Here is a 42,790-nt window from a genome sequence, read left to right as displayed (position 1 = left end):
ACGGCTCATCGTCATACCTCCTGCTCAGGAACCTACATAACCCCTGAGCCACAAAGTCTGACGCGCGCCCCAACGACCACCCCCGACCACCCACCACCACCGCCCTCGCCAGCCCCACCCCCAGCACCCCCCAACCCCCGAACCACTCACCCCTCCCCAGACAACAACCGCCCAAGTGCCCCAGCCGCATCGAACAACGCCCGGGCCCGCCGCTCGATCACCGCGCTCCTGACGACCAACGCCGCCCCCACCTCCTCCCCGCGCCCGAGCCGTGGCACCAGCGCCCGGAGCGCCGTGATGCCGTAACCGGCGAGCCGGAGCTGGTGGACGATCCGCGCCGTACGGACCTCCGCGGGCGAGTACCGCCGAGGCTCCCGAGCGGACGCCCGCGAAGGGACCACCAGCCCCTCCGCGTCCCAGTGCCGCAAGGTCGACGGGCGGACTCCGATCGCCTCGGCGAGTTCCGAGATGCTCAGCGAATCCGACGGGCGCACGTCGGCGATGGGCTCCGCCGCGATCGCCTCCGCGGCCTGCTTCGCGAGGGCCAGCTCCCGGCGTTCCGCGTCGAGCCGGGCGTGGGCCGCGTCCAGCAGCGCGAACAGGTCCGAACCCGGATACGCCTGCGCCGCCCGCATGATCGTCTTCGCCTCGACCGGGCCCGTGGCGGTCGCGAGCGCCCGGTAGGCCAGCGCCGACCACACGTGCCGCTCGTCGTAGCTGCGGTAGCCGCTGCCGGTGCGCGCGGCGGGAGGCAGCACGCCGTCGCGTTCGAGGTTGCGCACCTGCTGCACCGAGTACCCCGCCCGCCGGGCGACCTCGATCGTCCGCAGACCGCCCGATTTGCGGGTTGTCACCGGATCACCAGGGCAGACCAGAGCCGGAGCCTCCACAAGCACATGAATGAGAGGCTAGAACCCATGGGCATCACCGAGATCATCGAGTTCGTCGGGGGACTGGACGGCGTGCTGACCCTCCAGCCGGGTCCGGGCGACGGCTCACCCGAAATCAGCTGGGGCGACGCGTTCTTCTACTACGCACCCGACGGCGTGGTCCCGAAAACGCAGCCCTTCGCGACGATCGTGACGAAGGACTACCCGGGCGACGAGACCTCCCGCCTGAACCGCCCAGGTGCCTTCCGCGTGAACCTCTTCGCGGGCAAGGAAATCTTCAAGCAATGGACCGGTCATACGCCCCCCGAAGACGCCGAGGATGTCGTCATCGCGCACCCCGTCTACGGCAGGCAGGGCTGGCTCGCCGTCGTGAACCCGGGCCCCCGCACCGAAAACACGGTCCGGGACCTGCTCCGCGCCGCACATGATCTCGCCCGTTCCCGCTGGCGACGAAACGACCGGCGAGGGAGTGGTAGCGGTGAGTAGACCTACTCAAATCCGCTCGAACCGGTTGAGCCCGCGCCCTTCGATCCCGTAGCGTCACGAGCTGAGCACAATGCGCAGCTGGCTACCGTCTGAGGGGGCGGGTATGACCGGATACCAAATCGTCATCGACGACATCGCGGCAGCGGGTCGTGCTGCACAGCGAGTGGCGAGCGTGCTCGGTTCCCTGGGCTTCGCCGGCGCTGTCCCGGCTGGAGAAGCTGGAATGCCCGGCGCACGCGCCGTCGCGAAGCTGGCTGCGGTGAAGGACGGTTGGGCGCGGCAGGAGAACTCGCTCGCCAGGGGGTTCACCGACTACGCGAACGACCTGGCCCGTGCTGCCGAGTTCTACCGGGCACACGAGGACGCCGCTCAGCGCGAGCTGCGCCAGTTCGAGATGCCGAGCGGGATGAACTGATCGTGGTCGGCTGGGGTGAGGTGATCCGGTGGAGCCCGGAACCGCTCGCGGAGCTGGTGACGGTGCTCAACAACCGCTACAACCAGCTCGTCGGCTGTGCCGATGAGCTGCGCGCGGCCGGGATACCGGAGGGCTGGGCGGGACCGGCCGCGAACGCCGCCGCGGCGGAAGCCGGCCGGCTCGCGGCCGTGGCGGAAGAACTGGCCGCCGAAGGGGCCATGGTGCGCCGCGCCGCGGGGGACGTGTCCGATGCGATCACCGGCATACTGCACGGCGTCGCTGAGGCGCGAACTCTGGCTGCCGCGCACGAATTCCAGATTGGTGACGACGGCAGCGTGACCGACCACGGACCGCCGCCCGTGTGCACCGAGCAAGACCCCGACGGCTCACAGGACACCGCCGACCGGCAGCGGATCGCCGTCGAGCTGCGGGACCGGGTACGAGAGGTGCTGCGTTCCGCCGAGGACGTCGACAACGACTTCTGCGCGGTGCTGGACCGCGTTCTCGCCGGCCACGTCATCGCCCCGGGCAGTGAGGACACCGACCTGGCAGCCGCCGGGAATTCCGGCTGGGTACTCGGGTCGTTGAGCATCCCGGCGCCACCGCCCGGGGCGACACCGGCGGACAACGCCGCGTGGTGGGCCACGCTGTCGCCCAACCAGCAGGCCGTGCTACTGCGCGACCATCCCGAGCTGCTCGGCAACCGGGACGGGCTGCCCGGGGAGATCCGTTCGAAGGCGAACCTCGCCCGCATCCCCGCGGAAAGAGCGGAGATCCGGCAGCGGATCGACGCCGTCACGCAGGAGCTCGCCGATCTCTCCAGCCAATCGGAGGTCTCGCCGGGAGCGATCCAGCGGGTTCAGGACGAGATCGACCAACTCGAAGCGAAGCTCGGGTCCCTGGACGCTGTCGAGGCCGCCATGCGCCGCCCCGGTGAGAGGCAGCTGCTCACCCTCGACGTGTCCGGCGACCGCGTGAAGGCAGCTCTCGCCGTGGGGAACGTGGACACAGCCGAACACGTCGCCGTGTTCACCCCCGGATTCACCTCTACGGTGGACCGGAGTCTCAGCGGCTACGACAACGACATGCAGAACCTGCAACAGCATTCTCAATCACTGGCCGACCGCTACGGCGACGGCGGGCAGGTGGCCACCGTGACCTGGATGGGCTATGAGGCCCCGCAATGGAGTGACGTGCTCGGCGGGAACCAGTCGGTCGTTTCGGATCACCTGGCCAAGGTGGGCGCGGAGAAGCTCGACGGGTTCCTGGACGGGCTCGGCGCCTCCCACGACAGCACGGGGAACCCGTTGCACCTCACCGCCCTGGGCCATTCGTACGGCAGCCTCACGACCGGAATCGCCTTGCAGCGGGACACCCCGGTCGACGACGCCGTGGTGTTCGGCTCACCCGGCCTGGACGCCGACGAGCGGAGCGATCTCAAAGTCCCGGACGGACACCTGTTCGCTGCCATGTCGGACCGGGATTCGATCCCCAAGCTGGACATGCTTGATCATTTCGGCGTGTCGCCCTACGACATGCCCGGCGTCGATCGCGTGGACACGGGGAACGCGGTCTCGGTGGACGGTGCACCTCTCGACGCGACCCACACGCACAGCGAGTACCTGCAGGAAGGCTCGACCAGCCAGTACAACATGGCCGCGATCGTCGCCGGCCGACCCGAGCTCAGAGTGCCGTACGCGCCGGCGCCCCCGGCACCCGTGCCCCAGCCCCCAGTACGTCGCTAGCGTGACCCCTGCCCGCCACCGAACCCTGGAAACGACCATGAACCGCCTCATCCGCGCAACCCTGGCCGGTCTGATCGCCGCCGCACTGGTGCTCGAACTGGCCGGGTGCGGAGGCGACGACCGCACGGGGAGCCCCATGTCGGCAACACCGGATCCGAGCCGTCTGGCCAAGCAGTTCGCCGACCTGGTGCAGCGCCCGGACATCGACCAGGCCACCGCGCGTTATGAGGCGATGTCGGGCCAGATCCGCGACGCGTTGTCGCGGGTGTACCCCGACCTGCGGTGGCGGCAGACGAGCCAGCTGACCGGCGCGGCTTGCGGGTTCGGCTACCCAGGCCTCGAGACCGACGGCGAACAGCGCGGACTGGCCAACTGGATGGCGCCGGGGAGCATTCCCGACGGGCGCTGGGACGAGGCCGTGCAGGTCGTGCGAACCGTGGCCCTCAAGTACGGCTTCGACAAGGTCGTGACCACGGTCAGCCGGCCGGAGGACCACGAAGTCGTCTTCTCCGACCTGTATGACGCCGAGTTGAACTTCGGTTCGGCTGTCAACACCACCCTGTTGGTGCGAACGGGGTGCCACCTGACCGCGGAGGCGAAGAAACGGGGACACCCGGCCTTTTCGCCGTCGGGCAGCTGAGGTTCGTCCGAGGCGGACGGGCTGGTTCGCGTTCGTGCTCTCCTCCGGCTGAAGCCTCACTACTCACCGCTACAAGCCGGTGAAGCCGCGCTCACCATCGCGATGCTCTGTTCCGCGGGTTTCACAGCCGTCGCGCTGCTGCTCGGCATCGGCGAGCTGCGGGCCCGCCGAGCACGGCGCTCTGCCGAGCAACTACGGCACGTGACAATGGCTGCTCCATCTGAGTGATGGTTTCCTCGATGAGGTAGCGCTACTCAGAGCAACCAGGTAAACCTGGTCAGGCCTTCACTTCGAGAAATTCGCTACGGAAAGTGGCGGCCTGGCCCGTGGTCCGGGGATGGGACCACGAGCCCGGCGAGCCGGGGTCGTCCGGCTGGGACATCCGCTCGTTTCTCACGCTGCTGTCGGCGTCCGCGGGGGACCGTTCGGCAGCCGCGCGAAGGCACCTGCTCGGGTGGGCCCGCACGGAGGGGGAGCCGGGCTCACCCGAGCCCTCGTGGTGGGATGGCGGGGTCCAACCCGTCCGGCCCGAGGGGAGAGCCGTGGAACGCACCCGAGTCTGGTACCGCCCGATGCTCGCTCGCGGACGCGCGGAGGAGCACCGCGCCTCGACGCCGCTGGAGCTGCTGTTCGACCTGTGTTTCGTCGTCGCGGTGAGCCAGGCCGGCGTCCAGCTGCACCACTCGCTCGGCGAGCACGAGATCGCCCACGGCGTGGGCACCTACTTCGCGGTGTTCTTCGCGATCTGGTGGGGCTGGGTCAACTTCAGCTGGTTCGCCTCCGCCTTCGACACCGACGACGTGCCCTACCGCGTGGCGACGTTCGTGCAGATCGCCGGGGCGCTGGTGGTCGCGGCCGGCGTGCCCGCGGCCTGGCACGAGGACTTCTCCATCGTCGTCGCCGGTTACGTGCTCATGCGGCTCGCCCTCGTCGCGCAGTGGCTGCGTGCCGCGCGGCAGGACGAGACGTACCGGCCGACGGCGCTGCGGTACGCGCTGGGCATCACCGTCGTGCAGATCGGCTGGCTGCTCCGGCTGGCGGTGCCGGCTTCGTGGTTCGCGGTGAGCTTCCTCGTGCTCGTCGTGGCGGAGCTGCTGGTGCCGGTGTGGGCCGAGCGGGCGCGCGCGACGAGCTGGCACCCGCGGCACATCGCCGAACGGTACGGGCTGTTCACGCTGATCGTGCTCGGTGAGTCGGTGCTCGCGGCCACGACGGCGATGGAGGACGCGCTGAGCAGCGGCCACGAGGTCGGGGAGCTGATCGCGGTGGCGGTCGCGGGGCTGGCGATCGTGTGCTCGATGTGGTGGGTGTACTTCGACCGGCCCGGGCACCGCCGCCTCCTGCAGTTCCGGCGCGGGTACGTCTGGGGCTTCGGCCACTACCTGATCTTCGGCTCGGCCGCAGCCGTCGGCGTGGGGCTGGAACTGACGATCGACCACGTCACGCACACCGGCCACCTCGGCACGACGGGAACCGCGCTCGCGCTCACCGTGCCGGTCGCGCTGTACGTGCTCAGCGTGTGGCTGCTGCACGTCGGCCCGCGCAACGAGTGCCGCCCCATCGCGCTCGGCTTCCCGCTGGCCGCGGTGCTCGTGCTGGCGGCGTCGGCCACCCCGGTCGCGGTGTACCTGGTGGCGGTCGTGCTGGTCGCGCTGGTGGTCACGATCCTCGTCGCGACACACGGCCACCCCGTCGAGGACTAGACGAGAACGGCCCGCGCCCCCGATGGGAGCGCGGGCCGCGTCGACGTTCCTCAGCTCAGCGCGCTGCCCTTCTGCCACGCGTCCCAGGACAGGGCCCAGTCGCCGTAGAGGTCCCACACCGGCAGCTGCTTGCCGCCGGAGTTGCTCACCTCCACGACGTCACCGAGGCCGAAGTTGTTGAAGAACCACTGCGCGTTGTCGGCGTTGAGGTTGATGCAGCCGTGCGACACGTTGGATCTCCCTTGTGAGCCAACGCTGTTCGGGTTCTCGTGCACGAACTCGCCGTCGTTGGACATGCGCAGCGCCCAGTGCTCCTCGGACCGGTACCAGTTGGGGTCGCCCTGGCAGACCCCGTAGGTGCACGAGTCCATCGTGTAGTCCTTCTGCTTGTCCGAGATCACGTGCGCGCCGAGGTGCGTGGGGGTCGAGTCCTTGCCCATCGAGATCGGCATGGACTTGACCATCTGCCCGTTGTGGAAGATCTGCATCTGCTCGGTGTTGCCGTCCGCCTTCGCGATCCACGAGTCGTGCACGTGGTAGGTCTCCGTGCGGTCCGTCGCGCCGTACACGCCGTTGCCGAAGTCGACGCCGTAGATCTTCGCGCTGACGGTGATCGTCGTGCCCGGCTGCCAGTACGTCTTGGGCCGGTAGTGCACGTTCTTGTCGTCGACCCAGTACCAGCTGCCCTGCTGCGGCGGGTTCGACGTCACCGACAGCTGCTTTTCCACGTCCGCCTTGTTCTTCACCGCGTACGTGAACTGGAAGACGATCGGCTGCCCCACGCCGACGCCCGTCTGCGCCACCGCGGAGGGCGCCGGGATCATGTTGGGGTTGGCCTGCTTCGCGGGTGACAGCGTGCTGACCGTGCTCTGCTCCTCGACGGTCTTGCCCTTCGCGTCCGCCGCGTGCGCGTCGATCGAGTACTTCGCGCCGTAGCCGAGCACGTCGCTGGACGTCCACGTCGTCTTGTCGGGCGACAGCGTCCCGTTGACCTTCGTGCCCTTCGTGGTGTTGGTCACGGTCACGTCGGTGATCGTGCCGTTCGCGGCCTTCACGACGATCGGCGTCTTCGGGTTGACGTTCGTCGTCTGGGCGGGCTCGATCGAGACCTTCACGGCCGCGCCGGCCTCGGACGAAACCGGGGCACCGCCGCCGGTCGTCGAATTGTTGTCCGAATTGTCTGAACTGCACGCCGAAAGGGCGAGCACGGTCACCAGTACCCCGGTGAGCAGGCCGGATCGCGCTCTACCGGAGAAGCGTGAAGAGTTGTTCAAGAACATCTGGTCTCTTTTGTCGTGGAGGTCGGGAGGAGCGTGCCTGGTGCTTCAAACTACCGCGCTCCTACAGACGCCCGACCACGTGGTTTGTTGCCGGGGAGTGGCGTGCGTCACCACTGTTCTTCGACGCCTGACACGACTTTCACACCCGGCCCGCCGTAAAGGCCAGGACCGTCGACATCAAGGCTCTCGAGGTGTACCCGCGCGGCTTCATACGCACGCTCCGTCAGTTCTCCGGTGTGACGGAAATCCAAGGGGCTCAACCGCATCGGCACCGGTCCCGGCAGGTACACGACGGGTACTTCGGCCGCCGCGAGCGGCGCTTCCAGCACCGCCTGGTTCCGCATGCTGATCATCGCCGTGTACATCAGCACTTCCGCGATCGTGCGCGGCGGTGACGGGATCTGGCCGGGGAACGCGCAGTCGAGCACCACCAGTGACTTCGCGCCCATCGCGAGCGCCTGCCGCATCGGCACGTTCGCCACGAGCCCGCCGTCGTAGAGCAGGCGGCCGTCGTGCTCGACGGGTGGGTAGATGCCGGGGATCGCGGCGCTCGCGAGCAGTGGCGCCAGCAGTTCGCCGGAGCGGAACAGGTGCGGCTCCGCGGTGTCGACGTCGGTGGTCACGACCCCGAGCGGCAGCTTCAGGTCCTCGAAAGTCGTGTGCTCGCCGAGGTGTTCGCGCACGATCGCGGCGAGGCCGGTGTTGGGGAACAGGTGCGTCTTCGCGTGCCGCAGCGTCCGCACCTGGCTGAACACCCCGCCGGGAAACGCTTCCTGACGCGTCATGTGCACCCAGATCTCCGGCAGCCGCCGCGTCGCGTCGGCCGGTTCCAGCGCGAGGAACGCGCCGTTGAGCGAGCCCACGGACGTACCGGTCACCAGGTCCGGGTGCACGCCGTGTTCGTCGAGCGCGCGCAGCATCCCGACCTGCATCGCGCCGAGGCTGCCGCCTCCGCCGAGCACGAACCCGATGGGGCGGGGGAGGTTCAGCTCGGTCATGCCCTCGATCGTCTCTCGCACGGCGGGCGGCGGCCATTCTTGGTGACGAATTCGATCGCTCCGCGTGGATCCGGGCTCTACGCTCCTCGTCCGTGATCCCCGTGGCCCACCTGCCCGCGTTCGAGAGTGACAGCACCGCGCTGCACCTCGCGCACCTGCGCGAACGCGGCCGCGTGCCGTGGGGGTGGCTGGCGTGGATCGGGCTGCTCGTCGTGCTGCACGCGGCGTCCGGGTTCGAGGCCACCGACTTCATCGGCCTGCCGGTCGGGCTCGCCGCCTGGCTCGGCTGGACCGTCTGGCGCCGCCTGCGGTTCGTGCGCTGGACCCGCCCGGCCGAAGCCCTGCTGCGGGAACAGCCCTGGTTGCCGGTCGACGTGAGCCTGCGTGGCAGGCGGATCGTGGCCGGCGGGACGGTGTTCGCGCTGCCCGGGATGCCTCGTGAGGTGCGCAACGTCATCGCGCGCACCGGGAGGGTGTGGTTCGTCGGCCCGGACGGCGGGCTGGCGGTGATCCGCGTCGAGGGTTCCGGACGGCCGTGGCGCGCGCGGGTCCGGCGGAGGGCGGGACGGGTGACCGCGCCGAGGGCGGTGGACCACTGGTGGCGGAAGCGGCGGCGGTTCCGGCTGGCGGCGGGCTTCGCGGGGTTGTTCGCCGCCGCCCTCGTCGCGCTGCTCGTCGCCACGGTCATCGAACCACCGGCTCCCGACGAGATCGCCTACGTGCTCGTCGCCTACGGGATGGTCGTCGTTCCCTTGGCGGCGCTGGTCTTCGTCGCGCGACGGTCGCGGCCGCCGGCACCGGGGACCTGGACCCGGATCGCGGGCGCGGTCGACGACGCCGACTACATCGAGGACGACGAGCCGTTGGTCCACGGCTGGGCCGTGCTGCCGGAAATCGGTCCCGTCGAGGTCGAGATCGGCGGCTGCCCGCTCGACCTGTACACCGACATCTGGTTCCACCGGCGGATGTACGTGCTCGGGCGGCCGCGACCGGGCGAGGTCGTGCTCGGGCTGCCCGGCTTCCCGGTCACGGCGACGGCTTTTCTCGGCGGAGAGCCTTCCCTGATCGCTACCAGTGAGTAACACTCGTCACAAAGGCTTGACGCCGATGTTGAGGAGGTGCCCGGTGGCGAAACCGGTGAAGGTGACGGAACAGGAAGCCAGGGCACTCGCCGAGGAGTCGCGGGAAGCGGGCTGGGACAAGCCGTCGTTCGCCAAGGAGCTGTACCTCGGCCGCTTCCGCCTCGACCTCGTCCACCCGCACCCGCGGAGCACGCCCGAGGCCGAGGCGAAGGCGGAGCGGTTCCTCGGCCAGCTGCGGGAGTACTGCGCGACGATCGACGGCAGCGTCATCGAACGCGAGTCGCGCATCCCGGACGAGTACGTCAAGGGGCTGGCGGCGCTGGGCTGCTTCGGGATCAAGATCCCCGAGGAGTACGGCGGCCTCGGCCTGACGCAGGTCGCCTACAACCGCGCGCTGATGCTCGTCGGCTCGGTGAACCCGACGCTGGGTGTGCTGCTGTCGGCGCACCAGTCGATCGGCGTGCCGGAGCCGCTCAAGCTCGCCGGGACGCCCGAGCAGAAGGCGCGGTTCCTGCCGCGCTGCGCGAAGGGTGCGATCACGGCGTTCCTGCTCACCGAACCGGACGTGGGCTCGGACCCGGCGCGGCTCGCGACGACCGCGGTGCCCACCGACGACGGCGAGGCGTACGAGCTGGACGGCGTGAAGTTGTGGACCACCAACGGTGTCGTGGCGGAGCTGGTCGTCGTGATGGCGCGGGTGCCGAAGTCCGAGGGCCACCGCGGCGGGGTGACGGCGTTCATCGTGGAGATGGACACGCCGGGCATCACGGTGGAGCGGCGCAACGCCTTCATGGGCCTGCGGGGCATCGAAAACGGGGTGACGCGCTTCCACCGGGTGCGCGTGCCGAAGGAGAACGTGGTCGGCGGCGAGGGCAAGGGGCTGAAGATCGCGCTGGCGACGCTCAACACCGGCCGCCTGTCGATCCCGTCGATGTGCGCCGGTGCGGGCAAGTGGTGCCTGAAGATCGCGCGCGAGTGGGCGGGCGAGCGCGTGCAGTGGGGCAAGCCGATCGGCGAGCACGCCGCGGTCGCGAACAAGATCGCGTTCATCGCCGCGACGACCTACGCGATGGACAGCGTGCAGGAGCTGTCCGGGCACCTCAGCGACGAGGGCCGCAACGACATTCGCATCGAGGCGGCGCTGGCGAAGCTGTGGGCGAGCGAGATGTCGTGCCGCGTGGCGGACGAGCTGATGCAGATCCGCGGCGGGCGCGGGTACGAGACGGCGGAGTCGCTGGCCGCGCGCGGCGAACGCGCGGTGGGTGTCGAGCAGCTGGTGCGGGACCTGCGGATCAACCGGATCTTCGAGGGTTCGACGGAGATCATGCACCTGCTCATCGCGCGCGAGGCCGTGGACGCGCACCTGTCCGCCGCGGGCGCGCTCGCGGAAGCCGACGCGGACCTGTCCGCCAAGGCGAAGGCGGCCGCGAAGGCGAGCGGGTTCTACGCGAAGTGGCTGCCGCAGCTGGTCACCGGGCGCGGCCAGGTGCCGACGTCGTTCGCGGAGTTCGGCAGGCTGGCGCCGCACCTGCGCTACGTCGAGCGCACGTCGCGGAAGCTGGCGCGCTCGACGTTCTACGGCATGGCGCGCTGGCAGGCGGCGCTGGAGAAGCGGCAGGGCTTCCTCGGGCGGATCGTCGACATCGGCGCGGAGTTGTTCGCGATGGCGGCGAGCTGCGTGCGGGCGGAAATGCAGGACACGGCGGAGGCGCGGGAGCTGGCGGAGGCGTTCTGCCACCAGTCGCGCCTGCGGGTCGAGCGGCTGTTCGACGCCCTGTGGACGAACACCGACGACGGGGACTACGCGCTGACCGCGGGCGTGCTGCGGGGCCGGTACACGTCGCTGGAGGAGGGGGTCCTCGACCCGAGCGAGGGCACCGGCCCCTGGATCTCCGGGTGGACCGCCGGGAAGTCCACTGTGGAATCGGTGGCGCGGCGGACCAGCTCAGGGCAGGGGTGAGGCGCTCACTCCCGGACCAGGCGCACCGCCCCCAGCGCCACCGCGCGCGAGCCCAGCCGCGACAACCGGATCCGCACCGGAGTACCGGACAGGAGCGGCTGGGCTTCGAGCGCGCGCAGCACCGCCTTCTCCAGCAACGGCCACGACGCCACCACGCTGCCGCCGAGGATGGCCAGGTCCAGGCCCAGCAACCCGCCCGCCTGCGCGACCGCCGAGCCCAGGTGCCGCCCGGCTTCCTCGTAGACCGCCGCCGCCACGGCGTCCCCGGCCTCGGCGGCCGCCGCGATCTCCTGCGCTGTCAACGAGGCCCCCGTCCGCGCGGCGTAACGCCGGGACAGCGAGCGCCCTGACGCGTACGCCTCCAGGTGCCCCCGCTGCCCACACGAACACGGCTCGTCCCCGAACGCGCCCACGTGACCGATCTCCCCAGCGCCCCGGCCCCGCAGCAGCCTGCCGTCCACGAGCAGCGCCCCGCCGACCCCGGTGCCGAGCGTGACACCCAGCGCGTTCCGCAACCCCGCCGCCTCGCCGAGCAGAAACGCCCTGACGTCGTTCTCCGCACGCGCGGGCACGCCCAGCCGGGCCGAGAGCCCGGCGTTGATCGCGGTGCCCGCCCAGCCGGTGAACGAATCGCCCGTCGCGAGCACGGTGCCGGTGTTCGGGTCGACCACCCCCGCGGCACCGACACCGATCCCCGCCGGGGTGACACCGAAGGAGCGCACCAGCCCGGCGGCGATGTCCAAAATGGACTCGCCACCCTCGGTGGCCGGCGTCGGCCGCACCGCCTCCGCCACCACCTCGCCCCGCTCGTCGCACAACACGGCGAGCGTCTTCGAACCCCCGATGTCGAGCCCTGCCCAGAACCGTGCCGTCATACCGCGCGCGCCAACCGCCGCTCACGCTGCCGCGCCGGATCCGGCACGGGCGAGGCCAGCAGCAACGCCCGCGTGTACTCGTGTTCCGGCGTGCGCAGCACCTGCTCGCACGGGCCCTGCTCGACGACGCGCCCGCCGCTGAGCACGGCGACGCGGTCGCACACGCGGTCCACGACGGCGAGGTCGTGGCTGATGAACAGGCAGCCGAACCCGAACTCCTCGTGCAGCCGCGCCAGCACATCCAGCACCGTGGCCTGCACGGACACGTCCAGCGCGCTCGTCGGCTCGTCCGCGACCAGCAGTTTCGGGCCCAGCACGACCGCCCGCGCCAGGCTCACCCGCTGCCGCTGACCACCGGACAGCTCGTGGCCGTACCGGTGCAGCAGCGACTCGGGCAGCTCGACGGCGTCGAGCAGTTCCCGCACCCGCCGCAGCCGCTCACGCCTGCCCTGCCGGGTGTGCACGACCAGCGGTTCGGCGATCGTCTGCGCCACCGTCATCCGCGGGTCCAGGGACGACGCCGGGTCCTGGAAGACGGCGCCGATGTGCCGTCGTGCCTTGCCGTTCAGCGGTTCCCCGAACACGCGCACCCCGCCGGACTTCGGCTTCACGAGCCCCAGCGCGCAGTTGCCGAGCGTCGTCTTGCCCGAACCGGACTCGCCGACCAGCCCGACGATCTCCCCGGCGCCGACGTGCAGCGACACGGAGTCGACCACCCGCCGCCCGCCGTAGGTGACCACCACGTCCGTCAGCGACAGGACCGCGTCGGCCGGTTCGGGTTCGGAGTGGGAAGCCGTGCCCAGCAACGGAACCGCCGCCAGGAGCTGCTTGGTGTAGTCGGCTTCCGGGTGTTCGAACAGCTTCGTGGTGGCCGCCTCTTCGACGACGCGGCCCTGGCGCAGGACCAGCACCCGGTCGGCGAGGTCGGCGACGACGCCCATGTTGTGCGTGATCAGGAGCGTGCCCGTGCCCTCGTGCTCGCGGATGTCCCGCAGCAGGTCGAGGATCTGCTGCTGCACGGTGACGTCGAGCGCGGTCGTCGGCTCGTCCGCGATGATCAGCTCCGGCCCCGCCGCCAGCGCGATGGCGATCATCACGCGCTGCCGGAGCCCGCCGGAGAGCTGGTGCGGGTACTGGTCCAGGCGCCGCCGCGGCTCCGGCACGCCGACGCGGTCCAGCAGCTCGGCGCACCGGTCGCGGTAGTGCTTCAGCCGTTTCGGCTGCTCGTCGTGGTTGCGGATCGCCTCGGCCAGCTGGAACCCGATGGTGCGCAACGGGTTCAGCGCGGTCATCGGCTCCTGGAAGACCATGCCGGCGCCCTTGCCGCGGACGCGCCGCAGCGCCTCGCCCCGCAGGCCGAGCACGTCCTGCCCGGCCAGCTCGATCGAGCCGGTCACCTTCGCGTTCCCCGGCAGCAGCCCCAGCACCGCGAGCGCGGCCGTGCTCTTGCCGGACCCGGATTCCCCGACCAGCGCGACGATCTCGCCCTTGCCGACGGTCAGCGACAGGTTGTCGACGGCCGGACTGTCGCCGTAGGTCACCCGCAGGTTTTCGATGCTCAGCACACTCATCGCCGCCCCCTCACCGCGAACGCGTCACGCAGTCCGTCGCCCAGGAAGTTGATCGCACACACCACGAGCACGATCGCGATACCCGGCGGCAGGATGAGCCACCAGGCGCCGTCGTAGGTGTAGGTGATGCCCTTGCTCAGCATCGCGCCCCAGTCCGTCGTCGGCGGTGGCACGCCGAGTCCGAGGAAGCTGACGTAGGCCACGAGCAGGATCGCGTCGGCGATCTGGAAGGTCAGGTTGACCATCAGCGTGCCGATCGCGTTGGGGATGAGGTGCCGGAACACGATCCGCAGCCGTCCGGCGCCGAGCACCGAGATGGCCTTCACGTAGTCGCGTTCCTTGAGCGTCACCGTTTCCGCGCGCATCAGCCGCGCCGGGACGAGCCACGAGACGCAGCCGATGATCACCGCGAGCACCCACACGCTCGGGGTCACCAGCGTCGCGGCCACGAGCAGCAGGAACAACGCGGGGATGGCGACCCCGGTGTCGACGATTCGCATCAGCACGGCGTCGGCCCAGCCGCCCGCGTACCCCGCGAGCGCGCCCCAGATCGCGCCGATCGCGGTCGCGATGAGCCCCGCGACCACCCCGACGATCAACGACGTGCGCCCGGCGACCATGAGCCGCCCGAGCACGTCGTAGCCGAGGTCGTCGGTGCCCAGCGGGTGTCCGGCACCCGGCGCGAGCCGCGCGGCCTGCAGGTTCGTGTGCACCTGGTCGCTGCCGTAGAGCAGCGGGCCGAGGAAGCAGAACGCCAGCACCAGCAGGAGCAGGATGCCGCCGGCGACTGCCGTGCGGTGCCCGAGGAACGCCGAGAGGGTGCCGCGGTGGCGCCGCTCGGGTGCGGGCGCCAGCGAGATGGTCGGGTCAAGCGTGGTCATGTGCTCCCGCCCTCCGGATCCGGGGATCGATCAGCAGCTGCACGAGGTCGGCGAGCAGGGCACCGGCGACCGTCGCGATGGCGATGACGAGCACGACGCCCAGCAGCACGGGGTAGTCGGCGTTGCGGGCGGCGTTCCAGAACAGCAGTCCGACGCCGGGGTAGTTGAACATCGACTCGACGACGAGCGACCCGCCGAAGATCACCGGCACGTAGTAGCCGAGCATCGCGACGACCGAGGTCAGCGAGTTCGGCCAGACGTGCCGCCACAGGATCACCCGCTCCGGCGTGCCCTTCGCGCGGGCCGTGCGCACGTAGTCCTCGGTCAGGTTGTCCAAAGTGGAGGCACGCATGTACCGGCTGAACGCCGCCACCGTCGCGCCCGCGCCCGCGAGCACCGGCAGCACGAGCGAGCCGGGCTGCGACAGCAGTTCGCCGAGCGTGTCGCCCTGCGCGGCCTGCGCCGGGAACCACGGCAGGGCCTGCGAGAACAGGATGATCAGCAGCAGCGACAGGAAGAACACCGGCGTCGCGTAGAGCACGAACGCGATCCCGGTGCCGAGGTGGTCGAGCACGCCACCGCGCCGGACCGCCTGCCACACGCCCAGCGGCAGCGCGACGACGATCGCCAGCAGCGTCGAGGTCGCGGTGAGCACGAGCGTCTTCGGCAGCCGCTCGCCCAGCAGCGTCGTGACGTCGGTGTTCATCGAGTACGACTCGCCGAGGTCGCCGTGCAGCAGGCGGAGCAGGTAGTCCCAGTACTGCACCGGCAACGGCTGGTCGAACCCGGCGGAGTGGTTGAACGCGTCGATCTGCTCCTGCGTGGCCTTGACGCCGAGGATGCCGCGCGCGGGGCCGCCCGGCAGCAGGTGCAGCAGCACGAACGTGGCCACGGTGACCAGCAGCACGACCACGACGGCCAGCAGCAAGCGTTTTCCGACGTAGCGGATCATCGCGCCACCTCCTTCGTCCAGAACCAGCGCTGCGGCTGCAGGCCCGCGAGCGGGTCCTGGCTGACGCCGTGCAGCGCGGAGTCGATCGCCGAGACCTGGTACGGCGGGTTCGGCATCCAGATGACGGGCAGCTGCTCGGCGAGCCGGGCGCTGTAGTCGAGCATCGTCTGCGCCGCGTTCGCCTGTGTGGACGCGGAAACCAGCTGGTCGGTGACCGCGTCCGTGTACCCGCCGAAGTTCACGCTGGCGTCCGTCGTGAACAGCTGCTCGCCGCTGGGGTAAGCCGGGAAGTACCAGCTGCCCTGCGTGCCGAAGTACGACAGCTGCCACGAGCAGGAGGGCTCCTCGGGTTTGCACGTCGTGCCCGTCGCGAGGACGGTGTTGAGCGGCTGCGAGTTGATGTTCAGCTCGATGCCGATCCGCGCCAGCTCGGACTTGAGCTCCTGCATGGTGCCGTCGGTCTCGTCGGAGCCGGATTCCGTCAGCAGGGTCATTTCCAGTCGCGTGCCCCGCGCGACGCCCTCACCGCAGTCGCCCTCGCACGTGAGGACCCCGTCGCTCCCCGGCCGCCAGCCGTGTGAGGCCAGCAGGTTCCGCGCCGCGTCGAGGTCGAACGGGTACGGGTTGGTCTTCTGCCGGTCGGACAGGTACTGCGGGTCGTTGTCCTGCGGCACCGGGCCGTAGCCGGGGCTCGCGGTGCCACGCCAGATGACCGACGAGATGGCCTGCTGGTCGACCGCGTGCTGGATCGCCTGCCGCACGTACAGCTGGGAGAACGCCTTGCCCAGCGCGGGGTTGTTGAAGTTGTAGGGGATGTAGGTGATGGACCAGCCGTTCCACGGCTCGATGGTGTAGCCCTGCGCTTCGAGTTCGGGTTGCTGCCCCAGGTTCGACGTCGGCAGGTAGCCGTAGTCCACGCCGCCGGCCCGCAGCACGTTGTACTCCGCGGCGGAACTGGTGAAGGTGAGGAAGTCGACGCCGTCCAGGCGCGCGGGGTCTTCCCCGGTGTAGCGCGGGTTCTTCACCAGGCTGACCGCGCCGTTCGCGGTGAAGTTCCGCAACGCGAACGGGCCGTCCACGACCTTCCACAGTGGATTCGACGCGTAGGTGCCGAGGTTCTTCGCTTCGGCGACCAGGTGGTCGAAGATCCGCTTGGCGCCTTCAGGCGTGCGGTCGGCGTCGCCGTCACCCCATTCCTGGTGCGGCAGCGGAATTACGTAGGTCAGCTGGTTGGCCGTGAACCAGTCGTTGTTGTAGGTCTTGTCGAGCGTGAGCGTGAAGGTGTGCTCGTCGACGGCGTGGAAGGCGGTGACGTTGTCCGGGATCAGCCCGCTCGTGTAGGCACCCCAGTCGTCCTTGCCCGCGCGCACGAGGTTGAACCAGAACTCGACGTCCCGCGTGGTCACCGGGGTTCCCGTGGACCACGTGAGCGGCTTGAGCCGGATCGTGACCGTGCGGCCGTCCGCCGAATACACCGGCGGCTCGGCCGCGCTCGCCTGCTCGTCCATCGCGACCGCGCCCGAAGTGCCGTCGTAGGCGTAGAGCGGGACGTACATCGTGGACTGGATCGCCGAGTTGTAGCTGGCCGTGTAGCCCGGGTAGGAGATCGGCAGGATCCAGTTCGGTGTCGCCGACGGGGGCAGCGCGAACCGGACCGTCCCGCCTGGCACTTCGTTCTGCCCGCCGCCGCCGTGCTGCTCCCGCGCTCCGGCACAGGCCGTCAGCGCGAGACAGCAGACGGCCAGCAGGGCCAGTCTGCGCACCATTTTTCGCCTCACTTCCAACAAGATTGATGCAAGAGATTTCTTGCTGGGGCTTCCCGGGGCTGCCTATGCTGGCGGAGTCAACCACCTCCCATGGAAATCGCCAAGGGGGCCAGGTGACAATAAGGTTTCTGCATACTTACGACAGATTTGGTGCAAGTAGTGCTCGGTACTCCGGCCCCCGCCGCCACGGACCTGTTGTGGCTGATCACCAGTGGCCGCGCCACCTCCCGGATGGAGCTGGCGCGGGTGCTCGGGCTGCCGCAGTCGACGGTCTCGCTGCGGGTGCAGGCGCTGTTGTCCGCCGGGGTGCTGACGGAGTCCGGTGAGGGCCGGTCGCAGGGCGGCCGCCGCCCGCGGCTGCTCGCCGTCCGCCCGGAGTTCGGCCACGTCTGGACCGCCGAGTTCGGCTCCAGCCACGTGCGCGTCGGCGCGCTCGACCTCGGCGGGAACCTGTTGTGCACCACCGAAGCGCCCATCACGATCGACGCGCACCCCGACACCGTGCTCGCCGAGTTCGCCGCGACGGTGCACGACCTCGCGCGCCGGAGCGACGTGCCGGGCCGGTGGCTGGGCGTCGGTGTCGGGCTGCCCGGTCCCGTCGACTACGCGGCGGGCACCGTCACACTGCCCGCGCGGATGCCGGGCTGGCGCGGCTATCCCGTGCGTGCCGCGCTGCAACGGCACTTCACGCAGCCGGTGGTGGTGGACAACGACGCGAACCTGATGGCGCTGGGGGCGGCACGGCTGGGCCCGCCGGGCGAAACGCTGGTGGTCGTCAAGGCGGGCACGGGCATCGGCTCGGGCCTGATTGTCGAAGGGCGGCTGCACCGGGGTCGCGGTGGCGTGGCAGGCGACATCAGCCACGTGCGGGTCGCCGCCGGGGAGGAAAACCCTTGCAGCTGCGGCAATCGCGGTTGCCTGGAGACCGTGGCCAGCGGTGCGGCGCTCATCCGCCAGCTGCGGGAGGCGGGCGTCGAGCTGGCCAGTGCTGCCGAGGTGATGGCGGCGGCGGAGAACGCGCACCCGGAGGTCACGCCTGCCGTGCGCCGGGCCGGGCTGCTGCTGGGCGAGGTGCTGGCCACGGTGGTCAACTTCGCGAACCCGGACGCGGTGCTGCTGGGCGGCGCGTTGTCGGGGGCCGAGGCGTTCGTCGCCGCGGTGCGGGGCGCGTTGTACGAGCGGTGCCTGCCGCTCGCGACGCGGGAACTCAGGATCGACCGGGTCCGCACCGGCGCGGACACGGCTCTCGTGGGCGCGGGTGCGCTCACGCTGGAGGAAGTCTTCGACGAAGCCGTGCGAGCGGCGGGAAAGGTGGCCGGGTGAAGCCGTTGCGGATCGGGATCGCCGGAATCGCGATCGAGTCGAGCACGTTCTCGCCCCATCGCTCTACAGTGGACGATTTCGTGGTGACCCGCGACCGGGAACTGCTGGCGCGCTACGACTTCCTGCCCGCCGACGTCGAGTGGGTCCCGCTGCTGCACGCCAAGGCGCTGCCGGGCGGCGCGGTCACCGAGGAGTCGTACACCGAGCTGTCGGAGGAGATCTTCACGCGGCTGCGCGACGCCGGGCCGCTGGACGGGTTGTTCTTCGACATCCACGGCGCGATGAGCGTGGAGGGCCGGCTCGACGTCGAGGCGGATCTCGCCGAGCGGATCCGGGAGATCATCGGGCCGGACGTGCTGGTTTCGGCGTCGATGGACCTGCACGGCAACGTGTCGCGGCGGCTCGCGCGGGCGGTCGACCTGATCACCTGCTACCGGATGGCGCCACACGAAGACGCGTGGGACACGCGGGAACGCGCGGTGCGCAACCTGGTGGCGCGTCTGCGCGACGGTGGGAAACCCGCCAAGGCGTGGGTGCAGGTGCCGGTGCTGCTGCCGGGCGAGAAGACGAGCACGCGCATCGAGCCCGCGAAGAGCATCTACGCCCGCGTCCCGCAGGTGGAGGCGCTCGACGGGGTGCTGGACGCCGCGATCTGGGTCGGCTACGCGTGGGCGGACGAACCGCGCTGCCAGGCGGCGGTCGTCGTCACGGGCGACGACCGGGAACTGATCGCGGCGAAGGCGGCCGAGCTGGCGCGGGCGTACTGGGACGCGCGGCACGACTTCGCTTTCGTGGCCCCGACCGGAACGCTGGCCGAGTGTGTGAGCATCGCGAAGGCGAGCGAGGCGCGGCCGTTCTTCATCAGCGACTCCGGGGACAACCCGACGGCGGGCGGCGCCGGGGACACCTCCTGGAGCCTCGGCGAGCTGCTGCGCCTGGACGTGAACGGGATCTACGCGGCGATCGTCGATCCCGAGACCGTGGCCACCGCCGTGCGCGCCGGGATCGGCGCCACCGTGACCGTCGAGGTCGGCGGGAAGATCGACTCGGGCCCGTGTGGTCCGGTGCCGTTGACGGCGCGTGTCGAGGCCATCGACGCCGAAGATCCCGTGGCCGGGACGGCGGTGGTGCTGGCGGTGGGCGAGCTTCGGGTGATCGTGACGGCGCGCCGCAAGCCGTACCACCACGAGGCCGATTTCACCGCGCTGGGCCTGAAACCGCGTGAGGCGGAGGTGGTGATCGTGAAGATCGGGTACCTGGAGCCGGAGCTGTACGAGATGGCCGCGGACTGGCGGCTGGCGCTCACGCCGGGCGGGGTGGACCAGGACCTGCTGCGGTTGGGGCATCGGCGGATCGAGCGGCCGATGTTCCCGTTCGACCCCGGCATGCCCGCCCCCGACCTGACGCCCGAGCTGCTGTGAACCTGCGGATAGAGCTGAGCACGGACACCGTCGACGGCGCGGTGGCCGCCGACGCGCTGGGCGCGGACCGGATCGAGTTGTGCTCGGCGGGCGAGCTGGGCGGGCTGACGCCGGGGCCGGGGCTGCTCGCGGCGGTGCTGGCCCGGTGTCACCGCGCGGAGGTGCACGTGCTGATCCGCCCGCGGGAGGGCGGTTTCCGGTACACACCGTCCGAAGTGGACGCAATGCTGACGGACGTCCGCCACGCGGCGATCTCCGGTGCCGCCGGGGTGGTCGTCGGAGCGCTGACGGCGCGGAACGAGCTGGACCGGGCGGTGCTGGCGGACCTGATCGCGGCGGCGGACGGCCTGCCGGTCACGGTGCACCGGGCGATCGACGTGTCCGCCGATCCCGTGGCGGCGGTGGAAGCGTTGGTACCGCTGGGAGTGCGGCGCGTGCTGTCGTCAGGAGGCGCCGCGCGGGCTGAGGACGGGGTCCCGGTACTGCGGCGAATGGTAGCCGCCGCGGGCGACGCGCTGACGGTGATGGCCTGCGGCGGCATCCGCCCGCACAACGCGCTGGCCATCGCCCGGGCCACCGGAGTCCGGGACCTGCATGCGGCCCCGCGGCGAGTGCCGGTCCCGGCGTCACCGCCGTCGGCGGTGGACTACGGCACGCACGCGGTGCTCGATGAGGAGGTGGCGGGGGAGCTGATCGCGCTGGCGCGTTCAGTGGAGTGAGTAGTCCCGCGAACCCTCAGACCGCGTCCTTCTGCTTCGTCTCCTGGGTGGAGCGCTTCTTCCGCCACCGGTGCAGGAAGAACAGCCCCACGAGCACCAGCACCCCCAGCACGATCAGCCCGCCGGTGTTCATCACGCTCTCGATCTGCTTCGCAGCTTCACCGAGTGCCACGCCGATGCTGATGTGCAGCGCGGACCAGCACATCGCGCCCGCGAAGGCCGCGGGGAGGAACTTCCGGAACGGCAGCCCCGACGTACCCGCCGCCGCCGGGGTCAGCGTCCTGATCACCGGCAGGAACCGCGCGAAGAACACCGCCCACGCGCCCCGCCGCTGCAGGATGCCCGTCGCCCTGTCCCAGGCGTCCAGGCCGTGCTTCTGGATCAGCTTCGTCTCCCGCAGCCGCGGCCCCCAGCGGTGCCCGATCGTGTAACCGATCGAGTCACCCACCGTGGCGCACACCGTGACCACGGCCCACAGGACCAGGAACCGGGGCACGGTGTGCGCGGTCGTCGCGGCGATCAGCAGGCCCGACTCACCGGGCGCGAGGAAGCCGAGGCCGATCGTGCACTCGAGGAACACGAGCAGCCCCGTCGCGCCGACGAGCGCCGGCTGCGGCAGGTCCTGCAGCCAGTTCAGGATGTCGGTGATCACGCTGTAGCTCCCCCTGTCCGATTTGTCGGTGTCGCACGGTCCAACCTAGCGAACCCGGACGGGGAGGGCTTCGGGGACGAACCCTGAGATCAGCGGGTCAGCAGGCTGCTGGCTTCCTGCGCAGCGGGCCCGGCCTCGGCCAGGTGCGCCAGGTTCTCCGGCAGCGGCTCACCGCGGTGCCGCTTCGTCTGCGCGTACAACCGCCCCGCGCGGTACGACGAGCGCACCAGCGGGCCGGCCATGACCCCGGCGAAGCCCAGCGACTCCGCGACCCGCGAGTGCTCGACGAACTCCTCCGGCTTGACCCACCGGTCGACCGGGTGGTGCCGCACCGACGGGCGCAGGTACTGGGTGATCGTCAGGATCTCGCAGCCCGCGTTCACGAGGTCACGCATCGCGGGCTCGACCTCCTCAGGGGTTTCCCCCATGCCGAGGATCAGGTTCGACTTGGTGACCAGCCCCGCCTCGCGGGCCTTCGTGATCACCTCGAGCGACCGCGCGTACCGGAACCCGGGGCGGATGCGCTTGAAGATCCGCGGCACGGTCTCGACGTTGTGCGCCAGCACCTCCGGCCGCGAGGAGAACACCTCGGCCAGCTGCGCGGGGTCGGCGTTGAAGTCGGGGATCAGCAGCTCGACGCCGGTGCCGGGGTTCAGCGCGTGGATCTGGCGGACCGTCTCGGCGTACAGCCACGCGCCGCCGTCCTCCAGGTCGTCACGCGCGACACCCGTGACCGTCGAGTAACGCAGGCCCATCGCCTGCACGCTCTCGGCGACGCGGCGCGGCTCCTCGCGGTCCAGCTCGGCGGGCTTGCCGGTGTCGATCTGGCAGAAGTCGCAGCGCCGGGTGCACTGGTCGCCACCGATCAGGAACGTCGCTTCGCGGTCTTCCCAGCACTCGTAGATGTTGGGACAGCCCGCTTCCTCGCACACGGTGTGCAGGCCCTCGCGGCGCACCAGGCCCTTGAGCTCGGTGAACTCGGGGCCCATCTTCGCCCGGGTCTTGATCCAGGACGGCTTCTTCTCGATCGGGGTCTCGGCGTTGCGGACCTCGAGCCGCAGCAGCTTCCGACCTTCAGGCGCAACAGTCACGTGCCCAGCGTACGCGCCGGACCCTTCAGGCAGGGTCCGGCGTGATCCCGGTCAACTCGGCCGTCCGCGCCCACAGCGCGGCCCCGGTCGCCCGGTCCAGCGCGGTGCGCACGGGCTGGATGATCACGGGTTCCCCGCGCATCTGGAACGTCTTGGGCGCGACGTAGTCCCCGCCGTTGACCTCGGGTGCCGTCGCCGCGTACAGCTGCGGGAGCGCACCCCGTCGCACGTTCTGCGCGAGCACGACGTCCCCGATCTTGAACGCGGTGTCGAGCGCCTTGCGCACCAGGAAACTGGAGTACGAGGCGGCCATCGCGGAACCCAGTCCGGTGGCCGTGTAGCCGGGAGCGGCCGCGACGCTGCGGATGTCCTCGTCCGCGGCCCGCAGCCGCCGGTCCAGCTCCAGCGCGAACACCTGGTTGGCGAGTTTCGACTGCCCGTACGCCGCGGCGGCGTTGTACCGCCGGTGCTCGAAGTTCGGGTCGTCCAGGTGCAGCCGCGCCCCGAACGCGCCGATGCTGGTGAGCGTCACGACGCGCGCGTCGGTGCCTTCGCGCAACGCGGGCATCAAGAGCCAGGTCAGCGCGGCGTGGCCGAGGTAGTTGGTGCCGAACTGCAGCTCGAAGCCGTCGGCGGTGGTGCCGTGCGGGGTGGCCATCAGGCCGGCGTTGTTGATCAGGAGGTGCAGCGCGCCGTCCTCACGGGCTTCCGCGGCGGCCTTGCGGACCGACGACAGGTCCGCCAGGTCGAGCGTGATCAGCCGTGGTTCCGTGTGCGCCACCTCCTGGACGGCGCGCAGCGCCTGGGCCCCGCGTTCCGCGGACCGGCACGCGAGCAGCACGCGGGCCCCCTTCGCGGCGAGGGCCTTCGCGCTCTGCAACCCGAGCCCGGAGTTCGCGCCGGTGATCAACGCGGTGCGGCCGGACTGGTCCGGTATGTCAGCTTCGGTCCACGGCATACCGGGTAGTAGACACCACGTCACGCGGTGGGCGCGAGCATGCGCAGCAGCTGGCCCAGCGGGTTGCGGCGCGGCGCCGGGAGTTCCGGCCCGTGCCGCAGCAGCGCGGTGAACGCCGCGCCCACCTTCGTCAACTCCTCGACGGGTTCGCCGGGCTCGGCCAGCCCCGCGGCGACGGCGAGCATCCGCTGCTCGGCCTCCTGCACGCGGCGCAGCGCGGGGTGCCGCTCGGTGGCGACGTCGAGCACTGCGCGCAGCGTGCGGTTCCGGCGGGTGGCCTCGTGCCAAGCGCGGGTGACCGCGTCAACGTGGTCCTCGGGCTCGCTTTCGAACTCCGTGCGCAGGTGCCCGCCGAGCACCTGGCTCCAGCGGTACTGCAGCGAGAGCACGAGCTGTTCCTCGGTGCCGAACAGCTCGCGTGCGCCGGGTACCTGGGCGAAGGGCAGTGGCCCGCGGGGATCGCGCGCGGCCCGCCGCAACACCGCGTCGGCGACCTCGCGCCGCCGGTGGAAGTCGGTCCAGCTCATGAGTTCAGCCCCCATACTCCGAGTCTGCTCCATACTGTCGGTATGTCTAACATACCACGGGTATGTCAAAGGGAGGGCTGGCGTAAGCTGTGGTGGTGGTGACAATGCGGTCCAGGCGACTCGACTATTCGGAGTCCACTCGATCGGCACTGGTGGACAGCGCGGTCGAACTGTTCACCAAGCGGGGGTACGCGGGCACGTCGCTGGACGAGGTCGCGAAGCGGGCCAGGGTGACCAAAGGCGCGCTGTACCACCATTTCAGCGGAAAGCAGGCGCTTTTCGAAGCGGCGTTCGCACAGGTGGAAAGCGCGGTTTTCGGCAGGCTGGAAGAAATCATGCGCGGCCCGGAGCCGCCGTGGGAGCGCGCGCTCGCCGGGCTGCGTGAGTTCATCTCCAGCTGCCTCGACCCGTCGTACCAGCGCATCGCCATCCACGAGGGTCCGGTGGTCATGGGCTGGGAGCGCTGGCGCGAGGCCGAGGACAGGGCGAGCTTCGGGCTGATCCGGTCGAGCCTGGAGGACCTCATCGAGGCGGGCGAGGTGGACAGCGTCCCGGTCGAGATCACCGCGCGCCTGCTGTTCGGCGCCCTTTCCTCGGCCGCGACGGAAATCGCGAGCTCCCCGGACCCGAAGAAGGTCGGCGCCCAGGTCGAGACCGTGATCGTCCAGCTCCTCACGCGGGTCCGCCGCACCGATTAGGGTGTGTTCCGTGGACGTACGGATCTTCACGGAGCCCCAGCAGGGGGCCAGTTACGACGACCTGCTTCGCGTCGCCAAAGCGACCGAGGACGCCGGGTTCGACGCATTTTTCCGCTCTGACCATTTCCTGAAAATGGGCGGCGTTTCGGGTCTGCCCGGCCCGACGGACGCGTGGCTCACGCTCGCCGGCCTCGCTCGCGAGACGCGGCGCATCCGGCTCGGCACGCTGGTCACCTCGGCCACCTTCCGGCACCCCTCGGTGCTCGCGATCTCCGTCGCGCAGGTGGACCAGATGTCCGGCGGCCGCGTCGAGTTCGGGTTCGGCGCGGGCTGGTTCGAGGCCGAGCACACCGCCTACGGCATCGACCTGCCCCCGGCCAAGGAGCGCTTCGACCGCTACGGCGAGCAGCTGGAGATCATCACCGGCCTGTGGGAGACGCCCGAGGGCGAGACGTTCAGCTTCTCCGGCGAGCACTTCCGCCTGGAGAACGCGCCCGCGCTGCCGAAGCCCGCGCAGACCCCGCGCCCGCCGGTGATCATCGGCGGCACCGGCAAGAAGCGCACGCCCGCGCTGGCCGCCCGGTTCGCCGACGAGTTCAACCTGCCCTTCGCCGACGCCGCCACCGCCGCCGCGCAGTTCGAGCGCGTGGACGCCGCCGCGCGCGAGATCGGCCGCGACCCCAAGGAGATCACGCGCTCGCTCGCGCTGGTCGCCTGCGTCGGCGCCGACGACGCCGAGGTGTCCCGCCGCGCCGCGGCCATCGGCCGGGAGGTGCCGGAGCTGAAGGAGAACGGGCTGGCCGGTTCGCCCGCCGAGGTGGTCGACAAGATCGGCCGCTACCGCGAGGAAACCGGGATCACCCGCGTGTACCTGCAGATCCTCGACCTCGGCGACCTGGCCCACCTGGAGCTGATCGCCTCGGACGTGCTGCCGCAGCTGTCCTGAACACGGAGGAGGCGGCCCCTGCGCGGGGCTGCCTCCTTTCACGACTGCAGTGCGAAGGTGACGCCGGGGGCGCTGGGCGCCTCCGGCCGCGCGAGCCAGCGGTCGCTCACGGCCAGCTCGCCGTCGAGCGCGGCCAGCACGGCGTCGCGCGCCAGCGGCAGCGCCTCCTCGACCGTCACGTCCCGCTCCAGCTCCCAGGACAGCGACGTGACGCCCGCGTCCCGGATGCCGCACGGCACGATCTTGTCGAACGCGCTCAGGTCCGCGTCGCAGTTCAGCTCGAACCCGTGCATCGTCACGCCGCGCTGCACGCGGATGCCGATCGCCGCGATCTTGCGCTCCGGCCCGCGGTCGTCGGCGGGCACCCACACCCCGCTGCGGCCCTCCACGCGCCCGGTGTGCACCCCGAACTGGTCGCACACGCGGATCAGCGCCTCCTCCAGCCGCCGCACGTAGTGCACGACGTCGATGGGGTCGGCGAGCTTGACGATGGGGTAGCCGACGAGCTGCCCCGGCCCGTGCCAGGTGATCCTGCCGCCGCGGTCCACGTCCACGACGGGGGTGCCGTCGGCGGGCCGGTCCTCCGGCTGCGTCCGCTTGCCCGCGGTGTACACCGACGGGTGCTCCAGCAGCAGCATCGTGTCGGGGCCGGTGCCGTCCGCACGTGCGTTCGCGCACTCCCGCTGCAGGTCCCAGGCTTCGAGGTAGTCGATGGTGCCGATCGGACGGACGTCGACCGGCTCGGTGGTGGCACGGCAGGAAATCCTCACAACCGTGAGGCTACGCCGCGGGCGCGGACGCCGACACCGGTCCCGGTAGGAGCCGTAGCACACCCGCGACGAGCAGCCCGATGCCGAGCACGCCGAGCACCGCACCCACGGTGTCGCTGAGCCAGTGCACGCCGAGGACCAGGCGGGTCAGCGCCACGAGCACGGTCGCCACGGCCGACACCACCAGGGCCAGGCGGGTCAGCGCGGGCGCGAGCCACCGGCACAGCAGCACCACCGCGAACCCCGCGCTCGCGATCGCGACGACGTGCCCGCTCGGGTAGCTGAACTCCGCGTACTCCCGTGGCCGCTCGCGCAGGAAGATCGGTTTGCCGACCCAGCTCGTGAGCCGCGCGACGCCGAACACCACCAGCACCCGCGCCGCGACCCACGCCTCCGCCCGCAGCCCCCGGTACCACGCCAGCACCACGCCGACGAGGACGCCGAGCATCACCGCGGCCGGCAGCACGAGGCCGACCAGGTTGCTCACGACCGAGGTCGCCGTGCCGACCGGTCCCCGCCACCAGCCCTGGAACGCGCCGGTGACGGCGAGGTCGACCGCGAGCGGGTGCCGGGCCACGGCGATGCCCAGCGCGACGAACAGGCCGAGGAAACCCAGCCCGGCGCCGAGCACGCGGATCACCGCGCCGCCGCCATCGCTTCGTCCACAGTGGAGTGTGTGAACCGGTAACCCGCCCGCCGCAGCACCGAAGGCACCGCACGCACCGAGGACAACGCCAGCTCGTCCGCGGCTTCGCCGAGCGCGAGCTTCAGCGCCGCGGCGGGAGCCCACCACGGCGCGGGCCGGTGCAGCGCCCGCCCGAGCGCCTTGGTGAACTCCGCGTTGGTCACCGGCTCGGGGCCGACCAGGTTCACCGGCCCGGCCACGCTTTCGTGCTCCAGCAGGAACCGGATCGCGCCGACCTCGTCCTGCTCGCTGATCCACGCCTGGTACTGCCTGCCGCTGCCGATCCGCCCGCCCAGGCCCAGCTTGAACAGCGGTTTGAGCGGCCCCAGCAGCCCGCCGCGACGGCTGAGCACGAGCCCCGTTCGCAGGTACACCACCCGCGCACCCGCCCGCGCGGCCGGTGCTGTCGCGGCCTCCCACGCCTCGCACAGGTGCGCCAGGAAACCCTCGCCGCGGGGTGCGGTCTCGTCGCGCTCGGCGTCCCCGCCGTCGCCGTAGTAGTGCACGCCGGATGCGTTGAGCAGCACGGGAATCCGGTGCTCCGCGACCGCCTCGGCGAGCACCTCGGTGGGCTCGATCCGGCTGTCCGCGATCATCTGCTTGCGCGCCGCGCTCCACCGCCCGACCAGCGGCGTCCCGCACAGGTTCACCACGCCGTCCACGCCCTTGAGCGCGGCCTCGTCGATGCGGCCCGACGGCGGGTCCCACGTGTACTCACCGCTGCCGCGCACGAGCCGCCGCACCTCGTGCCCGGCCTCCCGCAGCGCCGAGACCAGGGCAGTACCGATGAGCCCGCGGGAACCCGCGACGAGGACACGCATGGCCTCAGCTTAGGCGGAGACAGGAAAAGGGGCGTGCCGTCACCGACGACACGCCCCCTTTCCGGTGGGACGTCAGAGACCCAGCTCGTCCTCGAAGTGGCCTTCCTCGAGGCGGTGCTTGATCGTGGTCAGGAACCGGCCGGCGTCGGCACCGTCGATGAGGCGGTGGTCGTACGTCAGCGCCAGGTACGCCATCGACCGGATGGCGATGGTGTCCTGCCCCTCGGCGTCGGTCACCACGACCGGCCGCTTCACCACCGCGCCGACGCCCAGGATCCCGGACTGCGGCTGGTTGATGATCGGCGTGTCGAACAGGGCGCCGTTGCTGCCCAGGTTCGTGATGGTGAACGTGCCGCCGGACAGCTCGTCCGGCTTGATCTTGTTCGCGCGCGTGCGGGACGCGACGTCCGCGATCGCCCTGGCGAGCCCGGCCAGGTTCAGCCCGCCCGCGTTGTGGATCACCGGGGAGAGCAGGCCGCGCTCGGTGTCGACCGCCACGGCGAGGTGCTCCTCGCCGAAGTAGGTGATCTCCTTGGTGTCCTCGTTGAGGTAGGCGTTGATGTTCGGGTGCTGCTTGAGCGCCTCGACCGTCGCCTTCGCGAAGAACGGCAGGAACGTCAGCTTGACGCCTTCACGCTCCTGGAACGCGGCCTTCGCCTGCTGCCGCAGCCGGGCGATCTTGGTGACGTCCACCTCGAACACCTGGGTCAGCTGCGCCGAGGTCTGCAGCGACTCGCGGGTGCGCTGCGCGATGACCTGGCGGATCCGGCTGGCCTTCTGCACCGTGCCGCGCAGCGCCGACTCCTCCGCGGCCGGAGCGCTCGGGCGCTGGGCCGCGGGAGCCGGGGCGCTCGCCGCCGGGGCTGGCGCGGCCTGCTGCTGCTTCTGCTTGGCCTCGGCCGCCGCGAGCACGTCCTGCTTGCGGATCCGGCCGCCGACCCCGCTGCCGGTCAGCGTCGACAGGTCGATGCCGTGCTCGGTGGCGAGCTTGCGGACCAGCGGCGTGACGTACGGGGCGTTGCCGTTGTCCTGCGGCTCAGCCGCGGGCTTCGGCGCGGGCGCCTGCGGAGCGGGGGCCTGCGGCGCCGGGGCGGCGGCCGCGGGCTGCGGGGTGGGCTCCGGCTTCGGCTCGGGCTTCGGTTCCGGCTTGGGCTCGGGCGCCTGCTGCTGCGGCTCGGGCCGGGGCTCCGGGGCCTTCGGGGCGGGCGCGGCGGAGGCGTCACCGATGACGGCGAGCTGCCCGCCGACCTCGACCGTCTCGTCCTCCTGCACGCTGATCTCCAGCAGCGTGCCGGCGACCGGCGAGGGCACCTCGGTGTCGACCTTGTCCGTCGAGATCTCCAGCAGCGGCTCGTCCACCGCCACCGTGTCGCCGACCTGCTTGAGCCAGCGGGTCACGGTGCCTTCCGTGACGCTCTCGCCCAGCTCCGGCAGGGTCACCGGGGTGCCCTGCGCGGACCCGCCCGGCGCGGGCTGCGCCTGCGGCGCGGACTCCTGCGCCGCCGGGGCGGCCTCCTGGGACTGCTGCTCGGGCTCGGGCTGGGCCTCCGGCTGGGCCGGGGCGCTCTCCACGTCACCGCCGGAGTCGCTGCTCCCGCCGGTGCCGTCGTCGATCACGGCGAGCTCGCCGCCGACCTCGACGGTCTCGTCCTCCTTGGCGACGATCCGCTGCAGCGTGCCGGCGACCGGCGACGGTACCTCGGTGTCGACCTTGTCGGTGGAGATCTCCAGCAGCGGCTCGTCGACCGCGACGGTGTCACCCTCCTGCTTAAGCCACCGCGTGACGGTGCCCTCGGTGACGCTCTCCCCGAGCTCCGGCAGTGTGACGGAGTAGGCCATCGTTCGCTGACTCCCTTTGAATCTTGTTGCTGTGGTCTGTCGTCTTGCCCAGGTACGTCAGCTGTGCACGTGCAGCGGCTTGCCGGCGAGGGCAAGGTGTGCTTCGCCGAGGGCCTCGGTCTGGGTCGGGTGCGCGTGGATCAGCGGCGCGACGTCCTCCGGGAACGCCTCCCAGTTGTAGATCAGCTGGGCTTCGCCGATCAGCTCGCCCACCCGGTCGCCCACCATGTGCAGGCCGACGACCGGGCCGTCGGGCGCCTTGACCAGCTTCACGGCGCCGGAGGTCTTGAGGATCTGGCTCTTGCCGTTGCCCGCCAGGTCGTAGGTGAACGTGGTGACCCCGGAGCCGTACTTCTCCTTGGCCGCGGCCTCGGTGAGCCCGACGGAGGCGACCTCCGGGTGGGAGTAGGTGACGCGCGGGATGCCCGACTCGTCGATCGCGCGCGGCTGCAGGCCGGCGATCTCCTCGGCGACGAAGATGCCCTGCGCGAAGCCGCGGTGCGCGAGCTGCAGGCCGGGGACGATGTCGCCGACGGCGTAGACGTTCGGGAGGTTGGTGCGCAGCCGGTCGTCGGTGAGCACGAACCCGCGCTCCATCTTGACGCCGGCCTCCTCGTAGCCGTGGCCCGCGGTATTGGGGCCGCGGCCGACGGCGACGAGGAGCAGGTCGGCCTCGATGGTCTCGCCGGACTCCAGCGAGACGCTGACGCCCTTGTCGTCCTGCTTCGCGCCGGTGAACTTCACGCCCGTCTTGAAGGTGATCTTGCGGCGGCGGAACGCGCGCTCCAGCTGCTTGGAGGCGAACTCGTCCTCGGCGGGCACGAGCCGCGGCAGCGCCTCGACGATCGTGACGTCCACCCCGAAGGAGGCCCACACGCTGGCGAACTCCACGCCGATGACGCCGCCGCCCAGCACGACGACCTTCTCCGGGATGTAGTCCAGCGACAGCGCGTCCTCACTCGCGATGAACCGGCCGCCCAGCTCCAGGCCCGGCAGGGTCTTCGAGTACGAGCCCGTGGCGAGGATCAGGTGCTTGCCCGTGTAGCGCTGCCCGTCGACCTCGACGGTGGTGCCGCCCACGAACGTGCCGGTGCCCTCGACGAGGTTGACCTTGTGGGCCTTCGCCAGGCCCTGCAGGCCCTTGTACAGCCGCGAGATGATCGCGTCCTTGTACTTGTGGACACCCGCGATGTCGATGCCCTCGAGGATCGTCTTGACGCCGAACTGCTCGCCCTCGCGCGCCGAATCGGCGACCTCCGCGGCGTGCAGCAGCGCCTTCGTGGGGATGCAGCCGCGGTGCAGGCACGTCCCGCCCAGCTTGTCCTTCTCGATCAGGGTCACGGAAAGGCCCAGCTCGGCGGCACGGAAGGCCGCCGCGTAGCCGCCTGATCCGCCGCCAAGGATCACCAGGTCGGCGCCAGCGTCGCTCACTTCACTTCTCCTCGAGGAGCTCGTCGGTGATGCTCGTCTTCATCCGGTTCAACGTGGTGTTACGTCGCAACCCTCATCATCTTGTCACTACGGACTCGCGAGTTGCGAGGTAGCCGGGTGTGTTGCTGGGCGCATCGCGGAACGCCCGGATAATGGCGGGTGGGACCGGTCGGAGATGGGGTGGTCGAGGGTGGGTCTGTTCGACTCGCTGCGCAGGAAGCGCAGGGCTGGCACGCTGCGCGGGGCCAGCGGGGACGACACGCGGCACCTGGAGGAGTGGGCAGCCGCCCGCCGGGGCGTCGAGGCCTACGTGGAGCCCCGCACCACGGTGACCGAAACCACCATCGTGCTGGTCGCGCACGACGGCGAGTGGACCCGGCGGCGGATCGGCAGCCTGGACGCGGCGCAGAACTTCGGCCGGAAACGCGGCATCCCGGTGTACGAGGTGGCCAAGATCGGTTACCCCAAGCGCATGCGCGAGTACACGCAGCGGCAGAAGCGGGCCCAGGGCTGACGCGCGTCAGTCCTCGACCCACTCGAGGAGGTCGCCGGGCTGGCACTCCAGCACCCGGCACATGGCCTCCAGCGTGCTGAAGCGGACGGCCTTCGCGCGCCCGTTCTTGAGCACGGCCACGTTTGCGGGTGTGATGCCGACGCGCTCGGCGAACTCCCCGACGCTCATCTTGCGCTTGGCCAGCTGCACGTCGATCCGCACCACGATGGGCACTCAGATCACCGCGTTCAGCTCGGTGCGCAGCGTGGTCGCCTGGCGCAGCAGCGCCCGCATCACCACCATCAGCAGCCCCAGCACGGTCACGCCCACCAGCAGCAGCAACAGCAGGAGGGGTGCTCCGGGGTCGTCGGCGACGAGGCCGACGTAGACGAACACGCCCAGCAGCACGAGCCACGCCGCGGCGATGGCTCCCACGATCGCGTCCACCCACTTCAACGCGCCCTCGCTGAAGATGCGGTCCTCCTTCACCAGCGACAGCAGCCGCCACGTGCAGACGATCACCACCTGGACGCACAGCACCCAGAACACCGACACCGCCGTCTCGGGCCAGCGCAGGTACGCCTGGTCCGGCGATTCCCTCGCCTCGTACGCGAACTTCCCCGGCAGCGACAGCGTCTGGAACACCACCAGGATCGCGAACAGCAGGACGAGGAAGATCCGGAGCGGCACGACCACGCGGCGAACGGCGAGCATGCATCGAGTGTCGCTCGGAATCTATCGAAAGTCAATCGGTGTGGCCCTTCCCCGGCGGAGGGGCCACACCGCGGGTCAGTCGTTCGCGGCGATGTCGGCGAGCACCGCGGCGATCGTGCGGACCGGGAGGCCCGTGCCGCCCTTGGGGGTGTAGCCCCACGCGCCGCCCGTGTTGTACGCCGGGCCCGCGATGTCGATGTGTGCCCAGGGCAGCCCGTCCGCGACGAACTCACGCAGGAAGAGGCCGGCGGCGAGCATGCCGCCCCAGCGGTGGCCGGTGACGTTCGCCAGGTCGGCGAGCTTCGAGTCGAGGTCGGCCCGCAGCTCCTCGGGCAGCGGCATCGGCCAGCCGCCCTCGCCGGTCGCCTGCGCGATCGCGGCGACCCGGTCGCGGAACTCGTCGGAGCCCATGATCCCGGCGGTGCGGTTGCCCAGCGCCACCACCTGTGCGCCGGTCAGGGTCGAGGTCTCGATGAGGTAGTCCGGGTTCTCCTCGGCCGCGCGGACCATCGCGTCGGCGAGCACGAGGCGGCCTTCGGCGTCGGTGTTGAGCACCTCGACGGTCTTGCCGCCGTACATGTGCAGCACGTCGCCGGGGCGGTACGAGGTGCCGGACGGGAGGTTCTCGGCGAGCGGGATGTGCGCGGTGACTTCCAGCGGGTACTTGAGCTTCGCGGCCAGCACCACCGACGCGAGCACCGCGGCGGCACCCGACATGTCGGAGGTCATGTGGTCCATGTTGGCCGCGGGCTTGATGGAGATACCGCCCGAGTCGAACGTGATGCCCTTGCCGACGAGCGCGATCTTCTTGGCGGCCTTCGGCCCCTTGTAGGACACGCGCACCAGCCGCGGCGGCCGCGAGGAGCCGCCGCCGACGCCGAGGATGCCACCGAAGCCCTTGCGCTTCAACGCCTTCTCGTCGAGCACCTCGAAGTCGAGGTCGTTGGCCTCGGCGAGCTTGCGGGCGCGGTCGGCGAAGGACGCGGGGAACAGGTCGTTCGGCGGGGTGTTGACGAGGTCCCGCGCGATGATCACGGACTCGGCGATCGCGGTGGCGGCCTTGAGGGTGGCCTTGTGCGCGCGGCCGGTGCCGTCGGCGGGCTGGACGAAGTCCACAGCGGACACCGGGGCGTCGCCGGGCTCGGACTTGTACTCGGTGAACTTGTAGGCGCCCAGCGCGAGGCCTTCGACGGCGGCCTGCAGGTCCAGGGTGGACGGCATGAACAGCGCGCGGGCCGTGCCGGCGAGTGCGCGGCCCGCGGCCCCGGCGGCGCGGCGGACCTGTTCGGGGGTGACGGTGCCGTCGTCGCCGGGCTTGCCGAGGCCCACGGCGTAGACGACGCCGGCGGTGAGCTTGCCGAGCGTCGGCAGCTTGACGATCTCCTCGGCCTTGCCGGTCGCGCCCAGAGTGGACAGCAGGCCCGCGAGCCCACCGTCGAAGGCGGCGTCGACGGCTTCGGAGCCGGGCGCGAGGACGGGTGCCTTCTCGCCCTGGAGTGTGCCGATCACGACCACGTCGGCCTTGCTCTTGCCCAGGGCCGTCTCGGTGTTCTCGTACAGGGCAAACTTCGGCACGGTCACTGGTGGCTCCTCGCGCGCGTTCGGACGGTGGGATTTTCGTTTGCCATGCTAATTGAGCCGATCGAGGGGCAAGAAAGGCAGGTGATGGGCCGTGCGGCTGGCTGCCGGGCTGGGGATCGCACTGGCACTGGGCGCGGCGGGCGGCGGGTGGTGGCTGCCGGCGGGCGCGCTGGTGGCGGGCCTGCTGGCGCTGTGCGCACCCCGGGTGGCGGTGGGTGGTGTTGGTGGTGTTGCGGCTGGCCCCGGCACCCCGACGCGGCCCTCGGCCGCGAGGGTGCTGGCCCGCCTGGGCCTGGGGTCGCGCCTGTCCCGCCGGGTGGCCGGTGACGAACCCCCGACGGACGCACCGCCCTCCGATGAGGGCCCGCTCCCGCCCGGCTCCGGCCTGGCGCGAGAGGCACCGCCGTCCGGTGAGGCCTTGGCACCGCCCTCCGGCGAGGCCGTGGCCCCCGCCTCCGGCGAGCGCGCAGTCCCGCCCGCCTCCGGCGCCCGGCGAGAACCCCCGCCCTCCGACGCGGGCCCACGGCCACCCCGACCCGCCGCCCGCCGGGCCTTCCGGCCCTCCGCCACTACCCACCTCCCCCCGCGGGCGGTCCCGCTCCTCACCGCCGCCCGGACCGTCGCCCGGCTCGCCCTCGTGCCGGTGTTCGCCTCCGCTTGTGGCACCTACCTCCTGCCGCAGTACCGCGTGCCGGTGGCGCTCGCCGTCGTGGTGATCGTCGCCGCTGGGGATGGGGCCGGGGCCGTGCTGCCGAGGTTCGTCCGGGGCTGGGTGCTGGGCATCCTCCTGGTCGGCGCGGCCGGGCTCGTCGCGCTGTGCTTGGCCATCGCGCCCGAGCGTGGCGTGGGTTCGGGTCCGGGGTTCGCCGGGATCTTCGCCGCCGCGGCCGTGTTGTTCCCGCTGCTCACCAGGCAGAAGCCGGACCGGTGGCTCGCGGGGACCGTGGTCGTCGCGGCCGTCCTCTGCGCCGTGGCGCTCCACCAGCTCGGCCCGGTCCGGCTCGGGCTGTCGGACGCGCCGCTGCGGGACCTGCTCGCCGCCGTCGACGGGCAGGCCATCGAACCCCTGCTCGCCGGGATCGTCGTGATCGCCACTGTGCCCGCCGCGCTGGGCGCCCTCACCGGCGCACGCGGCGCACTGCCACGCCCCTCCGGTTCGCTCCTGTGTGGACTGCTCGCCGCGGCCGGCGCGGTGTTCCTCACTCCCGCTCAGGCACTGCTCGTCGCCGCGGCGCTGGCACTGGCCGAAGTGCTCGTGACGAGCCTGCTGACCCTGCCGCACGCGCGCTCGGTCGTCAGCGCGGCTCTCGCGATCACGCTGCTCGCCTGGTTCCCCGGGCTCGACCTGCTGCTCGCGCTGGCCGTGCTCGCGCTCGGAGTACTGGTGGTCAGGCGGCCAGCAGCGCCGCGAGCAGCGTGAGCACGCCGCCCACCACCACGAGCGTGACGACCGACTTCGTCGACAGCCCGGCGGGGAAGAACTGGTCGTCGTGCACCTTGCGCCACCAGATGACGCCGAACACCGCCCCGACCGCGGCCAGGATCGCGCCGAACACGGTCAGCAGGAGGTACCCGACGAGCAGGAGCACGCCGCAGCTGTAGGTGAGCAGCGCGGCGGCCACCAGGGCGCGGACATCGGAGCCGACACCGGCGGACACACGGTTTTCCGTCACCCGGGCAATCCTAGGGCAGGAGGACATTCTCGGACGTCCGACTAGAGGATATCCTGTGGCAATGACGACCACGTTGCCCTTCACCCGTACCCCGAACCCGTCTCCCGCCACCGCGGAGCGTGTAGCGGAGGTACTGGCGGCGCCGGGCTTCGGTCGTTACTTCACCGACCACATGGTCACCGTCCGCTGGTCCGCCGAGCAGGGCTGGCACGACGCCGGGCTGCGGCCGTACGAGCCGGTCACCCTCGACCCCGCGACGTCGGTCCTGCACTACGGGCAGGCGATCTTCGAGGGCCTCAAGGCGTACCGCCAGCCGGACGGTTCGATCTCGGCGTTCCGGCCGGAGGCGAACGCGGCCCGCTTCCGCGATTCCGCGCGGCGGCTGGCGATGCCCGAGCTGCCGGACGAGCTGTTCCTCGGTTCGCTGCACGAGCTGATCGCCGCCGACGGGCGCTGGGTGCCCACCCGCACGGGTGACACGCTGTACCTGCGGCCGTTCATGATCTCGACGTCCGTGGGCCTGGGCGTGAACGCGCCCGCCGACGAGTACCTGTACTCGCTGATCGCGTCGCCCGCCGGCTCGTACTTCACGGGCGGCGTCAAGCCGGTGAGCGTGTGGCTGAGCACGGAGTACGTGCGTGCCGCGCCGGGTGGCACGGGTGCGGCCAAGTGCGCCGGGAACTACGCGGCTTCGTTCCTCGCGCAGGCGCAGGCCGTGCAGGAGGGCTGCGACCAGGTGGTGTGGCTCGACGCGGTCGAGCGGCGCTGGGTCGAGGAGATGGGCGGGATGAACCTGTTCTTCGTCTACGGCTCCGGTGCCGACGCCAGGGTGGTCACGCCCGAGCTGAGCGGTTCGCTGCTGCCCGGCATCACCCGCAGCTCGCTGCTGCGCCTGGCCGCCGACTTCGGGCACGAGGTCGAGGAGCGCCGCATCTCGACGGAGGAGTGGGAGAAGGACGCCGCCTCCGGTGAGCTGACGGAGGTGTTCGCGTGCGGGACCGCCGCCGTGATCACGCCCGTCGGCCGGGTCAAGCACGCCGGCGGCGAGTTCCTCGTCAACGGCGGCAACCCCGGCGAGCTGACGATGAAGCTGCGGGAAGAGCTGATCGGCATCCAGGAGGGCACCCGCCCAGACCCGCACGGCTGGATGCACCCGCTGTCCTGACGCTGTCCACCGCGAAGGCCGCCGTCCCCGGCAGGGGCGGCGGCCTTTCGCGTTGGGGCGGGTCGGCGGCGGCTTTTCGGCGGGTGGTGGCGTGGTCGGCTGGCGCCGCCCGTTGCCGGGCGGCCGTCTCGGTGGCGGCGGCCTTCTGGTCCGTGGAGCGGTGTTCAGCTGGCTCCGCCTGTCGGAGCCGCTGCCCTACGCGAGCGGCCTTCCGTCACTCCTTGCCGAGCGAGCGGCGGATCTCCGCCAGCTTGTCGCGCGCGGCGCGGTCGCGGTCGGCGAGTCGTTCTTCCAGCGACTGGGCTTCCGGCGTCTCCCCGGCCAGTTCCGTCGCACCGGCCGCGGTCGCGAAGCGGCCTTCGATGCGGTCGCGGACATAGTCGAAGCTGGGCACCCCGGATTCGCTGTAGTCGGGGTCTTGCTCGGGCATGGCAGCCCCCTTCCGTCCCCGCCCAGACTACTGCGGCGGGGCGACCCCGGCCTCGTCGTAAGTCGCCACGTCGGTGAGCAGGCGCACGGCCATCGTCAGCAGCGGCAGCGCGGCCAGCGCCCCGGCCGCCTGCCCGAGCCGGATGTTCAGGTCCAGCACCGGTTTCAGGTCGAGGTGCTCCAGCGCGAGGTCGTGCGCGGGCTCCGCGCAGCGGCTGGCCGCCATCCACCACGAGCGGGCGTTCGGCACCAGTTCCTCGGCGACGAGCGCGGCGGCCACCGAACCGAGGCCGTCCAACAGCACCGGCGTGCGGCGCACGGCGGCCTGCGCGAGGAATCCCGTCATGGCGGCGAGGTCGGCCCCCGCCGACGTGCGCAGCAGGGCGAGCGGGTCGGACAGCACCGAGCGGGCGCGGCGTAGCGCGTCACGGATCGCGGCGGCCTTGCGCATCCACGCGTTGTCGTCGATCCCCGAGCCCCTGCCGACGACGGCCACCGGCTCGGTGCCGGTCAGCGCGGCGATCAGCACCGCCGACGGCGTGCTGATGCCGACCCCGAGGTCACCGGCCACGAGCAGGTCCGCACCCGCGTCGACCTCCGCGTTGGCGACTTCCACGCCCGCCCGCAGCGCGGCCTCGATCTCCTGGTCGGTCAGCGCGTCCTCGACGTCGATGGCCCCGGAACCGCGGCGCACCTTGAACTCCTGCACGGCGGTGTCCGCGTCCACGGCGACGTCCACGACCCGCAGCCCCGCGTTGGCGACCTCCGCGAGGGCGTTGGGCACGCCGTTGCCCTTGAGCAGCGCGTCCACGAACTGCGCGGTGGCCTCCGGCGGGTACGCCGAGACGCCCTTCGCCGCGATCCCGTGGTCCCCGGCGAAGATCACGACCCGGGGCCGCTTGAACGGCCGCGGCGGGCACACGCCCTGGCACGCCGCGATCCAGGCGCCCAGTTCCTCCAGCCTGCCGAGCGATTCGACGGGCTTGAGGAGCGTCGCGTGCCGGCGCCGTGCCTCGGCACGGGCCGTTTCGTCGGGCTGGGGGACGTCGGTGAACGCGGGTCGACTCACGACGTCAACCTAGCGCCTACGATTCGGCACCGTGACAGAACCTTCGGCGGCCGGAGTGGTACTGGCCAGCGGCGCGGGCACGCGCGTGGGCGCGCACCTCAACAAGGTCTACCTGCCGCTGGCGGGACGGCGGATCGCGTCGTGGTCGCTGTCGGCGTTCGCCGCGGTGCCCGGGATCGGGGTGCTGGTACTGGTCACGCGCCCGCAGGACGCGGAGCTCGTCGAGGAGGTGCTGGCCGACCAGGAAGTGCCCGTCGAGGTCGTGCACGGCGGCGGCACGCGCCAGGAGTCCGAGCTGAACGCCTTGCGGCACCTGGGAAACCGCATCGCCGACGGCTCGGTCGACGCCGTCCTCCTGCACGACGGCGCCCGTCCGCTGGTCACGCCGAAGCTGATCACGGAGGTCCTGCGCGTGGCGCGCGAGCACGGCGGGGCGATGCCGGGCCTGGCGGCGGACGACGTGTTCGCCGGAGACGGCAAGACACTCGGCCCGCGGCCGCGCGGCCGCGTCGTGCGGGCGCAGACACCGCAGGGTTTCCGGGCGGCACCACTGCTCGCGGCCTACGAACAGGCCGCCCGCGAGGGGTTCGAGGGCACGGACACGGCGTCGGTGATGGAGCGTTTCTCCGACCTGCCGGTGCACTGGGTGCCCGGCGAGGAGCGGAACTTCAAGGTGACCTACCCGCACGACCTCGTTGTCGCGGGGCAGGTCCTGGGCTAGCTACTTTCAGCGAGGGCTCTGCGTGAGGCGCGGGTCGTCCTCGACGACGCCGTCGAGCACCTCGTCGATCGCCTTCAGCAGGTCGGCGTCGAGCTTGACGCCTGCGGCCTTGACGTTCTCGTGCACCTGCTCGGGCCGGGAGGCGCCGATGATCGCCGAGGCGACGTTCGGGTTCTGCAGCACCCACGCGACGGCGAGCTGCGCGAGCGACAGCCCGGCCTGCGCGGCCAGCGGCTCCAGCTTCTGCACGCGCTCCAGCACCTCGTCACGCAGGTAGCGCTGCACCGACTGAGCCGTCGCCTCGTGCGCGGCGCGAGAACCGGCCGGCGCCGCCTGGCCCGGCTTGTACTTGCCGGTGAGCACGCCCTGCGCGATCGGCGACCAGACGATCTGGCTCAGCCCCTCGCGCTCGGAGGCCGGGATCACCTGCGGCTCGATGACGCGCCACAGCATGTTGTACTGCGGCTGGTTGGAGACGAACGGCACCTTCAGCTCGCGCGCCAGCTCGGCGCCGCGAGTGATCTGCTCCGCGGTCCACTCGGAGACACCGACGTAGAGCACCTTGCCCTGGCGGACCAGGTCGGCGAAGGCGAGGAACGTCTCCTCCAGCGGCACCGAGAAGTCGAAGCGGTGTGCCTGGTAGAGGTCCACGTAGTCGGTCTGCAGGCGCTTGAGCGACGCGTTGCAGGACTCGATGATGTGCTTGCGGCTCAGGCCGCGGTCGTTGGGCCCCTTCGGGCCGGTCGGCCAGTAGACCTTGGTCGCGATCTCCAGGCTCTCGCGCCGCTGCCCGGCGAGCCCGCGGCCGAGCACGGACTCCGCGACGGTGTTCGCGTAGACGTCGGCGGTGTCGAAGAACGAAATGCCCGCGTCGAGCGCGGCCTTGATGCAGGCCTGGGCCTGCTCCTCTTCGATCTGGGAGCCGTGGGTGAGCCAGTTGCCGTAGGCGATCTCGCTGACGGAGAGCCCGCTACGGCCGAGACGACGGAATTCCATGCCGCCAGCGTAGCTCTTTCGTCTCGCTAACTAACTACCTCGGGTCGGGCACCGTCTCGCCGGGCTTCACGCGGGGCTTGGGCATGCGCAGGCGGCGGATTTGGCTCGCGCGCACGAACGCGTACCAGCCCAGCGACCGGCCGTTGATGGCTTCCTTGGGGAACTTCTCGCGGGCCAGGCGCGCGACGCGGCGGCCGGTGAGGAAGCCCTCGAACGCGATGCCGACGAGCAGCACCATGCAGATCAGCGTCACGTACTGCTGGAGCAGCGGGAACGGCGAGAACATGATGAGCAGCACCACGATCGCCAGCGGCATGAACAGCCCGGTGAGGCTGCGGCGCGAGTCGACGAGGTCGCGGACGTACGCCTTGACCGGGCCCTTGTCGCGGGGGAGCAGGTAGCGCTCGTCACCCGCGGCCATGCGTGCCTGGCGCTCCTTGGCGGCGGCGCGGCGCTCTTCCTTGGTCTGCGGGTTGGACTTGCGCAGCTCGCGGTTGCGCTTCATCGCCTCACGCGTGGTGCGCGGCGGCGGCGCGACGGGGCCGCGGCGCTTGCCCTCGGCCTCCCGGCGTTTCGGCGTCGCCCGTCCCTTGCCCGGCGTGTAGCCCCGGGTGTGAGATTCGACGCTTTCGGCCACCTCGGCGGCCTCGGTCTCGGGGCTGTCTTCGGTGGTCGTGCCACTGCGGCGTAGGAACCTCACGGGACCAGGATATTGCAGGCACCGGCGGAACTGTTCCCCCGGTCGTGAGATGTGGGACGATGGTTGCCGAACGCCCCGGCGTGGAACAAGACGGGGACGGGCGATGTTGACTGGTTGCAGGAGGCATCCGTACCCGCGACAGAGCAACACCTGAGGGAGAGCCATGACGACCGCTGAGACCGGCGCCCCGCAGACCGAGGCCACCCACGGCGTGAGCCTGACCGCCGCGGCCGCGGCGAAGGCGAAGGCGCTGCTGGAGCAGGAGGGCCGCGACGACATGCACCTGCGCATCGCCGTCCAGCCCGGTGGCTGTGCCGGCCTGCGCTACCAGCTGTTCTTCGACGAGCGCGAGCTGGACGGCGACCTGTTCCGCGACTTCGACGGGCTGCGCGTGGCCGTGGACCGGATGAGCGCGCCGTACGTGCAGGACGCGGTGATCGACTTCGTCGACAGCATCGAGAAGCAGGGCTTCACGATCGACAACCCGAACGCGACGGGTTCCTGCGCCTGCGGCGACTCGTTCCACTGACGGAGCGGCGCCTGAGGTTTTTGGGCGGGCGCGGGCCACGTTCTGCACGTGGCCCGCGCCCGTTCTTTGTGTCCGCCGGAGGGTCTTTCAGCCGTCCAGGCCGGCGACCTGCGCCTGGCACGCCTCGTCGACGGCCCAGCCCCGTGGGGTGGGCGGAGGAGGCACGGGCCGGTGCTGTTCGCGCAGCTCGGCGGGGATGTCGGCGCAGTCACCGATCAGGTCGGCGAGGGTTTCCGGTTCTGTCCTAACGGGCACATCGGGGACGCTAAGGCCGCTGGCCCCCGGTGCGACACCCTTACCTGGCGGTAGGGTCGACCCGCGGCGGCGATTTAACTCTGACGGGCTAACTTCGGCGCCGTCACGTGTGTCGAGAGCAGGGAGCACTGGTGCCATCCAACGCGCGGATCGCGGTGTCGGGCAGTATCGCCACCGACCATCTGATGCACTTCCCGGGCAGGTTCGCGGACCAGCTCATCGCCGACCAGCTGCACCGGGTGTCGCTCAGCTTCCTCGCCGACGATCTCGTGGTGCGGCGCGGTGGCATCGGGGCGAACGTCGCCTTCGGCCTGGGCGTGCTCGGCGTGCGGCCGGTGCTCGTCGGCGCGGTGGGGGAAGATTTCGCGGATTATCGTTCGTGGCTGGAGCGGCACGGTGTCGACACGTCCGGCGTGCTGGTGTCGGAGGTCGCGCACACCGCCCGGTTCGTGTGCACGACGGACGAAGACCTCAACCAGATCGCGACGTTTTACGCGGGTGCCATGGCCGAAGCCCGCAACATCGAACTCGGCCCGATCGCCGACCGCGTCGGTGAGCTGGGCCTGGTGCTGATCAGCCCGGACGATCCCGAGGGCATGCTGCGGCACGCGGAGGAGTGCCGCCAGCGGGGCTACGAGTTCGCGGTGGACCCGTCGCAGCAGCTGGCGAGGATGGACGGGGAACAGGCGCGCACGTTCGTCGAGGGCGCGAAGTACCTGTTCACCAACGATTACGAGTGGGAGCTGCTCCGCCAGAAGACGGGCTGGGGCGAGGACGAGGTGCTGGACCACGTCGGCCTGAGGGTCACCACCCTCGGCGAAAAGGGTGTGGAGATCGTCAGCCCCACCGAGACACTGCACATCGACGCGGTCCCGGAACTCACGAAAGCCGACCCCACCGGCGTCGGAGACGGTTTCCGGGCAGGCTTCCTGGCCGGTTTGCACGGTGGCCTGAGCCTGGAACGGGCAGCGCAGCTGGGATCGCTCATCGCCGTGCTGGTGCTGGAAACCATCGGCACGCAGGAATGGCACCTGGACAAGGCGAACGGCCTCAAGCGCATCGCGGAGGCCTACGGACAGGATGCCGCAGTGGAAATCGGCACAGTCCTGAACGCCTGACAGAGCTACAAAAGCCGAGCGGCAGGCCCACCACACACGGACACCCGGCGACGCGAAGCGAGCGGCCCCACCGCCCACACCCACCCCCGCGTCGATCCCCAGCTGCCTTAGCGGTTGGCTCACCGGGTCAAGGGTGGGCGGAGCCCATCGCGAAGCGACGCCGAAGAAGCTTCTATGTCAAGTGGTGGTGGTCGGTGTGGAGTGCGTGGTAGAGGACGTCGG

The 42,790-nt window shown here is 71.0% G+C and carries 44 protein-coding genes; 18 read left to right on the top strand and 26 right to left on the bottom strand.

Annotated features, from left to right (window positions below):
• Positions 1-146: 146 nt before the first annotated feature.
• A complete protein-coding gene (locus ABFX51_RS28675; protein WP_346055501.1) occupies positions 147-854 on the bottom strand; it encodes a MerR family transcriptional regulator in 708 nt (235 codons plus the stop codon).
• A gap of 63 nt (positions 855-917) precedes the next feature.
• Between ABFX51_RS28675 and ABFX51_RS28670 the strand changes: the two genes are divergently transcribed.
• The 5 genes from ABFX51_RS28670 (at position 918) to ABFX51_RS28650 (ending at position 5,879) form a co-directional block, all read left to right on the top strand.
• Positions 918-1,376, top strand: coding sequence for a DUF6194 family protein (locus ABFX51_RS28670; protein WP_346055500.1), 459 nt, complete (start codon positions 918-920; stop codon positions 1,374-1,376).
• 223 nt (positions 1,377-1,599) lie between these two features.
• On the top strand, positions 1,600-1,791 hold the full coding sequence (locus ABFX51_RS28665; RefSeq protein ID WP_346055499.1) for a hypothetical protein: 192 nt from the start codon (positions 1,600-1,602) through the stop codon (positions 1,789-1,791).
• A gap of 2 nt (positions 1,792-1,793) precedes the next feature.
• Complete coding sequence (locus ABFX51_RS28660; RefSeq protein WP_346055498.1) at positions 1,794-3,536, top strand: alpha/beta hydrolase; 1,743 nt, start codon at positions 1,794-1,796, stop codon at positions 3,534-3,536.
• Between the two features lies 1 nt (position 3,537).
• On the top strand, positions 3,538-4,176 hold the full coding sequence (locus ABFX51_RS28655) for an LppA family lipoprotein (RefSeq protein WP_346055497.1): 639 nt from the start codon (positions 3,538-3,540) through the stop codon (positions 4,174-4,176).
• A 572-nt stretch (positions 4,177-4,748) separates the two neighbouring features.
• Positions 4,749-5,879: a low temperature requirement protein A gene (locus ABFX51_RS28650; RefSeq protein WP_346055505.1), complete on the top strand. Its 1,131-nt coding sequence runs from the start codon at positions 4,749-4,751 to the stop codon at positions 5,877-5,879.
• A gap of 50 nt (positions 5,880-5,929) precedes the next feature.
• Here ABFX51_RS28650 and ABFX51_RS28645 read toward each other — a convergent pair whose 3' ends face one another.
• Together ABFX51_RS28645 and ABFX51_RS28640 are read right to left on the bottom strand one after the other, a co-directional pair.
• A complete protein-coding gene (locus ABFX51_RS28645; protein WP_346055496.1) occupies positions 5,930-7,159 on the bottom strand; it encodes a L,D-transpeptidase in 1,230 nt (409 codons plus the stop codon).
• Between the two features lie 107 nt (positions 7,160-7,266).
• Positions 7,267-8,157: a patatin-like phospholipase family protein gene (locus ABFX51_RS28640; protein WP_346055495.1), complete on the bottom strand. Its 891-nt coding sequence runs from the start codon at positions 8,155-8,157 to the stop codon at positions 7,267-7,269.
• Positions 8,158-8,249: 92 nt separating this feature from the next.
• Here ABFX51_RS28640 and ABFX51_RS28635 point away from each other — a divergent pair, with 92 nt between their 5' ends.
• Entirely contained in the window at positions 8,250-9,239 is a 990-nt protein-coding gene (locus ABFX51_RS28635) for a hypothetical protein (protein WP_346055494.1), read from the top strand.
• A 25-nt stretch (positions 9,240-9,264) separates the two neighbouring features.
• Complete coding sequence (locus ABFX51_RS28630) at positions 9,265-11,199, top strand: acyl-CoA dehydrogenase family protein (RefSeq protein WP_091504390.1); 1,935 nt, start codon at positions 9,265-9,267, stop codon at positions 11,197-11,199.
• Positions 11,200-11,204: 5 nt separating this feature from the next.
• On the opposite strand, the gene ABFX51_RS28625 is transcribed toward ABFX51_RS28630, so the two are convergent.
• From ABFX51_RS28625 to ABFX51_RS28605, 5 genes are read right to left on the bottom strand one after another with little or no spacing between them, the layout of a single operon-like run.
• On the bottom strand, positions 11,205-12,074 hold the full coding sequence (locus ABFX51_RS28625; protein ID WP_091504389.1) for an ROK family protein: 870 nt from the start codon (positions 12,072-12,074) through the stop codon (positions 11,205-11,207).
• On the bottom strand, positions 12,071-13,645 hold the full coding sequence (locus ABFX51_RS28620) for a dipeptide ABC transporter ATP-binding protein (protein WP_091504388.1): 1,575 nt from the start codon (positions 13,643-13,645) through the stop codon (positions 12,071-12,073). Before ABFX51_RS28620 ends, ABFX51_RS28625 begins: the two co-directional genes overlap by 4 nt.
• Complete coding sequence (locus ABFX51_RS28615) at positions 13,642-14,526, bottom strand: ABC transporter permease (RefSeq protein ID WP_091504387.1); 885 nt, start codon at positions 14,524-14,526, stop codon at positions 13,642-13,644. Before ABFX51_RS28615 ends, ABFX51_RS28620 begins: the two co-directional genes overlap by 4 nt.
• The gene (locus tag ABFX51_RS28610; protein ID WP_091504386.1) at positions 14,513-15,478 is read right to left on the bottom strand and encodes an ABC transporter permease; all 966 of its coding nucleotides are present in this window, start codon (positions 15,476-15,478) and stop codon (positions 14,513-14,515) included. Before ABFX51_RS28610 ends, ABFX51_RS28615 begins: the two co-directional genes overlap by 14 nt.
• Positions 15,475-17,244 (bottom strand): peptide ABC transporter substrate-binding protein, encoded by a 1,770-nt coding sequence (locus tag ABFX51_RS28605; RefSeq protein ID WP_091504385.1) that lies wholly within the window; start codon positions 17,242-17,244, stop codon positions 15,475-15,477. Before ABFX51_RS28605 ends, ABFX51_RS28610 begins: the two co-directional genes overlap by 4 nt.
• 159 nt (positions 17,245-17,403) lie before the next feature.
• On the opposite strand from ABFX51_RS28605, the gene ABFX51_RS28600 reads away from it, so the two are divergent.
• Genes ABFX51_RS28600 through ABFX51_RS28590 form a run of 3 tightly spaced genes read left to right on the top strand, consistent with a single transcriptional unit; the run spans position 17,404 to position 20,707 of the window.
• Positions 17,404-18,567, top strand: coding sequence for an ROK family transcriptional regulator (locus ABFX51_RS28600; RefSeq protein ID WP_245782892.1), 1,164 nt, complete (start codon positions 17,404-17,406; stop codon positions 18,565-18,567).
• Positions 18,564-19,988: a M81 family metallopeptidase gene (locus ABFX51_RS28595; protein WP_091504384.1), complete on the top strand. Its 1,425-nt coding sequence runs from the start codon at positions 18,564-18,566 to the stop codon at positions 19,986-19,988. Before ABFX51_RS28600 ends, ABFX51_RS28595 begins: the two co-directional genes overlap by 4 nt.
• Positions 19,985-20,707: a copper homeostasis protein CutC gene (locus ABFX51_RS28590; RefSeq protein WP_346055493.1), complete on the top strand. Its 723-nt coding sequence runs from the start codon at positions 19,985-19,987 to the stop codon at positions 20,705-20,707. The genes ABFX51_RS28595 and ABFX51_RS28590 overlap by 4 nt, the downstream gene beginning before the upstream one ends.
• Positions 20,708-20,723: 16 nt before the next feature.
• Here ABFX51_RS28590 and ABFX51_RS28585 read toward each other — a convergent pair whose 3' ends face one another.
• The 4 genes from ABFX51_RS28585 to ABFX51_RS28570 form a co-directional block, all read right to left on the bottom strand.
• Positions 20,724-21,359 carry a DedA family protein gene (locus ABFX51_RS28585; protein WP_346055492.1) on the bottom strand — a complete coding sequence of 212 codons (636 nt, stop codon included), beginning with the start codon at positions 21,357-21,359 and terminating at the stop codon, positions 20,724-20,726.
• Positions 21,360-21,448: 89 nt separating this feature from the next.
• Entirely contained in the window at positions 21,449-22,450 is a 1,002-nt protein-coding gene (gene lipA / locus ABFX51_RS28580) for a lipoyl synthase (RefSeq protein WP_346055491.1), read from the bottom strand.
• Between the two features lie 25 nt (positions 22,451-22,475).
• Positions 22,476-23,408 carry an oxidoreductase gene (locus ABFX51_RS28575; protein WP_346055490.1) on the bottom strand — a complete coding sequence of 311 codons (933 nt, stop codon included), beginning with the start codon at positions 23,406-23,408 and terminating at the stop codon, positions 22,476-22,478.
• 20 nt (positions 23,409-23,428) lie between these two features.
• A complete protein-coding gene (locus ABFX51_RS28570; RefSeq protein WP_346055503.1) occupies positions 23,429-23,935 on the bottom strand; it encodes a hypothetical protein in 507 nt (168 codons plus the stop codon).
• A 104-nt stretch (positions 23,936-24,039) separates the two neighbouring features.
• Between ABFX51_RS28570 and ABFX51_RS28565 the strand changes: the two genes are divergently transcribed.
• Positions 24,040-24,633 (top strand): TetR/AcrR family transcriptional regulator, encoded by a 594-nt coding sequence (locus tag ABFX51_RS28565; RefSeq protein ID WP_346055489.1) that lies wholly within the window; start codon positions 24,040-24,042, stop codon positions 24,631-24,633.
• 10 nt (positions 24,634-24,643) lie between these two features.
• Positions 24,644-25,579 carry an LLM class F420-dependent oxidoreductase gene (locus tag ABFX51_RS28560; RefSeq protein ID WP_346055488.1) on the top strand — a complete coding sequence of 312 codons (936 nt, stop codon included), beginning with the start codon at positions 24,644-24,646 and terminating at the stop codon, positions 25,577-25,579.
• Between the two features lie 38 nt (positions 25,580-25,617).
• Here the strand turns inward: ABFX51_RS28560 and lipB are convergent, their stop codons facing one another.
• The 5 genes from lipB to lpdA form a co-directional block, all read right to left on the bottom strand.
• Positions 25,618-26,343 carry a lipoyl(octanoyl) transferase LipB gene (lipB, locus tag ABFX51_RS28555; protein WP_177228558.1) on the bottom strand — a complete coding sequence of 242 codons (726 nt, stop codon included), beginning with the start codon at positions 26,341-26,343 and terminating at the stop codon, positions 25,618-25,620.
• Positions 26,344-26,359: 16 nt separating this feature from the next.
• Positions 26,360-26,989, bottom strand: a complete 630-nt coding sequence (locus ABFX51_RS28550; protein ID WP_346055487.1) for a phosphatase PAP2 family protein — start codon at positions 26,987-26,989, stop codon at positions 26,360-26,362.
• Positions 26,986-27,855 (bottom strand): TIGR01777 family oxidoreductase, encoded by an 870-nt coding sequence (locus ABFX51_RS28545; protein WP_091504375.1) that lies wholly within the window; start codon positions 27,853-27,855, stop codon positions 26,986-26,988. Before ABFX51_RS28545 ends, ABFX51_RS28550 begins: the two co-directional genes overlap by 4 nt.
• A gap of 72 nt (positions 27,856-27,927) precedes the next feature.
• Positions 27,928-29,694 (bottom strand): 2-oxoglutarate dehydrogenase, E2 component, dihydrolipoamide succinyltransferase, encoded by a 1,767-nt coding sequence (sucB, locus tag ABFX51_RS28540; protein ID WP_346055486.1) that lies wholly within the window; start codon positions 29,692-29,694, stop codon positions 27,928-27,930.
• 57 nt (positions 29,695-29,751) lie between these two features.
• Positions 29,752-31,125, bottom strand: coding sequence for a dihydrolipoyl dehydrogenase (lpdA, locus tag ABFX51_RS28535; protein ID WP_091504373.1), 1,374 nt, complete (start codon positions 31,123-31,125; stop codon positions 29,752-29,754).
• Between the two features lie 175 nt (positions 31,126-31,300).
• Here lpdA and ABFX51_RS28530 point away from each other — a divergent pair, with 175 nt between their 5' ends.
• Positions 31,301-31,639, top strand: a complete 339-nt coding sequence (locus ABFX51_RS28530; RefSeq protein WP_091504372.1) for an oxidoreductase — start codon at positions 31,301-31,303, stop codon at positions 31,637-31,639.
• 6 nt (positions 31,640-31,645) lie between these two features.
• Here ABFX51_RS28530 and ABFX51_RS28525 read toward each other — a convergent pair whose 3' ends face one another.
• The 3 genes from ABFX51_RS28525 to ABFX51_RS28515 form a co-directional block, all read right to left on the bottom strand.
• Positions 31,646-31,852 carry a helix-turn-helix domain-containing protein gene (locus tag ABFX51_RS28525; RefSeq protein WP_091504371.1) on the bottom strand — a complete coding sequence of 69 codons (207 nt, stop codon included), beginning with the start codon at positions 31,850-31,852 and terminating at the stop codon, positions 31,646-31,648.
• On the bottom strand, positions 31,853-32,332 hold the full coding sequence (locus ABFX51_RS28520) for a DUF2975 domain-containing protein (RefSeq protein ID WP_346055485.1): 480 nt from the start codon (positions 32,330-32,332) through the stop codon (positions 31,853-31,855). It lies immediately after the preceding gene.
• Between the two features lie 75 nt (positions 32,333-32,407).
• On the bottom strand, positions 32,408-33,913 hold the full coding sequence (locus ABFX51_RS28515; protein WP_346055484.1) for a leucyl aminopeptidase: 1,506 nt from the start codon (positions 33,911-33,913) through the stop codon (positions 32,408-32,410).
• Between the two features lie 91 nt (positions 33,914-34,004).
• Here ABFX51_RS28515 and ABFX51_RS28510 point away from each other — a divergent pair, with 91 nt between their 5' ends.
• Complete coding sequence (locus tag ABFX51_RS28510) at positions 34,005-35,333, top strand: hypothetical protein (RefSeq protein WP_346055483.1); 1,329 nt, start codon at positions 34,005-34,007, stop codon at positions 35,331-35,333.
• Here the strand turns inward: ABFX51_RS28510 and ABFX51_RS28505 are convergent.
• A complete protein-coding gene (locus ABFX51_RS28505; protein WP_245782890.1) occupies positions 35,302-35,586 on the bottom strand; it encodes a hypothetical protein in 285 nt (94 codons plus the stop codon). The genes ABFX51_RS28510 and ABFX51_RS28505 overlap by 32 nt on opposite strands.
• Before the next feature lie 61 nt (positions 35,587-35,647).
• On the opposite strand from ABFX51_RS28505, the gene ABFX51_RS28500 reads away from it, so the two are divergent.
• Entirely contained in the window at positions 35,648-36,751 is a 1,104-nt protein-coding gene (locus tag ABFX51_RS28500; protein ID WP_091504366.1) for a branched-chain amino acid aminotransferase, read from the top strand.
• 214 nt (positions 36,752-36,965) lie between these two features.
• Here the strand turns inward: ABFX51_RS28500 and ABFX51_RS28495 are convergent, their stop codons facing one another.
• A complete protein-coding gene (locus ABFX51_RS28495) occupies positions 36,966-37,181 on the bottom strand; it encodes a hypothetical protein (RefSeq protein ID WP_346055482.1) in 216 nt (71 codons plus the stop codon).
• 27 nt (positions 37,182-37,208) lie between these two features.
• Positions 37,209-38,249 (bottom strand): nicotinate-nucleotide--dimethylbenzimidazole phosphoribosyltransferase, encoded by a 1,041-nt coding sequence (cobT, locus tag ABFX51_RS28490; protein ID WP_346055481.1) that lies wholly within the window; start codon positions 38,247-38,249, stop codon positions 37,209-37,211.
• A gap of 55 nt (positions 38,250-38,304) precedes the next feature.
• On the opposite strand from cobT, the gene ABFX51_RS28485 reads away from it, so the two are divergent.
• A complete protein-coding gene (locus ABFX51_RS28485; RefSeq protein WP_346055502.1) occupies positions 38,305-38,970 on the top strand; it encodes an IspD/TarI family cytidylyltransferase in 666 nt (221 codons plus the stop codon).
• 6 nt (positions 38,971-38,976) lie between these two features.
• On the opposite strand, the gene ABFX51_RS28480 is transcribed toward ABFX51_RS28485, so the two are convergent.
• Both ABFX51_RS28480 and ABFX51_RS28475 read right to left on the bottom strand, forming a co-directional pair.
• On the bottom strand, positions 38,977-39,966 hold the full coding sequence (locus ABFX51_RS28480; protein WP_346055480.1) for an aldo/keto reductase family protein: 990 nt from the start codon (positions 39,964-39,966) through the stop codon (positions 38,977-38,979).
• A gap of 34 nt (positions 39,967-40,000) precedes the next feature.
• On the bottom strand, positions 40,001-40,666 hold the full coding sequence (locus ABFX51_RS28475; protein ID WP_346055479.1) for a DUF3043 domain-containing protein: 666 nt from the start codon (positions 40,664-40,666) through the stop codon (positions 40,001-40,003).
• Between the two features lie 163 nt (positions 40,667-40,829).
• Between ABFX51_RS28475 and ABFX51_RS28470 the strand changes: the two genes are divergently transcribed.
• Complete coding sequence (locus ABFX51_RS28470) at positions 40,830-41,195, top strand: HesB/IscA family protein (RefSeq protein WP_091504361.1); 366 nt, start codon at positions 40,830-40,832, stop codon at positions 41,193-41,195.
• A gap of 87 nt (positions 41,196-41,282) precedes the next feature.
• On the opposite strand, the gene ABFX51_RS28465 is transcribed toward ABFX51_RS28470, so the two are convergent.
• On the bottom strand, positions 41,283-41,450 hold the full coding sequence (locus tag ABFX51_RS28465) for a hypothetical protein (protein WP_177228537.1): 168 nt from the start codon (positions 41,448-41,450) through the stop codon (positions 41,283-41,285).
• 131 nt (positions 41,451-41,581) lie between these two features.
• On the opposite strand from ABFX51_RS28465, the gene ABFX51_RS28460 reads away from it, so the two are divergent.
• The gene (locus tag ABFX51_RS28460) at positions 41,582-42,568 is read left to right on the top strand and encodes a carbohydrate kinase family protein (protein ID WP_346055478.1); all 987 of its coding nucleotides are present in this window, start codon (positions 41,582-41,584) and stop codon (positions 42,566-42,568) included.
• Positions 42,569-42,790: the final 222 nt, after the last annotated feature.

It is taken from the genome of Amycolatopsis dongchuanensis (assembly GCF_039542405.1).
In the GTDB taxonomy this organism is placed as follows: domain Bacteria; phylum Actinomycetota; class Actinomycetes; order Mycobacteriales; family Pseudonocardiaceae; genus Amycolatopsis_E; species Amycolatopsis_E sacchari.
This window is presented reverse-complemented; position numbering and strand designations above follow the sequence as displayed.

What these genes read in the sequence shown, in the direction of transcription:
- ABFX51_RS28670 (WP_346055500.1), top strand. Translation starts at nt 918, where the DNA reads ATGGGCATCACCGAGATCATCGAGTTCGTCGGGGGACTGGACGGCGTG.
- ABFX51_RS28665 (WP_346055499.1), top strand. Translation starts at nt 1,600, where the DNA reads ATGCCCGGCGCACGCGCCGTCGCGAAGCTGGCTGCGGTGAAGGACGGT.
- ABFX51_RS28650 (WP_346055505.1), top strand. Translation starts at nt 4,749, where the DNA reads ATGCTCGCTCGCGGACGCGCGGAGGAGCACCGCGCCTCGACGCCGCTG.
- ABFX51_RS28645 (WP_346055496.1), bottom strand. Translation starts at nt 7,159, where the DNA reads ATGTTCTTGAACAACTCTTCACGCTTCTCCGGTAGAGCGCGATCCGGC.
- ABFX51_RS28640 (WP_346055495.1), bottom strand. Translation starts at nt 8,157, where the DNA reads ATGACCGAGCTGAACCTCCCCCGCCCCATCGGGTTCGTGCTCGGCGGA.
- ABFX51_RS28630 (WP_091504390.1), top strand. Translation starts at nt 9,265, where the DNA reads ATGTTGAGGAGGTGCCCGGTGGCGAAACCGGTGAAGGTGACGGAACAG.
- ABFX51_RS28625 (WP_091504389.1), bottom strand. Translation starts at nt 12,074, where the DNA reads ATGACGGCACGGTTCTGGGCAGGGCTCGACATCGGGGGTTCGAAGACG.
- ABFX51_RS28620 (WP_091504388.1), bottom strand. Translation starts at nt 13,645, where the DNA reads ATGAGTGTGCTGAGCATCGAAAACCTGCGGGTGACCTACGGCGACAGT.
- ABFX51_RS28615 (WP_091504387.1), bottom strand. Translation starts at nt 14,526, where the DNA reads ATGACCACGCTTGACCCGACCATCTCGCTGGCGCCCGCACCCGAGCGG.
- ABFX51_RS28610 (WP_091504386.1), bottom strand. Translation starts at nt 15,478, where the DNA reads ATGATCCGCTACGTCGGAAAACGCTTGCTGCTGGCCGTCGTGGTCGTG.
- ABFX51_RS28605 (WP_091504385.1), bottom strand. Translation starts at nt 17,244, where the DNA reads ATGGTGCGCAGACTGGCCCTGCTGGCCGTCTGCTGTCTCGCGCTGACG.
- ABFX51_RS28575 (WP_346055490.1), bottom strand. Translation starts at nt 23,408, where the DNA reads ATGCCGTGGACCGAAGCTGACATACCGGACCAGTCCGGCCGCACCGCG.
- ABFX51_RS28570 (WP_346055503.1), bottom strand. Translation starts at nt 23,935, where the DNA reads ATGAGCTGGACCGACTTCCACCGGCGGCGCGAGGTCGCCGACGCGGTG.
- ABFX51_RS28565 (WP_346055489.1), top strand. Translation starts at nt 24,040, where the DNA reads ATGCGGTCCAGGCGACTCGACTATTCGGAGTCCACTCGATCGGCACTG.
- ABFX51_RS28545 (WP_091504375.1), bottom strand. Translation starts at nt 27,855, where the DNA reads ATGCGTGTCCTCGTCGCGGGTTCCCGCGGGCTCATCGGTACTGCCCTG.
- sucB (WP_346055486.1), bottom strand. Translation starts at nt 29,694, where the DNA reads ATGGCCTACTCCGTCACACTGCCGGAGCTCGGGGAGAGCGTCACCGAG.
- ABFX51_RS28530 (WP_091504372.1), top strand. Translation starts at nt 31,301, where the DNA reads ATGGGGTGGTCGAGGGTGGGTCTGTTCGACTCGCTGCGCAGGAAGCGC.
- ABFX51_RS28520 (WP_346055485.1), bottom strand. Translation starts at nt 32,332, where the DNA reads ATGCTCGCCGTTCGCCGCGTGGTCGTGCCGCTCCGGATCTTCCTCGTC.
- ABFX51_RS28500 (WP_091504366.1), top strand. Translation starts at nt 35,648, where the DNA reads ATGACGACCACGTTGCCCTTCACCCGTACCCCGAACCCGTCTCCCGCC.
- ABFX51_RS28495 (WP_346055482.1), bottom strand. Translation starts at nt 37,181, where the DNA reads ATGCCCGAGCAAGACCCCGACTACAGCGAATCCGGGGTGCCCAGCTTC.
- ABFX51_RS28480 (WP_346055480.1), bottom strand. Translation starts at nt 39,966, where the DNA reads ATGGAATTCCGTCGTCTCGGCCGTAGCGGGCTCTCCGTCAGCGAGATC.
- ABFX51_RS28470 (WP_091504361.1), top strand. Translation starts at nt 40,830, where the DNA reads ATGACGACCGCTGAGACCGGCGCCCCGCAGACCGAGGCCACCCACGGC.